This window comes from Pseudomonas sp. Y5-11, assembly GCF_022368695.1.
GTDB lineage: Bacteria > Pseudomonadota > Gammaproteobacteria > Pseudomonadales > Pseudomonadaceae > Aquipseudomonas > Aquipseudomonas parakoreensis.
The window spans coordinates 480,272-534,903 of sequence record NZ_CP058974.1; the positions used below are offsets into that span (position 1 = coordinate 480,272).

Below are 54,632 nucleotides of genomic sequence, written 5' to 3' on the forward strand. Positions count from 1 at the left end.
CACCCAGACCCAGAGACTGTCTGCCGGCAACCTGAGCAGCGCCAGGTGTTCCAGGGCAAACGCATAGGTCACCAGCCCCAGGCCTTTGGTCAGCAAGCCGGTGGTGGTCGACAACACCCCGGCGCTGAGGCTGTTGACCGAGTCGGCGAGGCGATAGTGTCGGGTCCCGCGCCAGCGATCGGCAAGCAGTTCGGCGGCAATCAGCACGAAGAAAAACGGCACTGCATACAGAATGAAGTCCATGGCGCGCCCCGGTCGGATTTTATGGCCAGATCCTAGGTCTAGCCGCCCTTTTCCCCTATGGCAACGTACGACAATTTAGTGGACATTTAGCGCCATGAATCTGGAGAGAAACCCATGAGCAAAAAAGTTGCAGTGATCCTGTCCGGCAGCGGCGTGTACGACGGCGCCGAGATCCACGAGAGCGTCATCACCCTGTTGCGCCTGGATCAACGCGGCGCGCAGGTGCAGTGCTTCGCGCCGAACATCGCGCAATTGCATGTGATCAATCACCTGACCGGTGAAGAAATGCCCGAAACGCGCAACGTCCTGGTGGAATCGGCGCGCATTGCCCGCGGCAACATCAAGGACATCCGTGAGGCCGACGTCGAAGACTTCGACGCGCTGATCGTGCCCGGCGGCTTTGGCGCCGCGAAGAACCTCTCGAACTTCGCCATCGAAGGTGCCGGCTGCACGGTACAGCCTGAGGTGCTGGCCTTGACTGAAGCGTTTGCCGAAGCGGGCAAACCGGTGGGTCTGATGTGCATCTCGCCGGCACTGGCGGCGAAAATCTACGGCCCGGGCGTAACCTGCACCATCGGCAACGATGCCGATACCGCCACCGCGATGAACAAGATGGGCGCCACCCACGAAGACTGTGCGGTGAGCGAGATCATCGAAGACAAGGCGCGCAAACTGGTGACGACCCCGGCCTACATGCTGGCGCAGAACATCAGTGAGGCGGCTTCGGGGATCAACAAGCTGGTCGACCGGGTGCTCGAACTGACGCACGAGAACGATGTTTGATGCGACCTTTCTGAAGGGTTTTCGTGGTGAGGGGATTTATCCCCGATGGCTGCGCAGCAGCCCTTTGCATCTTGAAGCATTGGGCCTGCTGTGCAGGCCATCGGGGATAAATCCCCTCACCACAGGAATACGGTTGAATCAGGACTGACGTGCAAGGCGCGTGAGGATCCTGTCCAGTGCATTGGCAAACGCCTGTTTCTCACGCTCGCCGAACGGTGCCGGGCCGCCGCTGATCTGCCCCTGCTCACGCAGGTCGGTGAACAGGTTGCGCACGGCCAGGCGCTCGCCCATGTTCTGCGCGTCGAACTCCTTGCCGCGCGGGTCCAGCGCTGCCACACCTTTCTTCACCAGGCGATCGGCCAGCGGGATATCGCTGCAGATCACCAGCTCACCGGGCACCGCGTGTTCGACCAGGTAATCGTCCGCCGCATCCGGGCCGCTGGGCACCACGATCAGTTTGACGATGGCCAGCCCCGGCTTGATCTGCGGTTGCCCCGCCACCAGCACCACTTCGAACCGGCGCTTGAGGGCGAACTTCACCACCAGCTCCTTGGCGGCCCGCGGGCAGGCGTCGGCATCGATCCATACACGCATCTTGATAACCTCTTGAAAGCAAAAGATCGCAGCCTTCGGCAGCTCCTACAGGGATACACCGAACCCCTGTAGGAGCTGCCGCAGGCTGCGATCTTTCAAACGATAACCCGATCAGGCAGCAGAAACCCGCTTCTTCTCAACCATCCGGCTGCGCCCATACAACACGACAATCGCCAGAATCGCCACGGCCTGCGCCGATAGCGAATAAGCGTCGGCATGAATCCCCAGCCAGTCGAAATCGAAGAACGCCACCGGCCGTGTGCCGAAGATCCCGGCTTCCTGCAACGCCTTCACGCCATGCCCGGCGAACACCACCGACAACGCGCAGAGCAGACCGGCGTTGATGCTGAAGAACAGCGCCAGCGGCAGTTTCGCCGAGCCACGCAGGATCACCCAGGCCAGACCGATCAGCAGCACCAGCGCCGTCGCACCACCGGCCAGCACCGCATCATGCCCGGCGGGACCGGCCTGCAGCCACAGCGTTTCGTAGAACAGGATCACTTCGAACAACTCGCGATACACCGAGAAAAACGCGAGGATCGCGAAGCCGAAACGCCCGCCGCCGCCCACCAGACTCTGTTTGATGTAGTCCTGCCAGGCTGCAGCGTGGCGCCGGTCGTGCATCCACACACCGAGCCACAGCACCATGACGCTGGCGAACAGCGCCGTCGCGCCTTCGAGCAGTTCACGCTGCGAGCCGCTGACGTCGATCACATACGCCGCCAGCGCCCAGGTACCCAGACCGGCGAGCAGCGCCAGGCCCCAGCCGACGTTGACGCTGCGCACCGCCGATTGCTGGCCGGTATTGCGCAGGAACGCGAGGATCGCCGCCAGCACCAGAATCGCTTCGAGGCCTTCGCGCAGCAGAATCAGCAAACCGGAGATGTAGCTCAGCGACCAGCTCAGGCCATCGCTGCCGAGCAGCTCGGCAGACGCTTTGAGCTTGCCCTTGGCCGCGGCCAGGCGTTCTTCGGCCTGCGCCACCGGCAGACCGTCCTGCAACGACTGACGGTAGGCCATCAGCGATTTTTCGGTGTCCTTGCGTACGTTGGCGTCGACGTTATCCAGCGAACTTTCGACCAGTTCGAAACCTTCCAGATACGCCGCCACCGACAGGTCATAGGCCTGATCACGATCACCGGCGCGGTACGCCGCCAGGCTTTTGTCCAGCGTCGCGGCAGTGTAGTCGAGCAATTGCGCCGGGCCGCGTTTGACCTGCGGTGGTTGGGCGCGCTGGGCACGGAAGGTCGCGGCGACTGGCGCACCTTCGGCAGCCTGTACTTCGGCCGGCGTCTGGGGTGCCAGATCAGCGATATTGAAGGTCTTGTCGGACTTGGCGGCGGCCGGGTCGGCGCTGAAACCGGCGATGTAGGTCGCCAGGTCCCAGCGCTGACGGTCGTCCAGTTGATCGGCGAACGCCGGCATGTCGGTGCCTTCGACACCTTGGCCGAGGATGCTGTAGATCGCGTACAGGCTCAGGTGATCCATCCGCGCGGCATCGCGCAGGTTGGCCGGTGGCGGCGCCATGCCGAGACCTGCCGGACCGTCACCGGCCCCGTTGGCACCGTGACAAACCGAGCAGTTTTGCGCATACAGCGGCGCGCCACGGGTCGGATCCGGCGTGATGATCGGCGCCTGGCTGACCTCATACGCCACCGCCAGTTTCGCCCCCAATTGCCGGGCCTGACGGGCGACATCGGCACCGTCCTGCTTTGCCGTGATAGCCGCATGCAGAGCTTCGACGCCCTGCTCCAGCGCAGCCTTCTCCGGTTTGGCCGGCAGACCGCCGATCAGTCCTTGCAGCACTTGGGTGAATTCCAGCTGCTCGCGGTATTCGCCGTCGTCGACGACCTTGCCCGCTTCGACCGTCGGCGGGTAGTCGGCGCTGATGTAATCGAGCAGGTGCAGCGCTTGCGGGGCGCCATCCACCGTGTCGGCCAGCAGGTTGAAGCTGCTCAGGGCGCACAACGGGAACACCAGCCAGGCCAGAAATCGGGACGCGGCAGTCATGAATGAGTCTCAAATGGAAATGCGAAGTTACATATTGTTCACTTCGAACGCTTTTCACTCAAGCGTTGTCGACGTACGCCACCTGGGACGGGTGCCATGAACCTGCGAAAACGGAAGAATCACTTGGCCACTACCGCTCTATACTGCGCCACCTCATTGCATTTGCCGCTCAAGGACGAACCCTCTTCATGCGCCATAGCTTGCTGCTACCCCTGTTGATCGCCACCGTTGTGCAACTGAACGGTTGCGGTGCGTATCGGAATTACGATCTGGAGCTGCAACAGACCACCGCGCCGCTCAAAAACGGCAACATCGAAGGTGCCCTGTCGGTGATCGAAGCGAACAATCCGGATCCGGAAAAAGACCTGCTCTACTACTTCGAAAAAGGCGCCGTACTCAGTGCCGGCGGCGATTTTGCGCAAAGCCAGACCACTTGGCGCAGCGCCGAACAGATGATTATCGAACGCCAGGACACAATCCAGACCACTGGCGACAAGTTGCTTGCTGCAATGGGCGATCACTGGGGCAGCATCATCAACGACAAGCTGCGCCGCTACGATGGCTACGACTATGAAAAGGTCATGCTGACCACGCAAATGGCCCTCAATCAGTTGGCGCTAAATGACTTCGATGGCGCTCGCGCCGACATCAAGAAAACCCACGAACGCGAAGCGCTGATCGCTCGGCAACGGGAGCTGGAATACGAAAAAATCGAGGAAGCAGCCAAGGCCCAGGGCGCACGTGTGCATTACAGGGATCTGCAGGGCTACCCGGTGGTAATGCTCGAATCGCCTGCGGTGATTGCCCTGAAAAACGGTTACCAAAGTGCATTCAGCCACTATCTCGCGGGCTTCACTTATGAAGCGCTGGGTGAAAAGGATCTTGCCGCGCCCGGGTATCGTCAGGCCATTGAACTGCGCCCGGACGTAGCCTTTTTTCAACAGGCACTGCGCGACCTCGACAGCCCCGGACTCAAGGCCGATGAAAGCGACGTGCTGATCATTGTGCAAAGCGGGCTGGCACCTGCACGCAGTTCAGTACGCGTGCCGTACCCGGTGAAGCTGGCAGACGGGCAAGTCATCGTCGCCAACATTTCGTTTCCAGTGATGGTGCCGGACACCTCAACCCCGCCGCTTACCCAAGTGAGTATCGATGGTCGCCAGAAAAAACTGATCACGGTCAACAGCATCACCGAAATGTCCTTGCGCACGCTGCGTGACGACATGCCCGGGATTATCCAGCGCACGACCTATCGGGCATTCCTCGCCGCAGATGTTCAAGGCACGGACAATCGACGCAACCCGAGCAAGGCGTCCTACGTGACCCACTGGGACAATTTCGAACACGCCGACACCCGCACCTGGCGCACCCTGCCTGACCTGACGCAGGTTGTGCGCCTGCGCCTGAAAAAAGGCGAGCATCTGGTCAGCCTGTCGAATACCGCGGCACCGCTGAAGATCCGTATCGACCAGCACCGGCAGATGATCGGCCTGCGCGTGCTCGGTGGACAGATTTACGCCAACGGCAGCGCTTTTCAGTCCCGCATCTCACTGGAAAATCGAGTATCCAGCCTGAAATAAGTAATGGCACCAAACTAACAAGTGCGATTAAAAAGCTATTACATGGCCAGCATCGCCCGCTTATAATGCCGCGCCCTCGCTATAGCGACGCGGCATAAAAGCTCCTCTGGTTATGAGGAATTGGCAGGAGGCCAGCGCCACTGTCGATGGGTCACACCAGCCCGACCAGCACCGGCGGCTGATGCAGTTACTAGCTCAGGGAAGAAGTACCCCCATGGCATTGCGCACTCCCACCTTGATCGCGCTCAGCGCTGTCACTCTGCTGTCCGGCTGTTCGGCGTTTCGCAACTACGATTCGGAACTGGCCCAGACCAACCAGCAACTGGCCACCGGCAACGTCGATGCCGCACTGAGCCTGCTGGAAAAGAACAACACCGGCCCCGACAAAGATCTGCTCTATTACTTCGAGAAAGGTGAGTTGCTGCGCGCCAAGGGTGACCTGTCCGGCAGCCAGAGCGCCTGGACCAGCGCCGACCAGGTGGTCGGTCAGTGGGAGGATTCGGTCAAGCTCGACTCCGGCAAATACCTGGCCCAGTTCGGCAGCTTCATCGTCAACGACAAGGTCCGTCGCTACGAAGGTTACGACTACGAGAAAGTCATGCTGACCACGCAGATGGCCCTCAACCTGCTGGCCGTCAACGACTTCGATGGCGCCCGCACCGCGATCAAGAAAACCCACGAACGTGAAGCGGTGATCGCCGACCTGCGCGACAAGGAATACCTCAAGAGTGAGGAAGAGGCCGAAAAAGAAGGGATCAAGACTCAGTACAAGGATCTGCAAGGCTACCCGGTCGCCAGCCTCGACGCGCCGGAAGTGGTCAGCCTGAAAAACAGCTACCAGAGTGCGTTCAGCCATTACCTGGCCGGTTTCGTCTACGAAGCCCTGGGCGAGAAAGACCTGGCTGCACCGGGCTACCGCAAGGCGGCCGAACTGCGCCCGAACACCCCGCTGCTGGAGCAGGCGCTGGTCAACCTCGACAAGCCGAGCAAATCCGACGACAGCGACATCCTGATCGTGGTGCAAAGCGGTCTGGCACCTTCGCGCGATTCGATCCGCGTGCCGCTGCCATTGCCGATCTCCAACAATGTGGTGATCACTCCACTGTCGTTCCCGATCATCAAGCCGGACACCTCCACCGCACCGCTTGCGCAGATCGGTGTCGATGGCCAGCAAGTCAACCTGACGGCCCTCAACAGCACCACCGCCATGTCCCGCCGCGCCCTGCGCGATGACATGCCGGGGATCATTGTGCGCACCACCGTGCGCGCAATCACCAAAGGCGTGGCACAGAAGAAGATCAACGAAACCAATCCGCTGGCCGGTCTGGCCGTGGGTATCTCTTCAGCCGTGCTGGAAGGTGCCGATACCCGTACGTGGCGCACCCTGCCGGACAACACCCAGGTGGTACGTCTGCGCTTGAAGAAAGGCGAGCATCAAGTCAGCCTGCCGAGCGCCGTCGGCGGTTCGCTGGTCAAGGTCACCGTCGATCAGCGTTATCAAGTGATCAGCCTGCGAGCGGTGGGCAACCAGGTATTTGCCGGTGGCGTCGCCGCCCACGTCATCCCGAGCGCCGGCGCGACCAACGTCGCCAGCCTCAAACAACCTTAAGAACGGAGTCTTTGCATGCGCTTGAAACTCATCGCCGTTGCCGCCCTCGCCGTCCTGGCCAGCGGCTGCGCCACCCCGCCACCGCCGGAGCCGGGCAGCGCCGCGAGCAAGGTCGTGGCCATGGGCCCGCAGAAACACATCGCGGTCGGCGCCATGCGCGTCGCCCGCGAGAACGGCTTCATGACCGTCAATGTGCAGTTGACCAACACCCTCAACAGCAACAAGACGTTCTACTACCGCTTCGCCTGGCTCGGTGCGGAAGGCTTTCCGGTCGCCGAGGAAGAAGTCTGGAAAAGCCAGATGATGTACGGCGCTCAGACCAGCTTCATCCAGGGCATCGCCCCGACCCCGAAAGCCGTGGACTTCCGTCTCGAACTCAAGACGCCTTAAGCCCGCCAACCTATTCCTGTATTAGAGAGCATCCCCATGTTTGTACGCTTTTCCCTGATCGCTGTCCTCGCCCTGCTGGCCTCCGGTTGCGCCAACACCTCGCCGACCCTGGGTAGCAAGAACATCAGCTACGGCGACACCAAAGCGGTTGAAACCGTGACCAACGAATTCGGTTCGACCGACCTGCAGATGATCGCCGAATCGATGACCCGCTCCCTGGCCCAGTCCGGCATTCTGCAGGGCCGCCCGGTGGTGCAGGTCTACGACGTGAAGAACAAGACCAGCGAGTACATCGATACCCGCGAAATCACCACCAGCATCAAGACTCAGTTGATGAAATCCGGCACCGCCCGCTTCGCCAGCGACAACACCGCGATGCAGAGCCAGGTCGATCAGCTCAAGCTGCAAAACCAGAGCGGTCTGTACAAGAAGAGCACCGTGGCCAAGACTGGCAACATGATCGCCGCCAAGTACCGTCTGGAAGGCTCGATCAGCTCGATCGTCAAGCGCAGCAGCGACTACAAGGACGTCTTCTACAAATTCAGCCTGCAACTGATCGACGTCGAAAGCGGTCTGGCCGAGTGGATGGACGAAAAAGAGATCCGCAAAACCACGGAGCGTTAATTGATGCGCGCATGGATTGGCATGATGGCCCTGGCTTGCGCGTTCAGCGTGCAAGCGGCCCCGAAAGTCGCGGTAACGGATCTGGCGTATCAGGAGCGTGTGGAGCAGTACATCCACATCGTTTCGGCGCAGAACAATTACCGCGAGGGTTACTACAGCGCCAGTGGTTCGTCGAACTACAACGAGCTGGAAGCGACCACCAGCTACATCGAACAGGGTGAACTGCGTAAATTCACTGGCGACATCAAGGGCGAGATCCTGCGCACCGGGATGTTCCAGCTGGTGCAGGGCACGCCGTATACCGCGTCGTCCAAGGGTGACGTCTATGACGTGATCAAGCGGATCAAGGCCGGCAGCTTCAAAGGCGCCGACTACGTGCTGTTCGGCACCGTATCCGACATCGACTTCACCCAGGACATGAACGAGCTGGCGCACACCGACAGCTATTCGGCGGTGCTGGGTCTGACGCTGGTGGCGGATTTCAGCCTGATCAACACCAAGACCTACGAGATCACCTCGGCCTTCACGGCGATGGGCGAAGCGCAGGACACCAAACTGGTGAACGGCCGCGACATCAAGATCTCGCTGAACCGCCCGCGGGTGGTGCGTGAAGTGTCGAAAGCCCTGGGCGAAGACGTCGCCGGGCAACTGAGCATGCAGCTCGGTGGCGGCGGTTACGAGCAGCCGCGCGAGGCACAGCAGCGCAACAACCTGCCCCGTGATACGGCGCCGGTGATTTTGCACTGACCGGCTGAGTGAACAACTCTGTAGTGAGGGGATTCATCCCCGATGGCTCGCGAAGCGAGCCCCTCTTGGTCTTGAAAGAAGGGGTTGCTACGCAGCCCATCGGGGATAAATCCCCTCACCACAAAAGCTCCCTCACCACAGTTGGATGTAACCCAGATGTATCGTCAGAGACGAAAAAGGCGACCTCAAGAGGTCGCCTTTTTTCTGGCCGAAGCTTTTAGACCGCCGCTTTACGCAACGTCGCCATAAACGCCGCCGCACCAATGAACAGCCCGGCAAACGTGCGATTCATGCGTTTCTGCTGCTTCGGCGTGCGCAACAGACGCAGCACCTTGGACGCCAGGCCCGTGTAGCCAGCCATGACAACCAGATCCACGCAGATCATGGTCACGCCGATCACCAGGTACTGCATCAGCAGCGGTGCATGGGGATTGATGAACTGCGGCAGCACCGCCAGCATGAACACCAGCGCCTTGGGGTTACTGATGTTGACCAGGAAGCCGCGAAACACCAGCGCCAGCGGTTTGCCGATCGGCCGGACTGCTGCGTCATCGCTCATGTCCATGGGCAGCGCACGCCATTGCTTGACCGCCAGATAGACCAGATAGGCCACACCGAACCATTTGATCGCATAGAACGCGGTGGCCGAAGCAGTGAGAATCGCGCCGACCCCAGCGCCGACAATCGCAATCTGTACCGCCAGACCCACTTGCAGGCCCAGCGCGTTCCAGTAACCGCGCCAGAAACCGTATTGCAGGCCGCTGGACATCGACGCAATGGCGCCAGCACCCGGGGACAGACTGATCACCCAGCAGGCGGCAAAGAATGCCAGCCATGTTTGAAGCTCCATCGCACACCTCGACTCTGAATCGTGACAGACGTCAAAGCTAATGCGGTTTGGGCCTAAAAGCAAAAGATCGCAGCCTGCGGCAGCTCCTGCATTGAAGTGCGATCTCTGTAGGAGCTGCCGCAGGCTGCGATCTTTTGATCGTGTCTGGAAAAACTACTTCTCGAACCCGCTGGACGGAAACACATCGCTGCCGCGCCAACGTCGCACCGAGCGCTGGAAGAACAGGCTGTTCGGCACTTGTACCATGGCGCTGCCCGTCCCGAGCTCCTCTGCCTCGATCAACGTGGTGTAAAGCAGATTGATCGCCACCACCCGGCCTTTGACCCCGGGTTTGTCAGTGGTGTCGACCAGCTCCACCACATCGCCGAGGCGGAACGGGCCGACGGTGAAGATCAGGATCGCGCAGAGCAGGTTCGACAGCACACTCCACATCGCGAAGAACGCCACCGCCGCCACCGCGACGAAACCCGACAGCGCCGTCCACAACACCGTGGCCGACACCCCGAGGCGTTCCAGCACAAAGATCAGCGCACTGCCCATGATCAGCCAGCGCAGACCGCCGCGCAGCGGCATCAGCAACTGCGGCGGAAACGGGTAGCGCTCACCCAGACGGGTCAGGCCTTTGGCAACGAAACGCTGGGTCAGATAGCCGGCCAGCAGGATCAGCAGAATCTGCACGCCGAGCCAGATCGGCTCGACCCACACCGCCGGCAATGGCCACTTGAACGCGTCCATCAGGACAGCGCCTCCAGCTCCGCCTGCATGCTTTCCAGCGTCTCGAGCGCCTCCATCCAGGCTTCTTCCAGCTCGGCTTCGCGCACTTTCAGCCTGGCCTGCTCGGCCAGCAGATCACGCAACTCGTTCTTGCGCGCCGGCTCGTAGATGTCGCTGTCACCGAGGCTGGCGTCGACCTTGGCGAGTTTCTCGTGCAGTTTGCCGAGCTCGGCTTCGAGCTTGTCGGCTTCGCGCTTGTGCGGCGCCAGTTGCTGACGCAATGCAGCGGCGGCCTGGCGCTGAGCCTTCTTGTCGGTTTTGTCCGGGTTAACCGGGGTGTTGCTGACCGGCGCGTTGCGCTGGCGGTATTCCACCAGCCAGCGCGCGTAATCTTCAAGGTCGCCATCGAACTCTTCGACCTTGCCGTCTGCGACCAGGTAGAAGTTGTCGGTGGTGCTCTTGAGCAAGTGCCGATCATGAGACACCACCAGTACCGCGCCGCTGAATTCCTGCAGCGCCATGGTCAGCGCCAGGCGCATTTCCAGGTCGAGGTGGTTGGTCGGTTCGTCGAGCAGCAACAGGTTCGGCCGTTCCCAGGCAATCAGCGCCAGGGCCAGACGCGCTTTTTCGCCACCGGAGAAATTCAGTACCGGCTCGTCGATACGCGCGCCACGGAAGTCGAAACCGCCAAGGAAGTCGCGCAGGGTCTGCTCGCGTTCGGTCGGCGCCAGACGCTGCAGGTGCAGCAACGGGCTGGCCTTGGCATCCAGCGAGTCGAGCTGATGCTGGGCGAAGTAGCCGACCACGGTGTTCTCGCCGCGTGTCAGGCGCCCGGCCAGCGGTTCGAGCTCGCCGGCGAGGTTCTTGATCAGGGTCGACTTACCGGCACCGTTCGGCCCGAGCAGACCGATCCGCGCACCCGGGGTCAGTTGCAGCTTGACCTTCTCCAGGATGGTTTTTTCGCCGTAACCCAGACGCGCATCGGACAGGTCGATCAGCGGGCTGGAGATTTTGGTCGATTCACGAAAGACGAAGTCGAACGGCGAATCGACGTGGGCTGCCGACAGCTCTTCCATGCGTTCCAGCGCCTTGATCCGGCTCTGCGCCTGACGGGCCTTGGTGGCCTGGGCCTTGAAGCGGGCGATGTAGCTTTCCATGTGCGCACGTTGCGCCTGCTGCTTCTCGTACGCCTGTTGCTGCTGGGCCAGACGCTCGGCACGGGCACGTTCGAACGCGGTATAGCCGCCCCGGTACAGGGTCAGTTTGCGCTGATCGACGTGGGCCACGTGATCGACCACTTCATCGAGGAAGTCGCGGTCGTGGGAAATCAGCAGCAAGGTCCCCGGGTAACTTTTCAGCCACTCTTCGAGCCAGATGATCGCATCGAGATCCAGGTGGTTGGTCGGTTCGTCGAGCAGCAGCAAATCCGACGGACACATCAGGGCCTGCGCCAGGTTCAGACGCATCCGCCAGCCACCGGAGAAATCGCCTACCTGACGGTCCATCTGCTCGTTGGTGAACCCGAGGCCGGCCAACAGTTTGCGGGCGCGAGCGTCGGCGGTATAGCCGTCGGCGCTGTCGAGTTCGGCGTGCAGGCGGGCCAGCGCCGTGCCATCGTGGGCCGCTTCGGCGACGGCGAGGTCACGCTGCACCTCACGTAGACGCAGGTCGCCATCGAGCACATAGTCGACCGCCAGACGCTCGAGGGTGTCGACCTCCTGGCGCATGTGCGCGATGCGCCAGTCGGCCGGCAGCAGGCAATCGCCCGAGTCCGGGTGCAACTCGCCGCGCAGCAAGGCAAACAGGCTGGATTTGCCGGCGCCGTTGGCACCGATGAGGCCGGCTTTGTGGCCGGCGTGCAGGGTCAGCTCGGCGTCTTCTAGCAGACGTTGCGGGCCACGCTGTAAAGTCAGGTTCTGAAGTCGGATCATAATGGCGGCGGAGTCTACCAGCTTCGCTCACAACTGGCGCGAGTAGCACGATGTCCTCTGACCTGTGGAGCTTTTCCCTTGCCACCTACGCCCGACCGGGCGTGGAACCTGCCTGCCTGCAACTGCAAACGGCGGGGGCCAACGTCTGCCTGCTGCTCTGTGGTTTGTGGCTTGAGCAACGTGGCGCGGCCTGTGACGAACAGCGCGTAGAGCAGCTGAAAAAACTGGTGGGGCCTTGGGATCGGGAGGTGGTGCAGCCACTGCGTGCGCTGCGCACTCAGTGGAAAACCCTGGCCGAAGATGATCCGGTACTCAAGGGTCTGCGAGAACAAATGAAAGCGCTGGAGCTGGAAGCCGAACGGCATCTGCTGTGGCAGCTGGAACAGGTCGCTCAGCACTGGCCTCGCGATGACGCCTCAGCGTCGGGACAATGGCTGGAGAGTCTTGCGGGGGCGACCGCCAGCCCGAACCGCGACGCGCTGCAAGTGCTGCGCGTCGCGGCAACCGGCACTTAGGAAGCGCTGGTCGGGTTGTTGCTGACGCTCGACGCAGCGGCTGGCGTTGGCGCAGTCGAGGTGGTCGAGGTGGAAGCGGCTGGAGCAGGTGCCGCGGCTGGCGCTGGAGCAGCTGGCTTGGCAGCCGGTGCAGTCGCCGGTTTGGCGGCAGCGGGTTTGGCAGCGGCCGGTTTTTTCGCGGCGGGTTTTGCAACCGGCTTGGCGGCTGGTTTAGCAGCTACTGGTTTGGCAGCAGGCTTGGCCGCAGCGGTCGCAGGTTTTGCTGCTGCAGGTTTGGTCGCTGGTTTGGCCGCGGTTTTAGCAGCAGGCTTGGCCGCTGGTTTGGCAGCAACCTTGGCAGCAGGTTTTGCCGCGACCGGTTTTGCAGCGGCGGTTTTCGCGACAGGTTTGGCAGCCGGTTTTACCGCGACTTTGGCAGCTGGTTTAGCAGCAGCGGTTTTTACCGGAGCGGCTTTGCGCGCAGCAGGTTTTTCCGCTGGCTTGGCAGCCGGTTTTGTCGCTGCAGGTTTGGCAGCGGCAGTACGAGCAGCCGGTTTCGCAGCGCTCGCTGCAGCCGGTTTTTTCACTGCGGTTTTGGCAGCAGGTTTGGCGGCGGTTTTAGCCGGTGCCTTGGCCGCGGGTTTTGCCGCTGGTTTGGCTGCAGCAGTTTTCGCCGGCGCTTTTGCCGCCGCAGGTTTCGCGGCCGCTTTCTTCGCAGGCACTGCTGCAGGTTTTGCTGCGCGAGAGGTCAAGGCTTTGCCGGCGGCTTCTTGCACACGACCGACACCCTGGGCCAGTTTCAGGCTTTCCTGGGCGTCTCGCTTGAGTTGCAGAATGTAGCTGCGAGTGTCGGACTGGCGATTCTTCAGCGCATCGAGCAGATCTTCGAGTTCTTTGACCGCAGCCTTGGCCTTGTTCTGCGCCTTGGCTTTACCGGCAGCGGCTGCGTCCTGCAATTTGGTGCGGGATTTGTGCAGCTTTTCTTGCGCCTTGCCGCGTTGCTTTTCCAGTTTGGCGAGCAGTTTTTCAGCATCAGCCAAGGCTTGGGAGCAAGCGTTTTCCAAATGCTCGAGCAGGCTGCCCGAGAGTTGTTGGAGTAAGTGCAACGGAGTGTTTACAGGCTTCTTGGTGGCCGACATGGTTTACCTCCTGGCTGACGTGAGTGCGGCTCATACTAGACCTCTGCAGTTACCGCCGCTAGGTCATCTTGACAGTAACGAAACCGTTGCGTTGCAACGAAGCGAAAATGTTCTGCACAAAGACAAAAGCAGTTCACCGTTGCAGACGTTCGCGCTGGCATAATCGCCCGCATCTCAGGACGGAGTGTGCCCATGTCGCGCTACCTTGTTTTATCCCTCTGGATGATTTTTTCCGCCGCCCACGCCGACGAAAAAGCCACCGCGAACGATGCTCACGATCTGGCCTACAGCCTCGGCGCCAGCCTCGGTGAGCGCTTGCGCCAAGAGGTCCCGCAATTGCAGATCCAGGCGTTGGTCGACGGATTGCAGCAGGCCTATCAAGGCAAGCCATTGGCACTGAGCGAAGCACGGATCGAGCAGATCCTCGCCGATCACGAATCGCAAAACGCCGAACACTCCACGCTGCCTTCAAGCGATGCCGCGATGGAAAACGAACAACGTTTTCTCACCGCCGAAAAAGCCAAACCGGGGGTGAAGGAACTGGCCGACGGCATCCTGTTGACCGAGCTGACCCCGGGCACCGGTGCCAAGGCCGGGCCCGATGGAAAAGTGCAGGTGCTGTACGTCGGTCGATTGCCGGATGGCACGGTGTTCGACCAGAACACTCAACCGCAATGGTTCAGCCTCGACAGTGTGATTGCCGGCTGGCGTACCGCACTGCAGAACATGCCGGTAGGTGCCAAGTGGCGACTGGTGATTCCATCGGATCAGGCCTACGGGGCCGATGGTGCGGGTGATCTGATCGCGCCGTTCACACCGCTGGTGTTTGAGATCGAATTGCGCGGTGCAACGAGCTGATTCACGCCGATTCACGGGCATAAAAAAACGCGATGCGCTTTCGGCGCACCGCGTTTTTTTTATGCCTGCGAGAAACCTGTCAGGCCTGAACCGGATCTTCCTGCTTGTGTGCCGTGTGCAGCACTTCAATCAGACAGTCTTCCAGCTCGAAGCGCTCGTGCAGCAGGCCACCCAGTTCCTTGAACTTCTCGGCGACGCATTTGCCTGCATCGCAAAGGTCGTTGAACGCGAGGAGTTTTTCGGTGATGACGTCAATACGCGGGTAAAGGGTTTCGGCGAGTTCGAGGCCGCGCTTGTCGTTGAACGCCTTGGCTTCACCGGTCAGTTGTTCGTAGATCTCGAAGTGCCCGGCCGAGACATAATCGACAAGCACACCGCAGAATTCCAGCAAGGGTTTACGGTTCTCGGACAGAGCCTGCGGCTTGTCGCCCAGCTTGTCGTAGGCACCGATCAGTTCTTCACGCTCTTGCAACCAGCGGTCGATCAGCAGATGAACTCCACCCCAGCGTTCCTGAGCATTCTGACAACTTTCGAGCATGGCGATCTCTCTTCCCTTGTGGGTCATGCTGCTCTACACCCGCGCCCCTTTTCTGGCTGTTATCGCTTGGAGGCGAACCGGGCAGAGCGTCATCGAGCAACATAAATCCAATGACACGTGCGGGCCAGATTATGCCCGCACGCCTGTGGCTTCAAGGTACGCAGGAGATAAAGTTCATACAAGTGTTTAATCCCTGACCAGCGCGCGGTGCGACGCTTCGCCGCTGGGGGAGCGCTGCAGAGCGCTCCAGACCAGCCTCAGCAATTGGTACACAGACAGGATGAACATTGCCACAAAGAACAGCAGGCTCCACTCGGGGATACTCAAATCGAACAGTGTCCAGGAAATTTCTGCGCAATCACCATCCCCTTTGAGCATCCGCACCGTGGCACACAACCATGGCAGATTGCTGAACAACGCTTCGGAATCTGGCGCGCATCTCGTCATCTGCACCAGCGGGTCACTCTGCAACAACACCTGTCGCCAGGCTGCCGTCGTCCCGCCCAGACTCAGGCCAAGCGCAGCGCCCCAGTACAGCGACAGGCCGAAACGCCGTGGTCCATGGACTGCCGCCACCCCGCAACACAACGTCAGCAGCGCCATGAAGAATCGTTGCGCCAGGCACAGGCTGCAGGGCGTCAGCCCGACCGCATACTCGAGATAATAGGAAGCTCCCAGGGCCATAGCCCCTGCAGTGAAAGCCGTGAATAACAAGGAGCGTGAACAGGCCAACGACATGGCTTTTCCGTAGCAATGGAGACAGGCAGTTACGGTAGAGGAAAGCTTGTCAGCCTTTCAAGGCGGAGCTCTGGCGACAGTTCACCAGAAGTGTAGGGAAAACCCGACAGACGCGAGAGGAATAGGCGTAGTCCGCTGTAGGACATCGCCCAAGACACCCGCCGGAGGTAATTATTCGCTCACTGAACGTTCACGAGGGAGCATGCTCCCTCGCGATATCAGGCGTGAACCGGCACTGGCAACGGCGCGGCCAGCAGGCGCTCATCCAGCAATCCGAGACCTTCCTGGAACAACTGGTTACTGCGCTCGGTGTCACCCAGTTGCGCGAGCAGACGCGCCAGCTCTGCACAGGCCTCCGGATTGCGCTGCAGCCGCAGACTGCTTTCCAGGTAATCCCGTGCCTTGCCCCATAAACTGGTTTGCAGACAGAGACGACCGAGGGTCAGCAACAGGCTCGGATCGGCCGGATGCTCTTTGAGCCAGCCTTCGGCGGTCTGCAACTGACGCGCCGGATCACTGCCGCGCACCAGGCCATACAGCCGAGCAAGATGGCTGTCGTACTTGCGCTTGAGGGCGCTGCGCAGGACTTCTTCCGCTTCAACCTGTGCGCCCAGCTGACGCAGTTGCTCGGCGTATGCCAGCACCAGTGCCGGCTCTTGGCGCTGCGCGGACGTCAATTGCTCCCAGGCACGGGTGAGTGACTGCAGACCAACCTTGCCGTCCTCGTCACGATGCGCCGCCAGCGACAGGTTGTTACCCCAGGCTCGCCTTTCCAGTTCAGCCAGTTCGGCTGGCGGCAGAGCCTTGTCCTTGCGCAGTTCCGGCAACAGGCGAATCACCGCCGACCAGTCGCCGCGCTGCTGATGCAGACGCTGCAACTGCCGCAAAGTCTGCACGTTATGCGGATGCCGCTCGTGCATCGCTTGCAGGGTCACCAGGGCGCCGTCGGTATCACCACGATCGGTCTGCAATTGCGCATGACTCAAGGCAATCGCCAGTTCGGCCTGCGGCTGGCGCTCCAGCGCACGCTCAAGCAACTGATCGCACTCCTCGTACTTGCCTTGCTCGTTGGCCGCGCGTGCCGCGCCGAGGTAATACAACAACGGCTGGCGCTCGGCCTCGGCGGCGCGAGACAGATGACGTTGCGCGCTGGCCCAGCGACCTTCGGCCAGATCCAGTTGCCCGTGTTCGATGGCCACCTGCACCCGCCGGCTGCGATTACGTCGCGACCACGGGTTGACCACACCACTGGAGGCCATGACCAGCTCGACCAGGGCTTTGATGCCCCAAATCAGCAGCCACAACACGGCGATCAGTGCCAGCGTCGCCCACAGGCTCGATTCATAACGGAAGCTCTTGTAGGCGATCAGCACGTAACCGGAGTGCTCGGCAATCGCCAGGCCCAGTGCCGCTGTCGCCGCAATCACCAGAAACACGATCACATACAGGCGTTTCATGGCGTGGTCTCCTGCGCGGTGCTGGCGGCAGGTTTGGCGAACGGTTTGACCGACTCTTCAGCGTTGACGTTACGCCGCTCCAGATAAGCCTGCACCGCGCTCAATGTGCCGGTCAGGTCCGGCGTCTTGACGGTGACCGGTTGCTGGCTCAGCTCGGCAACCTGTTCGAGCATGGTTTTGCTCTGCGGATTGTCCGGGTTGAAATTGCCCTTGAGCACGTCCCGCGCTTCGGTCAGCGCCTGGGTGTAGACGGGCGCCTGGCCATTGAGCGCCGCCCATTGCGCCTGCTCCAGCGCCAGGCTCAGGGCCAGACGCACCTGACTCAGGCTTTGCCCGGCCAGCAGTGGCTTCACGTTCTTGTCGGCATTGAAATCGATGCGGATGTAACGCGACACCTGATCCCACCACTGCGCCCAGCGACTGGCACCATCGCCGTCAGCGGTCAGGCCCAGCAGTGACTCGCCACGATCCTTGTACTCCGGGGCCAGTTCGGTCAGTTCGATGACCTGGTCACGCAAGGCACCAATGCGCAGAAACAGGCCGGTGCGATCCGGCTGTTCGGTGCTGCGCAGCGCGACGAGGGTTTTCGCCACTTGCTCGCGGGCGGCGAACGATCCCGGATCATTCTGCTCACGGAGAATTTCGTCAGCGCCCTGCACCAGCGCCTGCGCGCTGCTGATGTCCTGCAAGGCCGAAAGACGCAGGCTGGCCAGTCGCAGCAGATGCTCGGCCTCGGCCAGACGCCAGTCCTTGCGGCTGGCACCGAGGACGGTTTCCAGACGCTGATTGAGGCGTTGCTGATCACCCTGCAGTTGCGTCACCAGACGCTGGCGCTCGGCGAGCTCATCGGCACCGGGCAGTTGCGCGAGACGCTCGGTCAGGCGCTGTTCGTTGAGCTTGAGGCTCTGCGCCTGATCGTTCAACGCCTGCACCTGGCCGGACTGCTGCGCAGTGTTGGTCTGCAGGTGACGCACCTGCCAGACACCCCAGCCACCGATCGCCACGCCGGCAGCGCCGAGCAACAGGGCGACAATGGCCAGGCCGTTGCCTCGGCGCGGCGCTTGGGCCGGCGGTGGCGTTTCAACCTGGGCATCGATCACAGGCTGGACATCATCTTTAGGCAAGGCTGTTTCGCTCACGTATCCATCCTTTGCATTAGAGAACGGGCACGGGATGCTCCCGTAACGCCGTCAGCAAAGCCGCAGCACTCGCGCCACGGCAATCCACAACTGTTTGGGCCCCGGCGGCACGTGCCAGCTCGGCGACCCTTGGGCTTGGCACAAACAACGGCAACTGCGCAATCGCCGGCCAGGCAGCGCCGGCCAGTTGGCACAGGTGCTCGAAACCCTGTCCACTGCTGACCACCAGCCCGTTCAAGCGTTCCGCTTCGATCCGTCGTGGCAGTTCATCCGGGGCATAGGCTGGCAGGTCACGCCTGTACAACTCCAGATACTCGACACTAGCACCTAGCGCACGCAGGCGCTCGGCGAGCAACTCGCGACCGCCCTCCCCGCGCAGGATCAGCACCTGCGCGTCGACCCCGCTGACCGCTTCGCGCAGACGCGGCAATTGCAGCAGAGCTTCGCTGTCATCGCCGTCGGCAGGAAAGTGTACGTCGAGACCGTGATCGCGAAGAATCTGCGCGGTCGCCGCGCCGACGCTGAACCACGGCATCGACAACGACCCAGGCCCATGAGCGTCCAGCAGATCAAGCGCAATCCGCGCCGCCGGTTTGCTGACCACGATAATTGCGCTGCAGCCCGACAGTTGCGCCAGTGCCCGACGTATCTTGTCAGAGACTGGCAGCGGCACGATGTCCAGAAGCGGCAGGCAACTGCTGAAAAAACCTTCTGCGGCCAACACCCCGGCCAGCGCCGCGCAGTCATCTGCAGGACGCGTCAGCAGCAGGCGCCACGCAGTCACTCGTGACCTGCCTCGCCATACACCGCTTTGAGAATCTCGTCGGCACCCTGACTGAGCAGGTCTTCAGCGACCTTCACACCCAGTGTTTCGGCATCGGCGCGCGACGCACGGGCCTCGGCGCTGAGCAGCTTGCCGCCGCTCGGCTCGCCCACCAGACCACGCAGCCACAATTGCTCACCTTCAAGCACGGCGTAGCAGGCGATCGGCACTTGGCAGCCGCCATTCAGATGTTTGTTCAGAGCACGTTCAGCGGTCACGCGCGAAGCGGTATCGGCATGATGCAGCGGTGCGAGCAGGGCGTGGATTTGCGTATCGGCGCTACGACATTCGATGCCGACCGCGCCCTGCCCACCGGCCGGCAGACTGTCGTCGACACTGATCGCCGAGGTGATGCGGTCTTCGAAACCGAGACGAATCAGGCCGGCTGCCGCGAGAATGATCGCGTCGTACTCGCCGGCATCGAGCTTGGCCAGACGGGTGTTGACGTTACCGCGCAAGAAGCGGATTTCCAGATCCGGGCGACGGGTCAACAGTTGCGCCTGACGACGCAGGCTGGAAGTGCCGACGACAGCGCCGGCAGGCAGCGCATCCAGGCTTTGATAGGTATTGGAAACGAAGGCATCACGCGGGTCTTCACGTTCGCAGATGCAGAACAGCCCCAGGCCTTCGGGGAAGTCCATCGGCACGTCTTTCATCGAGTGCACAGCGATGTCGGCTTCGTTTTCCAGCAGCGCGGTTTCCAGTTCCTTGACGAACAGCCCCTTGCCACCGATTTTCGACAGCGGTGAGTCGAGCAGCTTGTCGCCGCGACTGACCATGGGCACCAGCGTCACCAGCAGACCCGGATGGGCCTCCTCAAGACGGGCTTTGACGTATTCGGCCTGCCAGAGGGCCAGCGCACTTTTACGGGTGGCGATGCGGATTTCGCGAGAGGACATGGATCAATCCGTACTGAATAGATACGACGGATAATAACAGCTCAGCCAAATCCACTTTGACTTGAATCAGAAACGGCGTGGCCTCCCTGGCCTGCAATGCCCGGCAGAAGAAAGTGCAACCGCGCGCGAAGACCGGGTCAGAGGCCCTGCATCATCTTGCGCACACCGGCCACATGCCGCCGGCTGACGATCAGCGCATCACCATTGAGGCCTTTGAGAAATAGCTGGAAATGCCCCAGCGGCGTGCGTTGCAGACGCTCGATACGGTCGCGGGCGACCAGCGCGTTACGGTGGATGCGCACGAAACGCTCGCCGAATTCGTCTTCGAGGGCCTTGAGCGGCTCGTCCAGCAGCACCTCGCCACTTTCATGGCGCAGGGTCACGTACTTGTGATCAGCAATGAAATAGACCACCTGATCCAGCGGGATCAGCTCGATGCCTTTTCGGGTTCGGGCGCTGATATGACTGCGCGGGCCGTTGCCGCTTTCGGCGGCAGGCCGGGTCAGGGCCGAAAGTTGCGCCCGGTTGGGACGTTCAGCCCGCTTCAGGGCGTCATGCAGATGTTCGGTTCGCACGGGTTTCACCACATAGCCCACGGCGCTGGCCTGCAGGGCTTCCACGGCAAATTCATCGGGGCTGGTGCAAAACACCACGGCCGGCGGCGTTTCACGCTCGCACAGACGGGCAGCCACCTGCAGGCCATCGAGGCCCGGCATGCGGATATCGAGCAGCACGATATCCGGCTTGTGGCTGTCGATCAGCGCCAACGCCTCTTCGCCATTCGTGGCGCTGGGCTCCAGAACTGTATAACCCTCGAGCTCGCTCACCATTCGGCTGAGGCGCTCGCGAGCCAGTGGTTCGTCATCAACGATCAGGACATTCATATTGCGCTGGATTCCTGCGTGAGTCTCGCACAAGGATAGCGTAGACAGGTGAAGTGACGTCCGTCACCGCGATCCACGCTAAGACTAGCCCGAGCGCCAAAAAGTGCCGTACGTCGGCCAGCAATATTTGCCAGTGTCCGGGTCGTACTGCTCAAAGCCCGCTGTTTTCTGCGTTTTTCACGGGGTATGCCAAAGGACAAATCCACCCACCCCCTCTTCTTATAGTCGGCGTCCAGACCTTAGCGCGATCTGCAGTCGCGCCGACCCTTATGTCCAACTGTAGACGCTTGCCGGGCCGATATTGCTCAATCGAAAAATATCCTTGCGCAAATCCCTTGCAGACGGCGCCGACTATGAACGAGCAGATGAGAAAAAAACGTATCGACCGGTGTCAGCGACAGGATTGGCAACCCTGTTATTATCCGCGCCAGCGTTTCACGCCTTCTTTCTCCAAGCCGATACGAGCGAATTCATGAGCACTGACAAGACCAATCAGTCCTGGGGCGGCCGCTTCAGTGAACCCGTCGACGCCTTCGTCGCCCGCTTCACCGCCTCCGTCACTTTCGACCAGCGCCTGTATCGCCACGACATCATGGGCTCGATCGCCCACGCCACCATGCTGGCCAAGGTCGGCGTGCTGACGGATGCCGAGCGCGACAGCATCATCGATGGCCTGCAGACCATCCAGGGCGAAATCGAGGCCGGCCAGTTCGACTGGCGCGTCGACCTCGAAGACGTGCACATGAACATCGAAGCGCGCCTGACTGACCGCATCGGCATCACCGGCAAGAAACTGCACACCGGGCGCAGCCGTAACGATCAGGTCGCCACCGACATCCGCCTGTGGCTGCGTGACGAAATCGACCTGATCCTGGCCGAAATCACTCGCCTGCAAAAAGGCCTGCTGGAGCAGGCCGACCGTGAAGCGGCGAGCATCATGCCCGGCTTCACTCACCTGCAGACCGCACAACCGGTGACCTTCGGCCACCACATGCTGGCCTGGTTCGAAATGCTCAGCCGCGACTACGAGCGTCTGGTCGACTGCCGCAAGCGCACCAACCGCATGCCGCTGGGCAGCGCTGCGCTGGCCGGCACCACCTACCCGATCGACCGCGAATACACCGCGCAACTGCTGGGTTTCGATGCCGTCGGCGGTAACTCGCTGGACAACGTTTCCGATCGCGACTTCGCCATCGAATTCTGCTCGGCCGCGAGCATCGCGATGATGCACCTGTCGCGCTTCTCCGAAGAGCTGGTGCTGTGGACCAGCGCGCAATTTCAGTTCATCGATCTGCCGGATCGTTTCTGCACCGGCAGCTCGATCATGCCGCAAAAGAAAAACCCGGACGTGCCGGAGCTGGTACGCGGCAAGACCGGCCGGGTATTCGGCGCGCTGATGGGCCTGCTGACCCTGATGAAAGGCCAGCCATTGGCCTACAACAAGGACAATCAGGAAGACAAGGAACCGCTGTTCGACGCCGCCGACACCCTGCGCGATTCGCTGCGCGCCTTTGCCGACATGATCCCGGCGATCAAGCCGAAACACGCGATCATGCGTGAAGCGGCCCTGCGCGGTTTCTCCACCGCCACCGACCTGGCGGACTACCTGGTACGCCGTGGCCTGCCGTTCCGTGATTGCCACGAAATCGTCGGTCACGCGGTGAAATACGGTGTGGATACCGGCAAGGATCTGGCCGAGATGAGCCTGGAGGAACTGCGCCAGTTCAGCGACCAGATCGAGCAGGACGTGTTTGCCGTACTGACGCTGGAAGGCTCGGTGAATGCCCGTGACCACATCGGCGGGACTGCGCCGGCGCAGGTCAAGGCAGCGGTGGTTCGCGGTCAGACGTTGATCGCAAGCCGCTAAAAGCATCGCGGGCAAGCCCGCTCCCACAGGGTTCTTTGTTGGAACACGATTTTGTGTTCGGCCCAAAGACCTGTGGGAGCGGGCTTGCCAGCGATTACCTATTTACAAACGCCGCAATATCACTTCTTGGCAGCGATCATCGCCAAAAACGCCGGCATCGCCGCCTCTTTGTCCGCAGCAATCTTCTGCACATGCGGATTCTGCTCAAGCTGCTCCAGCAGCGCCTTGGCTTTCGGCATCTCCGCCAGCCAATCGATCCCGAACAGTTTTTGCCCGACCGCACAGGCCAGCGGCACGCTGTACAGAAAGTACAGATCCGCAATGCTCAGGCTGTCGCCCGCCACGTACGGCGCGAACTTGCCGTGTCGGCCCAGCGCCGCAAAACCCAGCAACAGCTCCGCTTTGGTTTTCTCCTTGATCGCGTCCGGCACCGTCGCGCCGAAGAACGCCTCGCCATAACAGGCGCGCCCCGGCAGCTCGATGTACAGCTCGATTTCCTTGGCAATCGCCAACACCTGCGCTCGCTCGAATGGATCGCTCGGCAGCAGCGGCGTGCCTTTCTGGGTCTGCTCAAGGTATTCGAGGATGATCGCGGTTTCGTTAATAAATCCGGCATCGACGCCGAGTACCGGCACTTTGCCGCGCGGGCTGATCGCCAGCGACTCCGGGGTCTGCGTCGGGTAGAAGGTGACTTCTTCGAACGCCAGGCCTTTTTCCAGCAGTGCCAGTTTGACCATGTTGTAGTAGTTGCTGACAGCGAATCCATAGAGCTTGAACATCACATAGCCTCCAGGCCGTGCGGGGTGGGCAGGCACTGTTTATAGATCGCCCGTCACGATCCTGCCAGCAGCATCACGCCGCTGAATGCGGGTAAACTGGCGCCTTTCCTTGAGGAGCCTGCCATGAGCGAGCCGACAGACATCGACAACGACGAAGAAGAGTTCACCGAGGCGACGTTGATCGAAGCCATCGAGAACCAGATCGAAAGCGACAACCCGCCAGCCGCCAAGGCGACCTTCAACAAGTTGACCCTGGTGGGTGTCGAGCGCGAAGAGATCCTCAATCTGATGGCGCACGTGCTGGCCTATGAGATTGACGCGATGCTCGACGAAGACCGCGCGTTCGATACCGAGTGGTATGAAACCGCACTGCGTGCGCTGCCCGAGCTGCCAGCGGAAAAGCAGTAAGCAAAACATATCCCCTTGTGGGAGCGAGCCTGCTCGCGAATGCCGTGTATCAGCAAAAACAACGCTATATGACACACCGCTTTCGCGAGCAGGCTCACTCCCACACAATTTGTCACCCATCCATCCAGCCATCTCTCCGGCCCCGACTACACTGGAATCCGTCTCAAGACAAAATCCCTGATCTGAGCACTGGACATGCCGCAAAAGCGGGTTCACCTTAGGGACGCTGTCGTCCAATTCCTAGAAAGTCTGGAGTCCTTATGTCGCTTACCCCTGAGTTGGTTGCCGAACTGGAAGTCCTCGCACTCTTCAACCTGGACAGTTCCCAGGAAGGTTTGAAAATTCATCAGACCGCTGCCCCGAAACACATTGCCGCCGCCAAACGCCTCTTCGAAAAAGAACTCACCGACCAGCCCGATGGCGGGTATCTGACCAGCCTGGGTCGCGATGCCGCGCAAAATGTGCAAACCGTGCTGACCATTCTGAGAGAGCAGGAAACCGCCTGATTCCCCCTTCTTTTGCCCACGGGAACTCCTGCCACGGGATTTCCGCGGGCCTGCCTGGCCCTCGCGCTAAAAATCTGGCGTCAAAAAACAAATTCAGCTTAAAAGTCCCGCCGTGCAAAGGCTAAACTGCCTCCCATTCCGAGACCCTCTTCGTCCGAGCCCACGAGCCGGTTTGAGCTGACATGACGCGCACCCATGAAATCCGCCCCGATCTGGACGAAGGCATCGACCGCAAGGTACTCAGCCAGCTGCGCGCGCGTTTTCTCAAGCTCAATGAAGGTCGCCTTGGCCGGGCACTCGAAGGGCTGTCGACCCGCCAGCAAGGCGTGCTGACCCTGCTGCCGCTGTTCTTCCACGTCAATCATCCGCTGCTGCCAGGCTATGTTTCCGGCAGCACGCCAGCCGGGCTGTCCAACTATGAACCGGACGCTACCGCCCTCGCCGAAGCACAACGCCTGACTCGCTCGTTCTCCTACAAACCACGCCACGGCAGCAACCCGCCACGGCCGATTCACGGGCTGTTCCTGATGGGCAGCCTCGGCACCCTGGCCCAGGCCGATCAGAGCGACATGGACGTGTGGGTCTGCCATGCGCCGGATCTGGGCGAAAGCGAGATCGCCGAGCTGCGCAAAAAATGCCAGCTGCTCGAAGCCTGGGCCGCGACCCAAGGCGCCGAGGCGCACTTCTTTCTGATCGACCCGGTGCGTTTCGTCACAGGCGAACGCGACAGCCAGCTCAGCTCCGAAAATTGCGGCAGCACTCAGCACTATCTGCTGCTGGACGAGTTTTATCGCACCGCGATCTGGCTGGGCGGACGCACGCCGATCTGGTGGCTGGTGCCGGTCTACGAAGAAAGTGCGTACGACCTGTACACCCACACTTTGCTGTCCAAGCGCTTCATCCGCGCCGACGAGACGCTGGATCTCGGGCATTTGGCGACGATTCCGCCGGGCGAGTTCATCGGCGCCGGCCTGTGGCAACTGTTCAAGGGCATTGAGTCGCCCTACAAATCGGTACTCAAATTGTTGCTGACCGAGGTCTACGCCAGCGAACACCCGACAGTGCAGTGCTTGAGCCTGCGTTACAAGCAGGCCGTGTTTGCCAATCAACTGGATCTGGATGAGCTGGATCCGTACATGGTCGTGTACCGACGCATCGAAGAGTACCTGACCGCCCGCAACGAGCCGGAGCGGCTGGAGCTGGTACGACGCGCGTTGTACCTCAAGGTCAACCGCAAGCTCACTGGCAGCAGCCGAACCCAGAGCTGGCAGCGCTCGCTGCTGGAGCGCCTGGCGCACGAATGGCATTGGGATCAGCGCCAACTGGCCTTGCTCGACAGCCGCAGCCAGTGGAAAGTCCGCCAGGTCAGCGCTGAACGCCGCGCCCTGGTCAATGAGCTGAATTACAGCTACCGCTTCCTGACCCAGTTTGCCCGCAGCGAACAGACTGTCAGCCTGATCAACAAGCGCGACCTGAACGTGCTTGGCCGTCGCCTGTACGCCGCGTTCGAGCGCAAGGCCGACAAGGTCGAATTCATCAATCCCGGCATCGCCCCGGACCTCGCCGAAGACACCTTGACCCTGGTGCAGTCGCCGAACAAGAAAGAGCCCGGGCAAACCCAGTGGGGCTTGTACAACGGCAGCCTGAACGCCCTGGAATGGGAGCACTTTGCGCCGATCAAGCGCAGCCGCGAGTTGCTCGAGCTGCTGACCTGGTGCCATCGCAACGGCGTGATCGACAGCAGCACGCGCCTGGCCCTTCATCCCGGCACCAGCGACATGAGCGAGTTCGAGTTGTTCAACTTGCTCGGCAGCCTGCAGCAGTGCATCGCCCTGCCCCTGCCAACCGTTGCAGAAGAGCCGCTGCTGCGCGCCGCGATGCCGAGCGAGGTGCTGATACTGGTCAACGTCGGTGTCGACCCGCTCAAGCATCATCGCGACCTGAACATCCTGATGACCACCGAGCGCACCGATTCGTTGAGTTACGCCGGGGTGCGCGAAAACCTTGTATTGACTCTCGATCAGGTCACGCTCAACAGCTGGAACGAAGTGCTGGTCAACCGCTTCGACGGTCCCCACGCATTGCTCGATTGCCTGCGCGACTACCTCAACAACCTGCCGCGCGGCCCGCAGCAGCCGTCATTGAAAGTGCGCTGCTTCTGCCACAACCGCGCACAGTTCATTGCCCGGCGCGTCGAAGAAGTCATCGATACTGCGCAGACTCTGCTGCTCAGCGAGCTCAATCACCGCTACCTGATTCAGGTGCAACAGCACTATCACGTGCTGGAACTGGTGCCGGGCCAGGTCAATCATGTCGCGCTCGCCACCCTGCCGGCGCTGCTCGATTATCTGGGTGAAGAACAGCCGCGCTATAGCCCGCTGCACCTGGATCCGATGGCGCTGGAGGATCATGACCTCGCGCTGATTCTGCCCATGGGCCAGCCGGAGGCGATTCAGGTGTTCTACCGGATTACCGAACAACAGGCCGAGTTGTACGTGCTGGATGAGTTCAACGCGCTGTGGCAACAGCATCTGCCGTACCACGACGAACAGAGCCTGCTGGTGCCGCTGCAGCGATTCCTGCAATCGATCCAGTACCGGCGAGAAGCACTGTTGCCGATGGACGGCAGCCCGGCGATCAGCCTCGAAACCTTGTATTACCAGTTATTGCCTTCAGGCCCGGGGCGCGCGCGCCGGGTCGAAGCACGGCCGGCGCCGCAAACCCCGGTGAACAAACCGTTCTACGATGTGCAGGCAATCATTGGCAAAGCCGCACCGGGCGAAGTGCAGGTCACCCTGTATTGCAATCAACGAGAATTCAGCGAGCTCGAACATGGCGACCAGCTGTTTAGCGTGGTCGCCCGGGAGATCGTCGAACAGCGCCGCGAAACCGAGCGCTATCGCTGCTACATCACCGACCTGGACCTCTCGGGCCTGCTTGGTGACGGGCAGAGTTCAAGCAATCTGTATTTGCGCTACAAGGCCGACCTGGAGCGCGCCCTGAACGAGGCGCTCGAACAGATCTGAGGCGGGGTCACTCGCGGAAATCACCGCCGTTGGCCGGTTGCGACTCGACTTCCAGCAAAGTCAGTTTCAGGGTCTTGCCACCCGGCGCGGGCCAGTCGATGTGCTGACCGACCTTCAGGCCCAGCAGCGCGCTGCCGACCGGTGCGAGGATCGAGATCTTGCCTTCGTCAGCATTGGCATCCTTGGGATAGACCAGCGTCAGGTGATAATCCTTGCCGCTGCCTTCTTCGCGGCAGTGCACGCGGGAATTCATCGTCACGACATCAGCGGGCACTTCATCGTGGCCGACCAGTGTATCGGCGCGGTCCAGTTCGGTTTGCAGCGCGATCACGCCCGGCGCAGCCTGGTCTTTCTCGTTCAGGTTGTCGATCAGGCGCTCCAGACGTTGTACGTCCAGACGGGTAAGGGTGATGGAAGGTGCGGTCATGATCCGGGCAGACTCCTTTCTTCTGCACACAAAAAAAGCAAAACCCCGCCAAAAAAGACGGGGTTTTCACCAGGCCTCGATGGGTTGAGGCGTGTTCGGACACTATCACAGCTCAAAAAATATACAAGCCACCCACCCGGCACCCCGCTAACCCTGTAGGAGCTGCCGCAGGCTGCGATCTTTGCTTTTCAAGGAGCAAGATCAAAAGATCGCAGCCTTCGGCAGCTCCTACAGGGAGGTGGTTCTGCGCCTGGCGGCCTGGGCAACAATCACCCGGCGGCGTTGATCGTCCGCCGAACGCCATTCACGAATGTCTTCGACATGGCGGAAGCAGCCAAGGCAAACCTTCTGCTCATCCAGCCGGCACACGCCGCTGCACGGTGACGGCACCGCTGGGCTGACGTTGCTGTAGAGCGGTTTGGGTGGGCGCGGGGCAACCTCGGTCACGATCAGATCTCTTCGAAGTCCAGCTCGAGGCCGGTCTGGTCCTGAACGCAACGAGCCAGAACTTCACCGAGCAGTTCTTCAGACTTCTCGCAGCTCCATTTGCCCGACTCTTCATCGTAGTCGAAATGGAATCCACCGGAACGCGCCGCCAGCCACAGCTGACGCAGCGGCTCCTGGCGACTGATGATCAACTGGCTGCCGTTATCGAACTTGATGGTCATCATGCCGGCCGTGATCTCGATATCGTCGGCATGATCCTCCAGCAACTCTTCCAACGCCTGCTGGGTGGCATCGACCAGATCGTGGAAACGCGCTTCGGACAAACTCATTGTGGCAACCTCAAAAAATGTCGGGTCAGGCTCAAGCGCCGCAAGATACGGACGCTGCCGGCCGATTGCAAAGATTAACGACCAAGCACCATTTCCCATCCAGCGCTCCCGCAGGAATTGCCAGTATCCAGAGAGCCCCGCCGGACGGGAACCCCCTCGCATAGGCAAGCTGCCGGGTGGCCGGTATACTCCGGCGCAATTAACGCATTTTCAAGGATTTCGCCATGAAGCGCCTGATCTCTTCCCTTGCTGCGCTCGTCGCGGTTGCCTGCCTCGTTTCGGCCTGTGGTCAAAAAGGCCCGCTGTACCTGCCGGATGACGATCAGGACCCGGCCGAGCAAGCCCAGTCTTCGCAAAAGCAGCCGTCCAAAGCACACAAGCACGACGTTTACCAATAAGGGATCGCCATGGACGCTTTTAACTACCGTGGCGGGGAGCTGTTCGCGGAAGGTGTGGCGCTGTCCGCCATCGCCGACCGCTTCGGCACGCCCACCTATGTCTACTCGCGTGCGCACATCGAAGCCCAGTATCTGGCCTACGCCGATGCGCTGGCCGGCATGCCGCACCTGGTCTGCTACGCGGTCAAGGCCAACTCCAACCTCGGCGTGCTGAATGTCCTGGCCCGTCTCGGCGCCGGTTTCGACATCGTTTCCCGTGGCGAACTGGAGCGTGTGCTGGCCGCTGGCGGCAGTGCCGACAAGATCGTCTTCTCCGGCGTCGGCAAGACCCGTGACGACATGCGTCGCGCCCTGGAAGTCGGCGTGCACTGCTTCAACGTCGAATCCACCGACGAGCTGGAGCGCCTGCAAGTGGTGGCTGCCGAACTGGGCGTTCGCGCGCCGATCTCGTTGCGCGTCAACCCGGACGTCGATGCCGGCACCCACCCGTACATTTCCACCGGTCTCAAAGAGAACAAGTTCGGCATCGCCATTGCCGACGCCGAAGACGTGTACGTGCGTGCGGCGCACCTGCCGAACCTGGAAGTGATCGGTGTCGACTGCCACATCGGCTCGCAACTGACCAGCCTGCCACCGTTCCTCGATGCCCTCGACCGTCTGCTCGATCTGGTCGATCGCCTCGGCGATTGCGGCATCCACCTGCGCCACATCGATCTCGGTGGCGGCCTGGGCGTGCGTTATCGCGATGAAGAGCCGCCACTGGCCGGCGACTACATCAAGGCTGTGCGCGAGCGTTTGAATGGTCGTGATCTGGCATTGGTGTTCGAGCCGGGCCGCTTCATCGTCGCCAACGCCGGCGTGCTGCTGACCCAGGTCGAATACCTCAAGCACACCGAACACAAGGATTTCGCCATCGTCGACGCGGCGATGAACGATCTGATCCGCCCGGCGCTGTATCAGGCCTGGATGGACGTCACCGCCGTCAAACCGCGTGACTCCGCTGCGCGCAAATACGACATCGTCGGCCCGATCTGCGAAACCGGCGATTTCCTCGCCAAGGATCGTGAGCTGGCGCTGGAAGAAGGCGACCTGCTGGCCGTGCATTCGGCCGGTGCCTATGGCTTTGTGATGAGTTCCAACTACAACACCCGCGGCCGTGCCGCTGAAGTGCTGGTAGACGGTGATCAGGTTTTGGAAGTGCGCCGCCGCGAAACCGTGGCCGAGCTGTTTGCCGGCGAAAGCCTGCTGCCGGAGTAACCCATGCTGCTGCGTTTTACCAAAATGCACGGCCTGGGCAATGACTTCATGGTTCTCGACCTGGTCAGCCAGCACGCGCATATTCAGCCCAAGCACGCCAAGCAATGGGGCGACCGGCACACCGGTATCGGTTTCGACCAGTTGCTGATTGTCGAAGCGCCGAGCAACCCGGACGTGGATTTCCGTTACCGGATCTTCAACTCCGATGGCTCGGAAGTGGAACAGTGCGGCAACGGTGCGCGCTGCTTCGCGCGCTTCGTGCTCGACAAACGCCTGACCGCCAAACGGCAAATTCGCGTCGAGACCAAGGGCGGCATCATCGAGCTGGATGTGCGTAACGACGGCCAGATCGGCGTGAACATGGGCGCACCACGCCTGGTGCCGGCGGACATTCCGTTCGACGCACCGGCGCAGGCGTCCAGCTATCAGCTGGAAGTCGACGGCACCACGGTCGAACTGGCCGCCGTGTCGATGGGTAACCCCCATGCGGTGCTGCGCGTGCAGGACATCAATACCGCACCGGTGCATGAACTGGGACCGAAAATCGAACACCATCCGCGCTTTCCGGCACGGGTCAACGTCGGTTTCATCCAGGTCATCGACCGCCACCGCGCGCAATTGCGCGTCTGGGAACGCGGCGCCGGGGAGACCCAGGCCTGCGGTACCGGCGCTTGTGCCGCGGCTGTCGCGGCTATCAGCCAGGGGTGGATGGATTCGCCGCTGTTGATCGACCTGCCCGGCGGGCGTCTGTCCATTGAATGGGCAGGCCCCGGCCATCCGGTGCTGATGACCGGCCCGGCAGTGCGTGTATACGAAGGACAAGTGCGTCTTTGAGTGAGCAGAAGCCATGACCGATAAGCCTCAGGTACCCGCCCGACAGTCCGACGAATCAGCGTCCGAGAGCCTGGAGGCGGCAGCGGTTGCCGCATACCTGGAGGCTCATCCGGACTTCTTCGTCGAGCACGAAGAACTGCTGCCCGCCCTGCGCATTCCCCACCAGCGCGGTGACACCGTATCGCTGGTCGAACGGCAGATGAGCATTTTGCGCGACCGCAACATCGAGATGCGTCATCGCCTCTCGCATTTGATGGACGTCGCCCGCGACAACGACCGGCTGTTCGACAAGACCCGTCGCCTGATTCTGTCGCTGATGGACGCCGCCAGCCTCGAAGACGTGGTGATCAGTGTCGAAGACAGTCTGCGTCAGGATTTCCAGGTGCCTTTTGTCAGCCTGATCCTGCTCGGCGACAATCCGGCCTCGGTTGGCCGCTGGGTGACCCACGCCGACGCGCAAACCGCCATCGGCGGCCTGCTCACCGAAGGCAAAAGCGTCAGCGGCAGCCTGCGTGAGCATGAGCTGGACTTCCTGTTCGGCGAAGAACAGCGCAAGCAGATCGGCTCCACCGCCGTGGTCGCCGTCAGCCACCAAGGCATCCACGGTATTCTGGCCATCGCCAGCCGCGATCCGCAGCACTACAAGAGTTCGGTCGGCACGCTGTTTCTCAGCTACATCGCCGAAGTCATGGGCCGCGTGCTGCCACGGGTCAACAGCTCACTGCGCTCGGTACGCTGAGCATGGAACGACAACTGGACGCTTACTGCGAACACCTGCGCAGTGAGCGACAGGTGTCGCCGCACACCCTGTCGGCCTACCGCCGCGACCTCGATAAAGTCCTCGCCTGGTGCATCAAGCAGAACATCGGCAGTTGGGCGGCGCTGGATATTCAGCGTCTGCGCAGCCTGATTGCCCGGCTGCATGCTCAGGGACAATCGTCACGCAGTCTTGCCCGATTGCTTTCGGCAGTGCGCGGGCTCTATCACTATCTGAATCGCGAAGGCCTGTGCGACCACGACCCGGCCACCGGCCTGGCGCCGCCGAAAGGCGAACGGCGCTTGCCGAAAACCCTCGACACCGACCGTGCGCTGCAACTGCTGGAAGGTGCGGTCGAGGACGATTTTCTCGCCCGTCGCGATCAAGCGATTCTCGAACTGTTCTACTCCTCGGGCCTGCGCCTGTCCGAACTGACCGGGCTCAACCTCGATCAGCTGGATCTGGCCGACGGCATGGTTCAGGTGCTCGGCAAGGGCAGCAAGACCCGCCTGCTGCCGGTCGGCAAAAAGGCTCGCGAAGCACTGGATCAATGGCTGCCGCTGCGGGCCATGACCAACCCGGCCGACGACGCTGTGTTCGTCAGCCAGCAAGGCCGGCGCCTCGGCCCTCGGGCGATTCAGGTGCGAGTGAAACTGGCCGGCGAACGTGAACTGGGGCAGAACCTGCACCCGCACATGCTGCGGCACTCCTTCGCCAGCCACTTGCTGGAATCCTCGCAGGACCTGCGCGCGGTGCAGGAACTGCTCGGCCACTCGGACATCAAGACCACGCAGATCTACACCCACCTGGACTTCCAGCACCTGGCGGCGGTCTACGACAGCGCCCACCCCCGGGCCAAACGCAGCAAAGGCGACGATTCATGAACATCCAGTTGATCACCTTCGACCTCGACGACACCCTGTGGGACACCGCCCCGGTGATCGTCAGCGCCGAAGCGGTATTGCGCGAATGGCTGAGCGAACACGCACCGAACCTGGGCGCGGTGCCGGTGGAGCATCTGTGGGCGATTCGCGAGCGGGTGCTGACCCGCGAACCGGGCCTCAAGCACCGCATCAGCGCGCTGCGCCGGCGGGTGCTGTTCCACGCACTGGAAGACGCCGGGTACGCCCACGGCGAGGCTTCGGATCTGGCCGACAAAAGTTTTGAAGTGTTCCTGCAGGCACGGCACCAGATCTCGGTATTTCCCGAGGTCGAACCCACCCTGGAAATCCTCGCCAACCACTACGCTCTCGGCGTGGTCACTAATGGCAATGCCGACGTACGCCGCCTCGGGCTCGCCGATTACTTCAAGTTTGCGTTGTGCGCCGAAGACATCGGTATCGCCAAGCCGGATGTGCGGCTGTTCCACGAGGCGTTGCAGCGCGGTGGCGTGAGTGCGGAAGCAGCCGTGCACATTGGCGATCATCCGGGCGACGACATTGCCGGGGCGCAGCAGGCGGGCATGCGCGCGATCTGGTTCAACCCGGCGGGCAAGGTCTGGGAAGCGGAGCGGCTGCCGGATGCCGAGATTCGTAGCCTGACTGATTTGCCGGCCGTTCTCGCACGTTGGAATGCCACCGTCTGCTGACACACAACCGCTTTTTTGTGGCGAGGGGATTTATCCCCGATCGGTTGCGCAGCAGCCGTGAAGTCATCTTGCGCGGTGTGTCAGGACTGTGGGGCGTGCTGCATCAGGGGCCGCTTCGCGACCCATCGGGGATAAATCCCCNGAAGTCATCTTGCGCGGTGTGTCAGGACTGTGGGGCGTGCTGCATCAGGGGCCGCTTCGCGACCCATCGGGGATAAATCCCCTCCCCACAAGGCTCACCCCTGCAAGGGATCGCGGCGAGTCTGGAGTATTTGTTCCAGGCATGAAAAAGCCCGCAGCGACGGCGGGCTTTTTCAGCAAGCAAGCGGCACGCCTCAGATAGGGCGGCTGCCGTACTTGTTGTCCGGCTTCTTGGGCGGATCGGCGACCACGTTGGCCTCCACTTCCTGCACCTTGCCGCCGCGCGCAAGGAATTCTTCCATGGCCTTGGCCAGGGCGTCGCGCTCCTTGTTCTTGGCTTCGATGCTCGGCAACTCGTCTACCGACACCGCAGCCTTGGCTTTGCCTTTGGCAGCCGGGGCCGGCGTATCGTCACCGACATCGTCTTCAGCAACGTCTTCCGCTGCTGCTTCCAGACCGTCCTCGGCCTCGTCTTCGTCGCCTACTTCGAGGTCGTCGTTTTCCAGATCATCGTCGCTCATGTTCTACCTCATGACTTGCGAAAAGCAGATTAGTTATAGACCAGCTTTGGCGACTGTCGAAAGTCGCCGGAAAAAAATCGGTAACCGCTGGTGACCAGCGGTTTACGCCCCTTCACCGTGCAAGGTGGCGAGGACTTTACGGGCACCGCCATGATCACGGTGCTCGCCCAGATAAACGCCTTGCCAGGTTCCCAGAGCCAGACGTCCCGCCGATACCGGCAGACTGATCTGGCAGCCAAGCACGCTGGCCTTGAAGTGCGCCGGGAGGTCGTCCAGGCCTTCGTCGTTATGCTCATAGCCGTCTGTTCCTTGTGGGATCAGACGATTGAAAAATCGTTCGAAGTCGCGACGGACCGCCGGATCGGCGTTCTCGTTGATGGTCAACGACGCCGAGGTATGCTGCAGCCACAAATGCAACAGACCGACCCGGCACGCCTTGAGTTCAGGCAGGCCGGCGAGTAACTCGTCCGTTACCAGATGAAAGCCCCGGGGCCGTGCCCGCAGGGTTATCAGAGTCTGTTGCCACATACAGTTCTCCGCACGTTCGGGGCGCATTCTAGCGCGCTCTGGGAAAAAACAAAGGCCCTAATATTCCTGCAATGATGTAAGCCATTGGCCGCAGAAAAATGCCCATCGTAAACACGACGAAAGCCGTACGAAAAATCCTTTCAGTTGCTCTCTCAATGACAAATCCCGGACAAAAAAATGCCCGGCAAGCCGGGCAAGTTTTTTCGATGCGCGTACTTACAGGTTGTAGCCGCGTTCGTTGTGTTGTGCCAGGTCCAGGCCAACCGATTCTTCTTCCTCGGTCACACGCAGACCCATCACGGCGTCCAGCACCTTGAGGATGATGAAGGTGACAATCGCGGTGTAGATCACTGTGAAGCCGACGCCTTTGCACTGAATCCACACTTGCGCCGCGATGTCGGTCACGGTGCCGAAGCCGCCCAGCGACGGTGCAGCGAATACACCGGTCAGGATCGCACCGAGGATACCGCCGATACCGTGCACGCCGAATGCGTCCAGGGAGTCGTCATAACCAAGCTTGCGTTTCAGGGTGGTGGCGCAGAAGAAGCACACCACACCCGCCGCCAGACCGATCACCAGTGCGCCCATCGGGCCCACGGTGCCAGCAGCCGGGGTGATTGCCACCAGACCGGCAACCACACCCGAGGCGATGCCCAGCGCACTTGGCTTGCCGTGGGTGATCCACTCGGCAAACATCCAGCCCAGCGCAGCCGCAGCGGTTGCAATCTGAGTAACCAGCATCGCCATGCCGGCAGTGCCGTTGGCCGCTGCAGCGGAACCGGCGTTGAAACCGAACCAGCCGACCCACAGCATCGCCGCGCCCATCAGGGTGTAACCGAGGTTGTGCGGCGCCATCGGGGTAGTCGGGAAGCCTTTACGCTTGCCCAAGACCAGGCAGGCGATCAGACCGGCCACACCGGCGTTGATGTGCACCACCGTGCCACCCGCGAAGTCGAGTACACCCCAGTCCCACATCAGGCCGCCGTTACCGGACCAGACCATGTGCGCGATCGGTGCATAGACCAGGGTGAACCAGATGCCCATGAAGATCAGCATCGCGGAAAACTTCATCCGCTCGGCGAACGCACCGACGATCAGCGCCGGGGTAATGATCGCGAAGGTCATCTGGAAGGTGATGAACACCGCCTCAGGGAACAGCGCCGCCGGGCCGGTCAGGCTCGAAGGCGTGACACCGGCGAGGAACGCCTTGCCCATGCCGCCGAAGAACGAGTTGAAGTTGACGACGCCCTGCTCCATGCCGGTGGTGTCGAACGCAATGCTGTAGCCATAAATGACCCACAGGATGCTGATCAGACCGGTAATGGCGAAGCATTGCATCATCACGGAAAGAATGTTTTTCGAGCGGACCATGCCGCCGTAGAACAGCGCCAGGCCCGGGATGGTCATGAACAGCACGAGGGCTGTCGAGGTGAGCATCCAGGCGGTGTCGCCGGAATTGAGGACCGGGGCCGCCACTTCGTCTGCCGCCATTGCAAGGCCGGGCATTACGATGGACAACAGGGCTCCTAGCCCTGCGAATTTACGCAGAGTCATATTGTTTTCTCCTGGGGCGTTGGGGTTTGTGGCGGCTTAAATCGCGTCGGTATCGGTTTCGCCGGTACGGATGCGGATCGCCTGTTCCAGATTGACCACGAAGATCTTGCCGTCACCGATCTTGCCGGTGTTGGCCGCTTTGGTTATCGCCTCGATAACCCGATCCAGATCCTTGTCGTCGATGGCCACGTCGATTTTCACCTTGGGCAGAAAATCGACCACATATTCCGCGCCGCGATACAGCTCGGTGTGACCCTTCTGCCGGCCGAAGCCTTTGACTTCAGTAACGGTAATGCCCTGCACGCCGATTTCGGACAGCGACTCGCGCACGTCGTCCAACTTGAACGGCTTGATGATGGCAGTGACTAGCTTCATGAAACTCTCTCCCGAATTGGTGGACTTGCCCCAGGAAAACAAACCCGACTCAAGTCTAAGCGCAGTGCCTGGCTTTGTAACGCATCGTCGGCCTTGCCTGCCCGACTGACGCCAGCTAACCGCTGCCGGCGAAACTCCCCGCTCCGCCTGCCGCACTGCATTCGTCACAGCGACTGCATCAGTGCATGGGTCACTACCGACTAAGCAGAAAGCTTGCCATCTCGCCAAATTCCTCTGATTTCAATCCTTTGGCCGCTGCCACAGGCGTTTGCACGAAAAACGCCCGACGGTTACGCACAACAACGGTGCGTTGCCGTCCGTCCGCTTGCGCGAAAAGCGTGCATCCGTGCCTGCGTCAATGACTATAGACACTGCGTGATACACTGCGCACCACTGTTTACAGGACACATCCCATGCTCGCGCCCAAAGACTTCCTCGACGCCCTGAGCGGCACTGCCTCCCGCCTGTTCAGCGGCGACACCCCGCTGCCAAAAGCCGAAATCGAAAGCCAGTTCAAGATGCTGCTGCAAAGTGCTTTCAGCAAACTGGATCTGGTGAGCCGTGAAGAATTCGATAGCCAGATGGTCGTCCTGGCTCGAACTCGCGCTCGCCTCGAGAGCCTCGAAGCGAAAGTTGCCGAGATGGAAGCCAAGCTGACACCGCCCGCGGAATAATCTGCTCCCCCTGTAGGAGCTGCCGAAGGCTGCGATCTTTTGATCTCCAGCCCTTCAACCATCCCGGCAACGTCCTACAAACTGCATTACCGCCGTCCGATTGCGCCGAAAAGCCCAGGTTTCTAAGCTCACCCGATGCTGAATGTTCAGCACCGGGTTTGGCGACCCGAACAGCTTAAGGCGCACGACAACCATGATGGCGGCTACATTTACCGCCACATCTTTTCATGGCGGTTGTGCGTGGGAGACCTTCGGGTCTGCCGGGTTCCTTTTGCTCCGGTTCGCCAACCCGCGTACGACTGCCACCCAATTGTTTGGCGACAATTGAGGGCAGCCCTAAAGCAAAAGGAGCTGTTCAATGAAAAACGAAGATACGTATCTCACTCCTCAGGTGTTCACCCGCCACAAACTCCCCCTCCACGCCCTGCTCATCCAGAACCAACCCTGGTTCTCTGCCCGCGACCTGGGCCGCCTGCTGCACATTTACCTCAACGAACGCATGCTGCGAAAACTCGACCCCGACCAATACCAAACCCGCAAAACCCTGATCCACAACCAGATCGAAAACACCCTCCTGATCAGCGAATCCGGCATCTACGCCCTCCTCGTCTATCACTATTGCCCCGAATACCGAGCGCTACGCGAATGGCTCACCCATCAGGTTATCCCCACCCTGCGCGACGCCCAGCACCCCACAACAAGCGAACGCCCACAGCTAAGCCTGCTGAATTGGCCCGAGATGTCGTTGAGTTTGCTGCACTGGAATAACCAGCCGTGGATTCGGTTGCAGGATGTGCCATTGATGGTGTTAGAACAGGAAAAGCTAAAGCGCCCAGAACCGGGCACTTGGTGGAAGAGGGCTTCGCGGATGCTGCAATCGCTATAGGCCCGCATGCCGGAGCTGAGCCCTGCGTAAATCGTAAGTCGACTGAAGATTCATCCAGAACTCAGGCGTGGTGTTGAGGTGGATTGCCAGTCTGATTGCCAGATCGGCGCAGATCCTGAGCTGGCATTTCACAAGCTTCTCGATCTCGGTTTCAGGCCAGTTCGTGGGCATGGCCAAGTCCATGACAGTCATGCCCAACGGCTCCATGAATTCCTTATTCAGAACTTCGCCGGGATGAATCGGGCGCATACCATTGCGGTTCATTTGTCGCCTCCAGAGGCTGCATTGAGCGGCCAAACTGGAGCATCCGACTTTGCATTACAAGACCGTTGAGTCCCTTTCGCTGACGTCCTACAACTATTAGGGCATGCCCCTACAAAAATCAGCGTCCCCGCCTGGTTATGCCGTCCTTACCCCCCTCATTACATTGGCAAACGAAAATGTACCCGTCAGGATGGAGGTCTCTGTGAAAGATAAAAAGAGGAAGACAAAGCTACTTCTGATTGTTGAACTACGCCTCGAAGCACTCCGACTGGCTGGAAATATGTCAGCCAATCAACGGAGGTTTATTGAAGTCGCCGTTACGTGCGGGCCTGAGCTTGAGCCAAGCGGCCTGCTGTCGGGCAGAAAATCCTGAATCAAAAAAGAAAAAGGCGTCCGACAGGACGCCGTTTTCTTTTTTTAGGAGTAGTCGCAGCGAACTTTTAGCTCCCAAGCCGTATCACCCTGAATCCGCCCAAACCAACGTCCTTCACTTACGTAAGTACCGTCCTACAAGAACTGTCCCCCACGCCTGATTACGTGAGTATCCCCACCTTCGCTACCTTCTGCGGCCTGATCCAAACAGAACTCAGACAATGCGAAGAAAAGGAAAAGGGACCGAGCTCCGTAATCAGACACTCAAATCCGAAGCCCGCAAGCTTGCACACCAAACCGTATCCATGGACCCGGAAGCATTAGCTGCCGGGGTGGATGCAACATTACTCGGAATTGAGCCAATTACTCCTGTAGCAATCAATGCATACCACCAGTGGAGCGGGCCCGTGAGCTATCCATGGGATGACGTGCTGAAGTGGAAAACCAAAGACGCAAAGGGTCTGGACCTGGCTTTTTGGTACGAAGGAGAGCTGTGCGGCTTGTGTTACGCAACTCCGCGCAAAAGCACGATCTGCATAAAAATCATCCTTTTGCAGGGACGAACTGGCAAGACCCACACCTTGCGGGGCTGGATCGCACCCATGGCGCTACTAACAACTGAATTCTATGCACGGAGACTGGGATGCACTGAAATCGAGGTCCAGGAACCTGACTCTGGCGCCATCCCTTACTACCAAAAACTTGGGTTTCATTTCGACACAGCCGACCGCCTTGTCTTTCCACTGGACGACCAATAAGATCGACTCATTCATCCAGACACGAGAGGTGTCTATGAAACAGAAGAAACAGAAAAAACAGCCGTTACTCGCATCTAGGCTTCGTGCAGAAACGCCCAGTTTGGCCGATACGGTTTCTGCCAGTCAGCGGCACTTTTTGAAGGTCGCCGCGGCCTATGGCAAAGAATTGGAGCCTGATGGCTGGCTCGCCGGTGGCGGAACCTGAATCCCGCATTAAAAGACCGTCTAGTAGGCGGTTTTTTTTCGCTTGAAGATTAGTCCTTTCGACTCCAGCAACATCCAGTGAAGCTTTGCCCAGGCAACTGTCCCTTCAACTCCCTCCTCCCCGACTACCCTTAAAAAACCGCAGGAAGCGGCCCCCGATTCAACTCAAGGAACGACCATGTCCCTCGCCATCGTCCACAGTCGCGCCCAGATTGGCGTGGATGCTCCCGCCGTCACCGTCGAAGTTCACCTCGCCAACGGCTTGCCCTCGCTGACCATGGTCGGCCTGCCCGAAGCGGCGGTGAAAGAGAGCAAGGACCGGGTGCGCAGCGCGATCATCAATTCTGGGCTGCAGTTTCCGGCGCGGCGGATCACCTTGAATCTGGCGCCGGCGGACTTGCCCAAGGACGGCGGGCGCTTTGATCTGGCGATTGCCCTGGGGATTCTGTCGGCGAGTGTGCAGGTGCCGTGTCTGACGCTGGATGAGGTGGAATGCCTTGGTGAACTGGCGTTGTCCGGCGCTGTGCGGCCGGTACGCGGGGTGTTGCCGGCGGCGCTGGCGGCGCGCAAGGCCGGGCGGGCACTGGTGGTGCCGCGGGCGAATGCCGAGGAAGCATGTCTGGCTTCGGGTTTGAAGGTGTTTGCGGTGGATCATCTGCTGGAAGCCGTGGCGCATTTCAACGGGCATACGCCGGTCGAGCCTTATGTCTCGGACGGGCTGATCCATGCGGCGAAACCTTATCCCGACCTCAATGAGGTGCAAGGACAGATGGCCGCGAAACGGGCGCTGCTGATCGCGGCGGCGGGCGCACACAACCTGTTGTTCAGCGGGCCGCCGGGGACCGGCAAGACCTTGTTGGCGAGTCGCTTGCCGGGCCTGCTGCCGCCACTCTCCGAATGCGAGGCGCTGGAAGTGGCGGCGATTCAATCGGTCGCCAGCGGCGTGCCACTGACCCATTGGCCACAACGGCCCTTTCGCCAGCCGCACCACTCGGCCTCCGGGCCGGCACTGGTCGGTGGCAGCTGTGACATTTGACAATAAATGCAACTGATTGGAAATTGATGCAACTCACATGTGATGCGGATCTTTAAGTGTTTATGCTTCAAAGCCAAGTATTGCGGGTGTTTCTCAACATACTCTCGTGCGGCTCGGCGTTTTAAACTCTAGCCACCCACTCGTCACCGGTATTGAACGGTAAACGTGCAGACCTTTCTACCGTCCATACTTGGAGGGTTATGTCATGTATGTAGACAGAAAAGCACAGGCACTGGAAACCTGGCAGCGACTATTCACTCATCCTGAAATTCGAATGAGCGCTCCTGAGCAATACGATGAATTACTGCGCCTTGCCGAGGAGTATTGCGAAGAGGGGTTCATCACCAAAGAGGAGCGCAGAGCGATGATTGAGAAAGCGACGGCGAATTATCGACGGGCAGTTGAAGGCATGGGCCAAGGAACCTAGGGGTGTTCTGGTTTATGGCGACGGTAGCCTGCTGCAAGTATGAAGCCTGTCATCCAATGGTGAGGACAGGCTTCACTCCAACAGTCACGGCTTAAGTTTTGGCGCTATCAGCGGCCAGCAGGATAAGGGTCACCGTTAAGCGACTGGGGCCATTGGCGGAGTCTCATTCACGTCGGCCAGTGGTACGTCGCTGCTGCCAGGTGTCAGGATAACCTTGCGACAGTTTTCCTGTTTCTTGTCGAAGATCCGGTAACCTTCCGCTGCCTGTTCCAGCGACATCCTGTGGGTGATGATGGCCTCGGGTTGCAACCGACCCGTCTCAATGTGTTCCAACAGCTCAGGCAAGAACCGCTGCACATGAGTCTGACCCATTTTGAACGTCAGGCCCTTGTCGAACGCATCGCCGAATAGAAAACCGTGAATGAACCCTGAGTACACGCCGGGCACACTCACCACGCCGCCGCGCCGTACCGCGGCGATGCACTGGCGCAGTGCTTTGCCGCTACTGCCTTCCAGCTTGAGAGTGGCGAGTACTGTTTCGGTGGTGCTGCCCTTGGCTTCGAACCCCACGGCGTCGATCACCCCGTCCACCCCCCTGCTACCCGGAGTCTGCCGGATGATGGTGTCGGCCGGATCATCATCGTCATCAAAGTTGATCGGGATAACACCGTAAGTACGCTGCGCATACTCAAGGCGATACGCATGATGATCGACCATGAAGATGCGCTCGGCACCGAGCATGCGGGCGCAGGCGGCGCTCAGCAGTCCCACCGGGCCAGCGCCGTAGATGGCCACACTTGAACCTTGACCGATATTTGCATTGAGAACCGCCTGCCAGGCGGTTGGCAGGATATCGGAGAGAAACAGCACCTTCTCATCCGCCAGCGTGCCTGGAACCTTAAATGGCCCAGTGTTGGCTTTAGGCACCCTAACCAGTTCAGCCTGACCTCCCGGAATGCCGCCATACATTCGGCTATAACCGAACAGTGCCGCCGGCGGCGGAATCCGTTTTTTGTTCATCGCCGCGCCCGGGCCGGTATTCGTCGTCTCACACGCGGCGTAAAGCTCCTGTTGGCAAAAGAAACAATCACCACAGGCGATGACAAACGGAATCACCACCCGATCACCGCGCTGGACCGCAGTCACGCCAGAACCGGTCTCCTCGACGATGCCCATGAACTCGTGACCGAAGATATCGCCATGCTCGACGGTGGGAATCTTGCCGCGATACAGGTGCAAATCAGAACCACAGATGGCTGTGGCGGTGACGCGCAGAATAATGTCGTCCGGCGCTTCTAGTACCGGATCCGGCACGCTCTCGACTCTGACGTCATGGGCGCCGTGATAGGTCATTGCTCGCATGGTGATGTCCTCGTACGTTCAATAAAAGACGTTGGTCTTCATACCGAAGGACTCGGGCACACTGGAGTTCAGTAAGCTTTCTGAAAGTCAGATCAGCGGACGATAACGAAGGAATTCAGGACGCAAGTCCGATTTAAACGGTAATCCGATCATTCGACATAGACATCTACCGGGTGGTGACTTTCATCGCATGGATTCCAACCGGCATGATTTGAACCAAAAGCCACAGAAGCTGCCAAAATCATTCGCTTAACGTACCGAATAAAAATCACCTCCCCCGCCATCCGACCCCATAGTACTGATAGATCGCAGCACGTGTTTTCTGAATACTCTCTTAACGGGTAGCTATTGTAATGGTCTGCATGACCGCAACCCGCGCTATCTACAATGCCGAAAATGCCAAAAGACCTTAGATACTCTCGGGATGACGCGCATGAACCTGCGATACCGCAACAACATAAAAGTGATGGGTGAAGGTCCTTCGACACTGATCTTTTCCCACGGTTTTGGCTGTGACCAGAGCATGTGGCGCTATTTGGTCGACCACTTCACGTCTCGTTTTAAGATTGTCCTTTATGACCTTGTCGGGTCGGGGCAGTCAGATATCGGCGCGTATGATCGGGAAAAATACAGTTCCTTGATGGGATACGCCCATGATCTGGGTGAAATCGTCGATCATTTTGCCACTGGTGAAGTAATTCTGGTCGGCCACTCTGTTAGCGCCATGATAGGTGTCCTACTGGACCGCCTATGCCCTGGAAAAATTGCGGCGCATGTGATGATTGGCCCTTCACCCTGCTACATTGACTCCGATGACTATGTGGGGGGATTCAAACTCGAAGACATCCAGTCCTTGCTCGACACGCTGGACAGCAACTACCTTGGCTGGTCCAGCAATATGGCACCGGTAATCATGGGCGCGCCCGGGCAACCTGCACTGGGAGAAGAACTGACCAATAGCTTCTGCCGTACCGACCCTGAGATCGCCAAGCAATTCGCACGCGTGACGTTCATGTCAGACAATCGCAAGGACGTTGCGGGATTGGTCACACCAACCTTGATTCTGCAATCCACCGACGATTTCATCGCTCCCATCGCCGTAGGTGAATATCTGCATGCTGTACTTCCCAACAGCACACTCAGCTTGGTGGCTAACGTTGGTCATTGCCCACACATGAGCGCACCGAGTGCCTGTTCGGAAGCCATGGACAGCTTCCTGACGCTGAGGGCAGGTGCGGATGTCGACTGACGCACCGCCAGGTCCCGACTCGCAGACACTATTTGAAGGCGCGCCTTGCGGCCTCGTGGTTACGCAAGAGGACGGGACGATTTTGCTCGCCAACCTGACATTTTGCTGTTGGGTCGGCTTCGACGCCTGCTCTTTGATCGGGCGGCGTTTCCAAGACCTGTTGACAATAGGCGGCCGTATATTTCACCAAACCCATTGGGCGCCGCTGATGCGTATGCAAGGCTCAGTAGCCGAGGTGAAGCTCGATCTGGTCCACAAGGACAAACATTGCGTCACAATGCTGCTTAACGGTGTAAGGCGCGAAAATGCCGATGGTGCTTTTTTTGAACTGGCACTATTCACGATAAGCGATCGCGACAAATATGAGCGCGAACTACTCAGCTCCCGAAAAGTCGCCGAAGGTCTACTGCACGAGAAAACCGTTGCGGAAACTGCGCTTCAGCTTGCTCAAAGCGAGTTGAAAATAGCCTACGAAAAGGCCGAACGTCGTGCATCATTCGCCGAGCAGATGGTTGCTATCGTCAGCCATGACCTGAAAACACCGCTGACTGCGATAAAAATGGCGTCTGACATGTTAACCAGAGACGAACTGTCTGCTAAGCAATTCAAAATGCTCGGCCATATCAGCCAGTCAGCTGGCCGCGCTGAACGAATGATTGCCGATCTGTTGGACTTTACCTTGGCCCGGGTCGGCCGAGGAATAGCAGTAACGCCGGCCCCGGTTGATCTGCATACTTTAGTCAGCCTGAGTGTCGATGAATTGCGCGTCGCTTTTCCCGCTGCAAATTTGCAGCATCAATGCAATGGATCGGGTATCGCATACATTGATGCAGATCGGGTACAGCAAGTTATTGGCAACCTGGTTGCTAACAGCGTTGCTTATGGAGATTTGAAGCAGCCAATCATCATCACTTCATCTTGTGAAGAGCATCAAACCATTGTGTCCGTTCGCAACCAGGGCGCGATTATCCCTGAGTCATTGATGGCGACTCTATTCGAACCCATGATCCGCGGCACCAACGACCGTAACGCACGCAGCGTAGGGCTTGGATTGTTCATCGTGAGGGAAATCGCCCGGTCACATGGAGGGAACGTCACGGTGTGTTCCAACACCGAAGAAGGCACAACGTTTGAAGTCTTTTTTCCACAAATTCAGTCTTAGAAACCCGGAATTTTTCAGCTTTTTGTTCCCACACGTACCTTGCCGCTGAAGACTCTGAATCCATAAGTGTTGTAGATCAACGTCACCGGTATCAACACGGCAAAGCCGACGAGCATGAAGACCTGGCTATTGGGCTTTGAGGTGGCGGCTTGCAGCGTCAGACCCGGGGGAATGATCAGCGGATAAAGCGCGACGAGCATCAAGGCGAACGCCAGTACGAATACACCCAGGGCGCAGAACAGCGGTACCCAGTCAGAACGACTGCGAAACCCTGATCGGAATACCACCAGCAAAGCCATCAGAATCAAAACCGCGGGTACCCACACCACCGGCGCCGTCAGCCGCTGCGAGTACTGATCGTGCAAGGTGGTGGTCCAAGCGACTAAAACCAGCAGAAGCCCTGCCGTGCCCCAAGCCAGCTGCTTCGCCTGACGCGCAGAACGGTGCTGCAGTTCATCAACGGTTCGCCAATACAGCCAGCAAGCGCCCAGCCAGGTATAGCCCAGCACGAGTACGAGGCCGCAAAATAGCGGAAAGGGTTCGAGCCACTCGCGGCCATCGCCACTGTACTGACTGCCCAGATGGGGGACGCCTTTGACCAGGGTGCCGAGCACAATACCTTGAATCAGTCCCGTGCACAGGGAGCCACACAGCAACACGCCGTCGATCAGCCGTTTAACGCGCTCGCTGGGCGCGTGATCACGAAATTCAAGCGCCATTGCACGCAGTATCAATGCCAGAAACATGGCGATAAATGGCACGTAAAGCGCGGGGAGCAGAATGGCGTAGGCCAGCGGAAACAAAGCCAGAAGCCCGCCGCCACCGAGAACGAGCCAGGTTTCGTTGGCATCCCAAATCGGCAGGATGGTCACAGCCATGGCGCGTCGATTGCGGCTGCTATGCGTCAGGCCCAGCAGTATGCCGACACCCAGATCGGTTCCGTCGAGCAACACATAGTTCATCACCGAGAATGCCAGAGCTGCTGCACACAACAGGGTCAGCCAGTCAGTGTCCATCGACTCGTTTCCTCAAGACCGTCCGGTTTCGTCAGGCAATGTTGGTTGCGGACCTGGCTCGCCACGGCGCGGTGGCTCACGTAGCAAACGCATCAGCACCCACAAGCCGATGCCGAATACCAGCAGATAGAACAGCAGAATTCCCCACGTAGAAGTCACCACCTGCTCGCGTGAGACCCGTGACACGCTGTCGGCCGTGCGCAGTAGCCCGTAGACGGTAAAGGGCTGACGCCCGACCTCAGTGACGATCCAACCACTGAGCATCGCTACAAATCCCGTTGGGGCCATCAGCACACAGCTCCATAACCACCCGCGTGCAATGTACAGACGCTTACGAAAGCGAAGAACGAGGCTGGCGATGCCTTGCGCCAACATCATCAACCCCAGCCCGACCATCAGGCGAAATGCGAAAAATACTGGCGGCACCGGCGGAATGTCCTCAGGCGCGAACTCGTCCAGTGCGGCGATGGTGCCGCTCAGGTCGTGACGAAGGTAAAGCGAGCCGATCCGCGGAATAGCCACTTCCCAGTGATTGCGTCTTTCGGACATATCCGGCCAGCCGAATAGGCGCAGCGGTTCACCCGCACCTGCGGGTGGACGCGTCCACGAACCTTCAATGGCGGCTACCTTCTGCGGTTGAACCTTCAAAGTGTGTTCGCCATGTAGGTCGCCGACCACAATTTGCGCGGGAGTTAGAGCCACGACCGTCCATAAGGCCATGGACAATTGCAGGCGTGCGCGGGGATTGTGCGAGGTTTTGAGCAACTGCCAGGCACTGGCGCCGGCCACCAGCGTTGCCGAACCCAGCAGCGCGGCCAATGTCATATGCGCCAGGCGATAGGGGAACGAGGGATTGAAAATGATCGCCCACCAGTTTTCGGCCAGAAAGCGCCCCTCCCCTGACATCGAATAGCCTGCGGGTGTGTGCATCCAGGAGTTGGCCGACAGTATCCAAAATGCGCTGATCAACGAACCCATGGCTACGGCACCAGTGGCGAAGAAATGCAGTCGTGGGCCGACCTTCTTCAATCCGAAAAGCATGATGCCCAAGAACCCGGCCTCGAGGAAAAACGCCGCCAACACTTCGTAGAACATCAACGGTCCAAGAATATCGCCCGCCTGTACCACCAGACGCGACCAGTTCAGCCCAAACTGATATTCCAAAATCAGCCCTGACGCCGTACCCACCGCCACATTAAGGGCGAATATCTTGAGCCAGTAGTGATAGACATCCAGATAGACTTCGCGACCGGTCTTGAGCCACAACGCCTCGAGTACCAGTAGAAAATTCGACAGACCGATGGTGAACGCCGCCAGCACGATGTGAAAACTGATGGTGATCGCGAACTGGGCACGCGCCGCCGTGAGGACTGAGTCGAGGGCTTCCACGTATGACTCCCGGCTTGTGATCAGACGATTAGGTTGCTCAACACTTCTGTGAGCGCTTGCCGCTATGGCGTTTCGCTTTCTCACTCGAGAATTGGAACGTTTCCACTCAATGGTTGAGCCGACCTATTCATCATAGTTGCGCCTACCAACAGTGATAGCGCACTCATTTGTCGTTTTGTAGGCGGGCGAGGAGCACTGCTGTGGTACCTGTGGCGAGCAGATACCGAGGATGCTTTTCAGGGTGCACGCTTGAAGTGTTTTTTGCGCACGCTTGTTCGCCTTTCAGTCAGCGATCACGCTCATGTTTCGGCCGCTGGTCTTGGCAATGTAGAGCGCTTTATCAGCAGCACCAATCAGATCGTCCGGGGTGTCCTCAGCTCTTGGGCTACAGGCGCTTACACCGATGCTGACCGTCACTATCCCCTGCTCGCTGTCTTTGTGTGCAATCTGCGCTTGTTCTACTGCGTTGCGGATCTTTTGCGCGACGATAAAAGCCCCAACGTAATCGGTTGCCGGCAGAACAACTGCGAACTCCTCGCCGCCAAATCGTGCAGCGAGATCGCCTGGTCTCTTAATGTTTTCAAGGATGATCCCACTTAGCCTGCGTAGACACTCGTCACCGACCAAGTGGCCATACCGATCATTGAAACGCTTGAAGTGATCGACGTCGATCATCAGCAAGGCCAGGGTGGTGTGACCACGTTTGGCCCTTCCCATCTCAGCCTGCGTGAACAAGTCGAACTGGCGACGGTTTGCGAGCCCGGTCAGTGCGTCTTCCAAGGCGAGCAGTTCCAGGGTTCGATTCACATCAAGCAGCTTGTCTTGAGCGCCCAGTAATTCGTTTTGAATTCGGTTCTGTTGTTTCATCAACCGGATGAAGCGATAACCGATCCCACCCAAAACGCTCATCAGCAAAATTACGATGGCGGAGCTCATCAATGTTTCCTGCCACCAGCTTGCCAATACCTCCTCTTTATTCATGGCTGAAAACACCACGAGAGGATACCCACTGACCCGTCGAAACCCGACGACGCGTTCTATACCATCTACGTATGATCTGACCGTGGCCGTTCCAGAAGGCCCTTTTGGTAGCAACTGGGTGAATAGCGGGCCGTCCGCAACGCTGCTGCCAATGATCGCATCGTTAAAGGGGCGTCGAATGACGATTCTGGCGTCGGAGGAAATCAGGTTGATAACGCCATTACTGCCAATATCGATGCTGTTGTAGAGCTTGAGAAAGTGATCAAGATAGATAGTTGCCAATGCCACGCCTGCAAAACTGCCATCAGGGTTGTTGATCCTGCGCGACACCGGCAGGACCCAATCGCCCGTTGAGCGACTTTTGATGGACAGCCCTACATGCGGGCCTCGGTCAGGATGATCGCGATGGTAGATAAAATACTCACGATCGGCGTTATTTGCGTTCGGCGGCAGGATGCCGCTCGAGTCCGCTATCCAGGCGCCGTTCTGGTCATAGATAAATAACCCATGCAACTGTGGCAGCTCGTTTCGCTGTGCATTGAGAAGACGTAGTAGGAGAGGTAACTGCTCCGGGCTCATTCCTTCCGTTTCAATTCGATCGACCAAGCTGAACAGCACGGTGTCGGCTTGTTTGATGGATGCCTGAGCTTGTGACGCCAGGGTTTGCGCGAGGTTGGCCATTGACACTTCCTTGTCGTGCAACCGGTAGTCACGCGAATTCCAGCCCTCCCAGATGGCAACCACCACTAGCGAAAGGCAAACTGCCAGGAGAAAGCCGATCGCTGCGCGAACCTTGTCTTTCGTCACCCCGTGCTCAGACGTGGTGAGCTCTGCTTCCTTAACTTTTGCAAGACCAGCTGCGAAAGACTCGTGAGGCATAATTTGCCCTTTATGATATTGAGCGGCGAGACATTCCCTTAGCTCGTTTTGACTCAATGTGCACCCGCAGGCGCCCGACACCATTCGACCATACTCCAAGAAAATTGGGTGAACTGGCAAGGGAGGGCATCAAGATCCCATGGATTAGGGGGTCTAGGTCTCAGACGAATTGTGGCACGCTGATTTTTTCTCATCCGGGAACATGTCGTAGATCTAAGTCTCCAATGCCGCGGCGGTCGACTGGTGGGTATTAATTCCTGGACGATTCAGTTCCGGTACTACACTGACGGACGTGAATTTTCTTTTGAACTCTGCAGACGTTAAGGATCCGGAGATTGAAGCTCACTTGGGAAGGTCTACTGCCAATTTCTGGCAAAGTCATCGTGATTGAAGACGATCCGACGCTTCGTATGCTCATGGGCGATATCCTGAAGGAAATCGGCGCACAGTCCCTAGCCTTTGAGACAGCTGACGATGCTTTGACATATTTGCTTGAGGCGCATGTGCCGTGCCCTCTGGTGGTGGTGGATCATGCATTACCGGGACAGATTCAGGGTGCTGAATTTATCGAGATGGTGAAGGGCAAGTGGCCTTCCACGGGATCCATCCTAATCTCTGGCTATTTGCTGGAGCCATCAACTATCCCCCGTTCGACCCAGTACCTGCAAAAGCCGTGGTCATTGGATGACTTTGTCGTGGCGGTGGCAGCGGTTTTACAGCCAGGCTATCCGTTGCGTAAAAACTGACTCGCTGCGCTTCGGTGATCGCGCGGATTGCCGAGCTTCTTCAATGGCTTTACACAGATCACCCATCGCGGCTGGTAGTGCTAATCATGGTAGTCAGCGCCGGCGACGGCACGAAGATAAGCCTGATCGGCCTCAATACGCAGCTCACGCCATTCCTGCCAGGTCACGACGCCCAACCGATCCATTTCATCAGCTAGACGCAAAAGTTCGTCGTGGTAAGCATCCGGGCAGTCCATTCGCAGCGTGCAATCATCCATTGCGCTATGCCAGCGATCGTAGGCACGTAGCTTGGCCTCTTGCTCTGGAGAGAAAAGGATTTTGCAGCTGTTCATGGTGATGACTCTGCGACATGGTTTGCCAGTTGAGCCAACTGCTTTGAAGACAGTTCAGAGGAGCCGACCAGAGGACAAATACCTCTCGAAGGGAGCGCTTTGCACCAAGGTGTATTGACAGCCACATTCCTACATATTTTTTTGGAATTTTTCGGCAGCGCATCGCTCCTTTGCATATGAGCAAAAGGAGGGCCTCATGAATCGCACTGATCTGTACGTCATTGAATATCGGCTTCACGGGAAGCCAAAGTCGTTCGTCATTCGATCGCCCAAAATGCGAAACGCGGATGCTTGGCATTGGGCATGTTGCGACGCGGATTTGGCGCCTATCCCAAAACCGGGGAAGGCTCCGCTCAAGGTGTTCAGCAAGCCTATGGCTGAGAGGTTCGGCGTGACAGATGTGAGATGGCGGGAAACCACCAAAGTAGCGTGGACGGAGGCAGTTTCAATATGACCCAAGACACAACGCAATCAGCGGTATCATCGACCGACGATGAGCTAGCGCGAAATGCAGCTCTTTTCCTCGAGGCGGACCGGCTGGAGGCGCATGCCTACAGCATGCTTGAGGGCGACTCTACCAGTGCAGTGTCCTGGGAGCGCTTTACTGAAGCGAAAGCGCAGGCCGATGCTAAGCGTATCGAAGCGCAGCAGGATCTCCTGCGCATTCGCGGTCAACTCATAAATTCTCCGGGGACGTGAGCATGTACATGGGGCCTCAAGGTTAACCGAACGGCTTCGTGAGCTGGATGAGCACCGACCAGAAACCCAGCAGGATCCAGAACGTTGCAAAAATCCAAGGGGTGCGCACCGAGAACAACAGCGCCTTTCGGTACCCCTTATGGGTGGACTCTCGCTCGCAAAACAGCGGTGATTCATCGTAAGCCATGCCCATCACCGGCTCGCTCCTCAATAGCTCGCTCTGCTTGTAGTACCAATGATCGATGATGTCGTAGGCCGCCCGAATGCCGGGCCATGCGTTGAGCGTGCTGAGTAATCCCAACAGCGCGAGAAAGGGAGGCACGATCAGCGTGAAGAGCTTGCCCCACTCAGGGTTGAGATTCCCCATGCAGGACGCGAACGCGATGACCAGAAAGGATTGCGCCGCCAGATAGGCGTCAGTCCGGTTGGCCAGGATCGAGGTCTCGTAATGAATTTCGCGACGATAAAATTCCAACCGTTCTTTGGGCGATCCGAACATCTTGGCGTTGTGTTCGGTCAACTCGGCCTCGCTGGTCGGTGAAGTCAGGATTCTTGGCAACGCGTTTACCTCAGAAATGACCTGCAACGATGATCATCTATTTTTGTGTTCCAGTGGGATGGCCCATAAAGGTCCAGAAGCAGGGCAACCGCTGCACCGGCGATCCATAAAGTATCCGGCTTGGATAAGGCGAGGTCAGCTTGGCTAAAAGAACGCCACGGTAACGAAAGTCGCCGTGGCGTTCTTACCGCCTCAATTTGAATCTTTATTTTTTCTCGAGGGTCGCAGCCTGGTTACCGCCTTGCTCCGCGATCTTCGACAGCTTCTCGTCGGCGCCTTTCTCCTCAGCCAGGGTGGCCTCCAGCAATGCAGCGGCATCGTCGAGTTTCAGGTGCTTGGCCATCGCGATCAGCGTGCCGTAACTGGCGATTTCGTAGTGCTCGACCTTTTGCGCAGCGCCGATCAGTGCTGCATCCAGCACCGCACCTTTGTCGATTTCGTCCAGTAGCTCTTTGGACTCCTCGACCAGGCCCTCCATCGCAACGCACTTCATGCGTTTGAGCTTCAGTCCAGTCAGCTCGACCAGCTGATCGATACGTTCGATTTGGCCCTGTGTTTCTTCAAGGTGCGAGGTGAAGGCTTCAGCAAGCAGCGGATTGGTCGCCGCCCGCGCTAGGCGCGGCAACGCTTTGGTGATCTGTTTCTCGGCGCTGTAAACATCGGAGAGTTCATGGATGAACAAGTCTTCAACAGTTTTCCTAGCCATTTCTAACTTCCTTCTGGTCAATGGATGTTTACCCGAGGCGTGATGAGGATTGCTCGTCCGCCATCGTGGTGATCATGAAAACTGACCAAGCTCTTTTAAGAGGCGTTCCAAGATTTTTTCGCTTCCCGGATGAAGTGTTCATCCCATTAGCCCAGTGCGGTATCGAGGAACATCATCACCCCGAATCCCAACATCAGACCGAGGGTCGCAGGTGTCTCGTGGCCGTTACGGTGTGTTTCAGGAATGACTTCGTGGGACACCACAAAGATCATCGCGCCGGCTGCGAGACCTAAGGCAATTGGATAACCCAAGGCGAAACCACTCGATACGCCGAGTCCGACCACTGAGCCCAAGGGTTCCATCAAACCGGAACCGATGGCGATCAACGCCGCCCGCCAAGCAGAGATACCGGTGACGCGCAAAGCCAGTGCAACGGCGAGCCCCTCCGGGATGTCTTGAATGGCGATGGCCGTCGTCAGCGGCAGGCCCACTTTCATATCGCCATTGGCAAAGCTGACGCCGATGGCCATGCCCTCCGGCAGGTTGTGCAGGGTGATGGCCAGGACAAACAACCACACTCGATTGAACCGTTGAGAGTCCGGTCCGCGCCTGCCGCTTTCCTGATGCTCATGAGGCACGAAACGATCTAGACCGATCATCAATGCCACACCCAGAGCCAGTCCAAACACCACAACACAGGCGGCCAGTAGCTGGTTTCCACACAGTGCCTGAGCGGCCTCAATGCCCGGAAGAATCAACGAGAAAGAGCTCGCTGCCAGCATCATGCCGGCGGCGAACCCCAGCATGATGTCTTGGGTACGCGAGGCAATATCGCGAAGGATGATCGCCACCACAGCGCCCAGGGTGGTCGCGGCGAATCCAGACAACCCTCCTAATGCCGCCAGACGCAGATTTTCCTTTTCAGCCCCTACCAGCGCCGAGTAACCACTGAACAACAGCAAACCAGTGACCAGCAGGAGCGTCGACCAAAACAGCACCCCAGGCCAACCGCCACTGGATGCCATGCCCAACCAATTGCGCAGTGAGGGTCTCGCAGACGATGAGGAAAGTGACATGTCGCCTCCTATCGTCCGGCTGGATGTTTCCCTGTGGCGTTGGCGGTCGAGTGACGCAACGTCTGGGCGATCCGCATAGCGGTCCGATCAAAGGATGCAGCGGTTGCGTTGAAGCGATCGGACAAGGACTGCGCCAGGTCATTGTTGAAAACGCCGGTATTCGAATTCATGCCGTGTACCTCGGATTGCATGGATAAAGAAACCGCACGCCGTTGTGGCGTGCGGTATTGGTCATCAAGCGTTCGGTTCACCCTGAACACCCGCGCCAAGATCGGCGCCGGTGATAGGATTGCTGTCCGGGTCGGACATGGTTCGTGCCTTCATATCCAGCAGCAGTTCCTCTTCTTCAGCGCTTAGTTGAACACTGGCGGTACCGTCACCGCCGTCCACGGCAGGCGCGGGGTTTTCCACGTACTCCCAATCGTCGCCCTGGTTCCACGGACCACGGGTGCTGCCTTCCCCTTGCGACATGTTGAAGTACACGTTGGTGAACTCCGGCATGCCGGGGAGCTTGCCCTGCGGGAAGTTCGGCTGGATTGCGTGGAGTGCTTTTTCGAAGGACAGTTGGTGGGCGATTTCGCGGGTCATAAGAAAGCCCAGTGCTTCTTTAACGCCAGGATCGTCCGTCACGTTCATCAGCCGCTCATAGACGATTTTTGCGCGAGCCTCGGCAGCAATGTTGGAGCGGAAGTCGGCCGTCGGCTCACCGATCGTATCGACATAGGCTGCCGACCAAGGCACGCCGGCGGAGTTGGTCAGCGGTGCGCCGGCGCCATACAGCAGGCTGGTGATGTGCGAATCGTTGCCCGCACCATTGATGGCCCGGTACAACTCACCTTCTTCTTCAACGCCCTCGGCCATTCGGCCTTTGGCACCCTTGTTCAACATAACGATGATGGAGCCGACGATTTCGAGGTGGCTTAGCTCCTCTGTCGCAATGTCCATCAGCAGGTCTTTACGGCCCGGATCATCTTCGGCCAGCGCTTGGGTGAAGTATCGCGATGCCGCCGCGAGCTCTCCCTGTGCGCCGCCAAATTGTTCAAGTAACAGATTGGCCAAGCCTGGATTG

At 59.5% G+C, this 54,632-nt stretch carries 60 protein-coding genes and 1 pseudogene (2 of these 61 running past the window's edge); 29 read left to right on the forward strand and 32 right to left on the reverse strand.

Annotation, left to right across the window (positions count from 1 at the left end):
* On the reverse strand, positions 1-243 hold the 5' end (the start) of the coding sequence (locus tag HXW87_RS02160) for a sterol desaturase family protein (RefSeq protein WP_239778381.1). It extends 993 nt beyond the left edge of the window; only the first 243 of its 1,236 coding nucleotides appear in the window; the start codon lies at positions 241-243; its stop codon lies beyond the left edge, outside the window.
* A 114-nt stretch (positions 244-357) separates the two neighbouring features.
* On the opposite strand from HXW87_RS02160, the gene elbB reads away from it, so the two are divergent.
* The gene (gene elbB, locus HXW87_RS02165; RefSeq protein WP_131670674.1) at positions 358-1,026 is read left to right on the forward strand and encodes an isoprenoid biosynthesis glyoxalase ElbB; all 669 of its coding nucleotides are present in this window, start codon (positions 358-360) and stop codon (positions 1,024-1,026) included.
* A 138-nt stretch (positions 1,027-1,164) separates the two neighbouring features.
* On the opposite strand, the gene HXW87_RS02170 is transcribed toward elbB, so the two are convergent.
* Together HXW87_RS02170 and HXW87_RS02175 are read right to left on the reverse strand one after the other, a co-directional pair.
* Complete coding sequence (locus HXW87_RS02170; RefSeq protein ID WP_047297238.1) at positions 1,165-1,620, reverse strand: YaiI/YqxD family protein; 456 nt, start codon at positions 1,618-1,620, stop codon at positions 1,165-1,167.
* A 111-nt stretch (positions 1,621-1,731) separates the two neighbouring features.
* Positions 1,732-3,630: an FTR1 family protein gene (locus tag HXW87_RS02175; RefSeq protein WP_239778382.1), complete on the reverse strand. Its 1,899-nt coding sequence runs from the start codon at positions 3,628-3,630 to the stop codon at positions 1,732-1,734.
* Between the two features lie 188 nt (positions 3,631-3,818).
* Between HXW87_RS02175 and HXW87_RS02180 the strand changes: the two genes are divergently transcribed.
* The 5 genes from HXW87_RS02180 (at position 3,819) to HXW87_RS02200 (ending at position 8,580) form a co-directional block, all read left to right on the forward strand.
* A complete protein-coding gene (locus HXW87_RS02180) occupies positions 3,819-5,210 on the forward strand; it encodes a hypothetical protein (protein WP_239778383.1) in 1,392 nt (463 codons plus the stop codon).
* 214 nt (positions 5,211-5,424) lie between these two features.
* A complete protein-coding gene (locus tag HXW87_RS02185; protein WP_121182578.1) occupies positions 5,425-6,819 on the forward strand; it encodes a hypothetical protein in 1,395 nt (464 codons plus the stop codon).
* Positions 6,820-6,834: 15 nt separating this feature from the next.
* Positions 6,835-7,209 (forward strand): YcfL family protein, encoded by a 375-nt coding sequence (locus HXW87_RS02190; protein WP_095668042.1) that lies wholly within the window; start codon positions 6,835-6,837, stop codon positions 7,207-7,209.
* 36 nt (positions 7,210-7,245) lie between these two features.
* Positions 7,246-7,833, forward strand: a complete 588-nt coding sequence (gene lpoB, locus HXW87_RS02195; protein ID WP_095668041.1) for a penicillin-binding protein activator LpoB — start codon at positions 7,246-7,248, stop codon at positions 7,831-7,833.
* A 3-nt stretch (positions 7,834-7,836) separates the two neighbouring features.
* The gene (locus HXW87_RS02200; protein WP_239778384.1) at positions 7,837-8,580 is read left to right on the forward strand and encodes a penicillin-binding protein activator LpoB; all 744 of its coding nucleotides are present in this window, start codon (positions 7,837-7,839) and stop codon (positions 8,578-8,580) included.
* Positions 8,581-8,797: 217 nt separating this feature from the next.
* Here the strand turns inward: HXW87_RS02200 and rhtB are convergent, their stop codons facing one another.
* The 3 genes from rhtB to HXW87_RS02215 form a co-directional block, all read right to left on the reverse strand.
* Positions 8,798-9,430 carry a homoserine/homoserine lactone efflux protein gene (gene rhtB / locus HXW87_RS02205; protein ID WP_041072021.1) on the reverse strand — a complete coding sequence of 211 codons (633 nt, stop codon included), beginning with the start codon at positions 9,428-9,430 and terminating at the stop codon, positions 8,798-8,800.
* Positions 9,431-9,583: 153 nt separating this feature from the next.
* On the reverse strand, positions 9,584-10,165 hold the full coding sequence (locus tag HXW87_RS02210; RefSeq protein WP_047297244.1) for a mechanosensitive ion channel family protein: 582 nt from the start codon (positions 10,163-10,165) through the stop codon (positions 9,584-9,586).
* Positions 10,165-12,075: an ATP-binding cassette domain-containing protein gene (locus tag HXW87_RS02215; protein ID WP_041072019.1), complete on the reverse strand. Its 1,911-nt coding sequence runs from the start codon at positions 12,073-12,075 to the stop codon at positions 10,165-10,167. The genes HXW87_RS02210 and HXW87_RS02215 overlap by 1 nt, the downstream gene beginning before the upstream one ends.
* A gap of 50 nt (positions 12,076-12,125) precedes the next feature.
* On the opposite strand from HXW87_RS02215, the gene HXW87_RS02220 reads away from it, so the two are divergent.
* The gene (locus HXW87_RS02220) at positions 12,126-12,590 is read left to right on the forward strand and encodes a TIGR02444 family protein (protein ID WP_095668039.1); all 465 of its coding nucleotides are present in this window, start codon (positions 12,126-12,128) and stop codon (positions 12,588-12,590) included.
* Here HXW87_RS02220 and HXW87_RS02225 read toward each other — a convergent pair.
* Positions 12,587-13,708 carry an AlgP family protein gene (locus HXW87_RS02225; protein ID WP_239778385.1) on the reverse strand — a complete coding sequence of 374 codons (1,122 nt, stop codon included), beginning with the start codon at positions 13,706-13,708 and terminating at the stop codon, positions 12,587-12,589. The two genes, HXW87_RS02220 and HXW87_RS02225, sit on opposite strands and share 4 nt — an antisense overlap.
* Positions 13,709-13,900: 192 nt before the next feature.
* On the opposite strand from HXW87_RS02225, the gene HXW87_RS02230 reads away from it, so the two are divergent.
* The gene (locus HXW87_RS02230) at positions 13,901-14,566 is read left to right on the forward strand and encodes an FKBP-type peptidyl-prolyl cis-trans isomerase (RefSeq protein ID WP_239778386.1); all 666 of its coding nucleotides are present in this window, start codon (positions 13,901-13,903) and stop codon (positions 14,564-14,566) included.
* 79 nt (positions 14,567-14,645) lie between these two features.
* On the opposite strand, the gene rsd is transcribed toward HXW87_RS02230, so the two are convergent.
* The 7 genes from rsd to HXW87_RS02265 all read right to left on the reverse strand — a co-directional run bounded on the left by rsd (position 14,646) and on the right by HXW87_RS02265 (position 21,044).
* Positions 14,646-15,104, reverse strand: a complete 459-nt coding sequence (rsd, locus tag HXW87_RS02235; protein ID WP_131670681.1) for a sigma D regulator — start codon at positions 15,102-15,104, stop codon at positions 14,646-14,648.
* A gap of 186 nt (positions 15,105-15,290) precedes the next feature.
* The gene (locus HXW87_RS02240) at positions 15,291-15,842 is read right to left on the reverse strand and encodes a disulfide bond formation protein B (RefSeq protein WP_182402972.1); all 552 of its coding nucleotides are present in this window, start codon (positions 15,840-15,842) and stop codon (positions 15,291-15,293) included.
* A 218-nt stretch (positions 15,843-16,060) separates the two neighbouring features.
* Positions 16,061-17,299 (reverse strand): heme biosynthesis protein HemY, encoded by a 1,239-nt coding sequence (locus HXW87_RS02245; protein WP_041072010.1) that lies wholly within the window; start codon positions 17,297-17,299, stop codon positions 16,061-16,063.
* Positions 17,296-18,438 (reverse strand): uroporphyrinogen-III C-methyltransferase, encoded by a 1,143-nt coding sequence (locus HXW87_RS02250; RefSeq protein WP_047297252.1) that lies wholly within the window; start codon positions 18,436-18,438, stop codon positions 17,296-17,298. The genes HXW87_RS02245 and HXW87_RS02250 overlap by 4 nt, the downstream gene beginning before the upstream one ends.
* Positions 18,439-18,454: 16 nt before the next feature.
* Positions 18,455-19,222, reverse strand: coding sequence for a uroporphyrinogen-III synthase (locus HXW87_RS02255; protein WP_239778387.1), 768 nt, complete (start codon positions 19,220-19,222; stop codon positions 18,455-18,457).
* Positions 19,219-20,160 carry a hydroxymethylbilane synthase gene (gene hemC / locus HXW87_RS02260; protein WP_239778388.1) on the reverse strand — a complete coding sequence of 314 codons (942 nt, stop codon included), beginning with the start codon at positions 20,158-20,160 and terminating at the stop codon, positions 19,219-19,221. Before hemC ends, HXW87_RS02255 begins: the two co-directional genes overlap by 4 nt.
* 137 nt (positions 20,161-20,297) lie before the next feature.
* Positions 20,298-21,044 carry a LytTR family DNA-binding domain-containing protein gene (locus HXW87_RS02265; protein ID WP_041072003.1) on the reverse strand — a complete coding sequence of 249 codons (747 nt, stop codon included), beginning with the start codon at positions 21,042-21,044 and terminating at the stop codon, positions 20,298-20,300.
* 472 nt (positions 21,045-21,516) lie between these two features.
* Between HXW87_RS02265 and argH the strand changes: the two genes are divergently transcribed.
* Positions 21,517-22,911 (forward strand): argininosuccinate lyase, encoded by a 1,395-nt coding sequence (argH, locus tag HXW87_RS02275; protein ID WP_047297255.1) that lies wholly within the window; start codon positions 21,517-21,519, stop codon positions 22,909-22,911.
* Positions 22,912-23,030: 119 nt separating this feature from the next.
* On the opposite strand, the gene HXW87_RS02280 is transcribed toward argH, so the two are convergent.
* Complete coding sequence (locus HXW87_RS02280; RefSeq protein WP_047297256.1) at positions 23,031-23,690, reverse strand: glutathione S-transferase; 660 nt, start codon at positions 23,688-23,690, stop codon at positions 23,031-23,033.
* Positions 23,691-23,813: 123 nt separating this feature from the next.
* Here HXW87_RS02280 and HXW87_RS02285 point away from each other — a divergent pair, with 123 nt between their 5' ends.
* From HXW87_RS02285 to HXW87_RS02295, 3 genes are all read left to right on the forward strand, one after another.
* Complete coding sequence (locus tag HXW87_RS02285) at positions 23,814-24,098, forward strand: hypothetical protein (RefSeq protein ID WP_047297257.1); 285 nt, start codon at positions 23,814-23,816, stop codon at positions 24,096-24,098.
* 260 nt (positions 24,099-24,358) lie between these two features.
* Positions 24,359-24,604, forward strand: coding sequence for a TIGR02647 family protein (locus tag HXW87_RS02290; protein ID WP_003229392.1), 246 nt, complete (start codon positions 24,359-24,361; stop codon positions 24,602-24,604).
* A 182-nt stretch (positions 24,605-24,786) separates the two neighbouring features.
* Positions 24,787-27,630, forward strand: coding sequence for a class I adenylate cyclase (locus tag HXW87_RS02295; RefSeq protein WP_239778389.1), 2,844 nt, complete (start codon positions 24,787-24,789; stop codon positions 27,628-27,630).
* Between the two features lie 7 nt (positions 27,631-27,637).
* On the opposite strand, the gene rnk is transcribed toward HXW87_RS02295, so the two are convergent.
* The 3 genes from rnk to cyaY form a co-directional block, all read right to left on the reverse strand.
* Complete coding sequence (rnk, locus tag HXW87_RS02300) at positions 27,638-28,057, reverse strand: nucleoside diphosphate kinase regulator (RefSeq protein ID WP_041071993.1); 420 nt, start codon at positions 28,055-28,057, stop codon at positions 27,638-27,640.
* A 228-nt stretch (positions 28,058-28,285) separates the two neighbouring features.
* Positions 28,286-28,504, reverse strand: coding sequence for a DUF1289 domain-containing protein (locus HXW87_RS02305; RefSeq protein ID WP_047297259.1), 219 nt, complete (start codon positions 28,502-28,504; stop codon positions 28,286-28,288).
* 2 nt (positions 28,505-28,506) lie between these two features.
* The gene (gene cyaY, locus HXW87_RS02310) at positions 28,507-28,833 is read right to left on the reverse strand and encodes an iron donor protein CyaY (RefSeq protein ID WP_041071991.1); all 327 of its coding nucleotides are present in this window, start codon (positions 28,831-28,833) and stop codon (positions 28,507-28,509) included.
* Between the two features lie 224 nt (positions 28,834-29,057).
* Here cyaY and HXW87_RS02315 point away from each other — a divergent pair, with 224 nt between their 5' ends.
* Genes HXW87_RS02315 through HXW87_RS02340 form a run of 6 tightly spaced genes read left to right on the forward strand, consistent with a single transcriptional unit; the run spans position 29,058 to position 33,667 of the window.
* A complete protein-coding gene (locus HXW87_RS02315) occupies positions 29,058-29,231 on the forward strand; it encodes a lipoprotein (protein WP_007911098.1) in 174 nt (57 codons plus the stop codon).
* Positions 29,232-29,240: 9 nt separating this feature from the next.
* Positions 29,241-30,488 carry a diaminopimelate decarboxylase gene (gene lysA / locus HXW87_RS02320; protein ID WP_047297260.1) on the forward strand — a complete coding sequence of 416 codons (1,248 nt, stop codon included), beginning with the start codon at positions 29,241-29,243 and terminating at the stop codon, positions 30,486-30,488.
* Between the two features lie 3 nt (positions 30,489-30,491).
* A complete protein-coding gene (gene dapF, locus HXW87_RS02325) occupies positions 30,492-31,322 on the forward strand; it encodes a diaminopimelate epimerase (RefSeq protein WP_041071988.1) in 831 nt (276 codons plus the stop codon).
* A gap of 13 nt (positions 31,323-31,335) precedes the next feature.
* Entirely contained in the window at positions 31,336-32,061 is a 726-nt protein-coding gene (locus HXW87_RS02330; protein WP_041071987.1) for a DUF484 family protein, read from the forward strand.
* Between the two features lie 2 nt (positions 32,062-32,063).
* A complete protein-coding gene (gene xerC, locus HXW87_RS02335; RefSeq protein WP_239778390.1) occupies positions 32,064-32,963 on the forward strand; it encodes a tyrosine recombinase XerC in 900 nt (299 codons plus the stop codon).
* A complete protein-coding gene (locus HXW87_RS02340) occupies positions 32,960-33,667 on the forward strand; it encodes an HAD-IA family hydrolase (RefSeq protein ID WP_182403109.1) in 708 nt (235 codons plus the stop codon). Before xerC ends, HXW87_RS02340 begins: the two co-directional genes overlap by 4 nt.
* Positions 33,668-34,002: 335 nt before the next feature.
* Here the strand turns inward: HXW87_RS02340 and sutA are convergent, their stop codons facing one another.
* The 4 genes from sutA to glnK all read right to left on the reverse strand — a co-directional run bounded on the left by sutA (position 34,003) and on the right by glnK (position 36,786).
* The gene (gene sutA / locus HXW87_RS02345) at positions 34,003-34,329 is read right to left on the reverse strand and encodes a transcriptional regulator SutA (RefSeq protein ID WP_182403111.1); all 327 of its coding nucleotides are present in this window, start codon (positions 34,327-34,329) and stop codon (positions 34,003-34,005) included.
* A 102-nt stretch (positions 34,330-34,431) separates the two neighbouring features.
* Entirely contained in the window at positions 34,432-34,857 is a 426-nt protein-coding gene (locus HXW87_RS02350) for a secondary thiamine-phosphate synthase enzyme YjbQ (RefSeq protein ID WP_003229414.1), read from the reverse strand.
* Positions 34,858-35,073: 216 nt separating this feature from the next.
* Entirely contained in the window at positions 35,074-36,411 is a 1,338-nt protein-coding gene (locus HXW87_RS02355) for an ammonium transporter (protein ID WP_027610437.1), read from the reverse strand.
* Between the two features lie 36 nt (positions 36,412-36,447).
* The gene (gene glnK, locus HXW87_RS02360; RefSeq protein WP_002555808.1) at positions 36,448-36,786 is read right to left on the reverse strand and encodes a P-II family nitrogen regulator; all 339 of its coding nucleotides are present in this window, start codon (positions 36,784-36,786) and stop codon (positions 36,448-36,450) included.
* Between the two features lie 413 nt (positions 36,787-37,199).
* Between glnK and HXW87_RS02365 the strand changes: the two genes are divergently transcribed.
* Entirely contained in the window at positions 37,200-37,460 is a 261-nt protein-coding gene (locus HXW87_RS02365) for an accessory factor UbiK family protein (protein ID WP_007920416.1), read from the forward strand.
* A 358-nt stretch (positions 37,461-37,818) separates the two neighbouring features.
* Positions 37,819-38,346 carry a Bro-N domain-containing protein gene (locus HXW87_RS02370; protein ID WP_239778391.1) on the forward strand — a complete coding sequence of 176 codons (528 nt, stop codon included), beginning with the start codon at positions 37,819-37,821 and terminating at the stop codon, positions 38,344-38,346.
* Here HXW87_RS02370 and HXW87_RS02375 read toward each other — a convergent pair.
* Positions 38,341-38,610: a HigA family addiction module antitoxin gene (locus HXW87_RS02375; RefSeq protein WP_182402989.1), complete on the reverse strand. Its 270-nt coding sequence runs from the start codon at positions 38,608-38,610 to the stop codon at positions 38,341-38,343. The two genes, HXW87_RS02370 and HXW87_RS02375, sit on opposite strands and share 6 nt — an antisense overlap.
* A gap of 593 nt (positions 38,611-39,203) precedes the next feature.
* On the opposite strand from HXW87_RS02375, the gene HXW87_RS02380 reads away from it, so the two are divergent.
* From HXW87_RS02380 to HXW87_RS02395, 4 genes and pseudogenes are all read left to right on the forward strand, one after another.
* Positions 39,204-39,740, forward strand: a complete 537-nt coding sequence (locus HXW87_RS02380) for a GNAT family N-acetyltransferase (protein WP_182402991.1) — start codon at positions 39,204-39,206, stop codon at positions 39,738-39,740.
* A 34-nt stretch (positions 39,741-39,774) separates the two neighbouring features.
* Positions 39,775-39,945: a hypothetical protein gene (locus HXW87_RS02385; protein WP_167443788.1), complete on the forward strand. Its 171-nt coding sequence runs from the start codon at positions 39,775-39,777 to the stop codon at positions 39,943-39,945.
* A 177-nt stretch (positions 39,946-40,122) separates the two neighbouring features.
* Positions 40,123-40,965 (forward strand): annotated as a pseudogene (locus HXW87_RS02390) (magnesium chelatase domain-containing protein); the annotation flags it as partial.
* A gap of 220 nt (positions 40,966-41,185) precedes the next feature.
* Positions 41,186-41,407 carry a hypothetical protein gene (locus HXW87_RS02395; RefSeq protein WP_182402993.1) on the forward strand — a complete coding sequence of 74 codons (222 nt, stop codon included), beginning with the start codon at positions 41,186-41,188 and terminating at the stop codon, positions 41,405-41,407.
* A 135-nt stretch (positions 41,408-41,542) separates the two neighbouring features.
* Here HXW87_RS02395 and HXW87_RS02400 read toward each other — a convergent pair whose 3' ends face one another.
* A complete protein-coding gene (locus HXW87_RS02400) occupies positions 41,543-42,769 on the reverse strand; it encodes a zinc-dependent alcohol dehydrogenase (RefSeq protein ID WP_239778392.1) in 1,227 nt (408 codons plus the stop codon).
* Positions 42,770-43,202: 433 nt separating this feature from the next.
* On the opposite strand from HXW87_RS02400, the gene HXW87_RS02405 reads away from it, so the two are divergent.
* Together HXW87_RS02405 and HXW87_RS02410 are read left to right on the forward strand one after the other, a co-directional pair.
* Positions 43,203-44,018 carry an alpha/beta hydrolase gene (locus HXW87_RS02405; protein WP_034139786.1) on the forward strand — a complete coding sequence of 272 codons (816 nt, stop codon included), beginning with the start codon at positions 43,203-43,205 and terminating at the stop codon, positions 44,016-44,018.
* The gene (locus HXW87_RS02410) at positions 44,008-45,180 is read left to right on the forward strand and encodes a PAS domain-containing sensor histidine kinase (protein ID WP_239778393.1); all 1,173 of its coding nucleotides are present in this window, start codon (positions 44,008-44,010) and stop codon (positions 45,178-45,180) included. The genes HXW87_RS02405 and HXW87_RS02410 overlap by 11 nt, the downstream gene beginning before the upstream one ends.
* Positions 45,181-45,194: 14 nt before the next feature.
* Here the strand turns inward: HXW87_RS02410 and cydB are convergent, their stop codons facing one another.
* From cydB to HXW87_RS02425, 3 genes are all read right to left on the reverse strand, one after another.
* Complete coding sequence (gene cydB / locus HXW87_RS02415; protein ID WP_182404502.1) at positions 45,195-46,196, reverse strand: cytochrome d ubiquinol oxidase subunit II; 1,002 nt, start codon at positions 46,194-46,196, stop codon at positions 45,195-45,197.
* 12 nt (positions 46,197-46,208) lie between these two features.
* The gene (locus HXW87_RS02420; RefSeq protein WP_182404501.1) at positions 46,209-47,585 is read right to left on the reverse strand and encodes a cytochrome ubiquinol oxidase subunit I; all 1,377 of its coding nucleotides are present in this window, start codon (positions 47,583-47,585) and stop codon (positions 46,209-46,211) included.
* 282 nt (positions 47,586-47,867) lie between these two features.
* Positions 47,868-49,445: a sensor domain-containing diguanylate cyclase gene (locus HXW87_RS02425; protein ID WP_239779135.1), complete on the reverse strand. Its 1,578-nt coding sequence runs from the start codon at positions 49,443-49,445 to the stop codon at positions 47,868-47,870.
* Positions 49,446-49,780: 335 nt separating this feature from the next.
* Here HXW87_RS02425 and HXW87_RS02430 point away from each other — a divergent pair, with 335 nt between their 5' ends.
* On the forward strand, positions 49,781-50,191 hold the full coding sequence (locus tag HXW87_RS02430) for a response regulator (protein WP_034139790.1): 411 nt from the start codon (positions 49,781-49,783) through the stop codon (positions 50,189-50,191).
* Between the two features lie 80 nt (positions 50,192-50,271).
* Here the strand turns inward: HXW87_RS02430 and HXW87_RS02435 are convergent, their stop codons facing one another.
* Positions 50,272-50,523: a hypothetical protein gene (locus tag HXW87_RS02435; RefSeq protein WP_034139791.1), complete on the reverse strand. Its 252-nt coding sequence runs from the start codon at positions 50,521-50,523 to the stop codon at positions 50,272-50,274.
* A gap of 196 nt (positions 50,524-50,719) precedes the next feature.
* Between HXW87_RS02435 and HXW87_RS02440 the strand changes: the two genes are divergently transcribed.
* Together HXW87_RS02440 and HXW87_RS02445 are read left to right on the forward strand one after the other, a co-directional pair.
* Complete coding sequence (locus HXW87_RS02440) at positions 50,720-50,977, forward strand: DUF6555 family protein (protein WP_034139792.1); 258 nt, start codon at positions 50,720-50,722, stop codon at positions 50,975-50,977.
* Positions 50,974-51,222, forward strand: a complete 249-nt coding sequence (locus HXW87_RS02445) for a hypothetical protein (RefSeq protein ID WP_052199021.1) — start codon at positions 50,974-50,976, stop codon at positions 51,220-51,222. The genes HXW87_RS02440 and HXW87_RS02445 overlap by 4 nt, the downstream gene beginning before the upstream one ends.
* A gap of 22 nt (positions 51,223-51,244) precedes the next feature.
* Here HXW87_RS02445 and HXW87_RS02450 read toward each other — a convergent pair whose 3' ends face one another.
* From HXW87_RS02450 to HXW87_RS02465, 4 genes are all read right to left on the reverse strand, one after another.
* Positions 51,245-51,781: a hypothetical protein gene (locus tag HXW87_RS02450; protein WP_034139914.1), complete on the reverse strand. Its 537-nt coding sequence runs from the start codon at positions 51,779-51,781 to the stop codon at positions 51,245-51,247.
* Between the two features lie 205 nt (positions 51,782-51,986).
* The gene (locus HXW87_RS02455) at positions 51,987-52,487 is read right to left on the reverse strand and encodes a ferritin-like domain-containing protein (protein WP_034139794.1); all 501 of its coding nucleotides are present in this window, start codon (positions 52,485-52,487) and stop codon (positions 51,987-51,989) included.
* 146 nt (positions 52,488-52,633) lie between these two features.
* Positions 52,634-53,563, reverse strand: coding sequence for a ZIP family metal transporter (locus tag HXW87_RS02460; RefSeq protein ID WP_034139795.1), 930 nt, complete (start codon positions 53,561-53,563; stop codon positions 52,634-52,636).
* A 234-nt stretch (positions 53,564-53,797) separates the two neighbouring features.
* On the reverse strand, positions 53,798-54,632 hold the 3' portion of the coding sequence (locus HXW87_RS02465; protein ID WP_034139796.1) for a manganese catalase family protein. The gene runs 50 nt beyond the window's last position; the window shows 835 of its 885 coding nt (coding positions 51-885); its start codon lies beyond the right edge, outside the window — the gene reads right to left on this strand; the stop codon is at positions 53,798-53,800.

Excerpts from the sequence above, each read along its gene's own strand:
- lpoB (WP_095668041.1), top strand. The coding sequence starts at position 7,246 with ATGTTTGTACGCTTTTCCCTGATCGCTGTCCTCGCCCTGCTGGCCTCC.
- rhtB (WP_041072021.1), bottom strand. The coding sequence starts at position 9,430 with ATGGAGCTTCAAACATGGCTGGCATTCTTTGCCGCCTGCTGGGTGATC.
- HXW87_RS02370 (WP_239778391.1), top strand. The coding sequence starts at position 37,819 with ATGAAAAACGAAGATACGTATCTCACTCCTCAGGTGTTCACCCGCCAC.
- HXW87_RS02240 (WP_182402972.1), bottom strand. The coding sequence starts at position 15,842 with ATGTCGTTGGCCTGTTCACGCTCCTTGTTATTCACGGCTTTCACTGCA.
- HXW87_RS02405 (WP_034139786.1), top strand. The coding sequence starts at position 43,203 with ATGAACCTGCGATACCGCAACAACATAAAAGTGATGGGTGAAGGTCCT.
- argH (WP_047297255.1), top strand. The coding sequence starts at position 21,517 with ATGAGCACTGACAAGACCAATCAGTCCTGGGGCGGCCGCTTCAGTGAA.
- HXW87_RS02180 (WP_239778383.1), top strand. The coding sequence starts at position 3,819 with ATGCGCCATAGCTTGCTGCTACCCCTGTTGATCGCCACCGTTGTGCAA.
- elbB (WP_131670674.1), top strand. The coding sequence starts at position 358 with ATGAGCAAAAAAGTTGCAGTGATCCTGTCCGGCAGCGGCGTGTACGAC.
- rsd (WP_131670681.1), bottom strand. The coding sequence starts at position 15,104 with ATGCTCGAAAGTTGTCAGAATGCTCAGGAACGCTGGGGTGGAGTTCAT.
- rnk (WP_041071993.1), bottom strand. The coding sequence starts at position 28,057 with ATGACCGCACCTTCCATCACCCTTACCCGTCTGGACGTACAACGTCTG.
- HXW87_RS02455 (WP_034139794.1), bottom strand. The coding sequence starts at position 52,487 with ATGGCTAGGAAAACTGTTGAAGACTTGTTCATCCATGAACTCTCCGAT.
- HXW87_RS02280 (WP_047297256.1), bottom strand. The coding sequence starts at position 23,690 with ATGTTCAAGCTCTATGGATTCGCTGTCAGCAACTACTACAACATGGTC.
- HXW87_RS02400 (WP_239778392.1), bottom strand. The coding sequence starts at position 42,769 with ATGCGAGCAATGACCTATCACGGCGCCCATGACGTCAGAGTCGAGAGC.
- HXW87_RS02295 (WP_239778389.1), top strand. The coding sequence starts at position 24,787 with ATGACGCGCACCCATGAAATCCGCCCCGATCTGGACGAAGGCATCGAC.
- sutA (WP_182403111.1), bottom strand. The coding sequence starts at position 34,329 with ATGAGCGACGATGATCTGGAAAACGACGACCTCGAAGTAGGCGACGAA.
- HXW87_RS02410 (WP_239778393.1), top strand. The coding sequence starts at position 44,008 with ATGTCGACTGACGCACCGCCAGGTCCCGACTCGCAGACACTATTTGAA.
- HXW87_RS02315 (WP_007911098.1), top strand. The coding sequence starts at position 29,058 with ATGAAGCGCCTGATCTCTTCCCTTGCTGCGCTCGTCGCGGTTGCCTGC.
- HXW87_RS02445 (WP_052199021.1), top strand. The coding sequence starts at position 50,974 with ATGACCCAAGACACAACGCAATCAGCGGTATCATCGACCGACGATGAG.
- HXW87_RS02330 (WP_041071987.1), top strand. The coding sequence starts at position 31,336 with ATGACCGATAAGCCTCAGGTACCCGCCCGACAGTCCGACGAATCAGCG.
- HXW87_RS02460 (WP_034139795.1), bottom strand. The coding sequence starts at position 53,563 with ATGTCACTTTCCTCATCGTCTGCGAGACCCTCACTGCGCAATTGGTTG.
- HXW87_RS02425 (WP_239779135.1), bottom strand. The coding sequence starts at position 49,445 with ATGCCTCACGAGTCTTTCGCAGCTGGTCTTGCAAAAGTTAAGGAAGCA.
- xerC (WP_239778390.1), top strand. The coding sequence starts at position 32,064 with ATGGAACGACAACTGGACGCTTACTGCGAACACCTGCGCAGTGAGCGA.
- lysA (WP_047297260.1), top strand. The coding sequence starts at position 29,241 with ATGGACGCTTTTAACTACCGTGGCGGGGAGCTGTTCGCGGAAGGTGTG.
- HXW87_RS02355 (WP_027610437.1), bottom strand. The coding sequence starts at position 36,411 with ATGACTCTGCGTAAATTCGCAGGGCTAGGAGCCCTGTTGTCCATCGTA.
- HXW87_RS02225 (WP_239778385.1), bottom strand. The coding sequence starts at position 13,708 with ATGTCGGCCACCAAGAAGCCTGTAAACACTCCGTTGCACTTACTCCAA.
- HXW87_RS02380 (WP_182402991.1), top strand. The coding sequence starts at position 39,204 with ATGCGAAGAAAAGGAAAAGGGACCGAGCTCCGTAATCAGACACTCAAA.
- HXW87_RS02220 (WP_095668039.1), top strand. The coding sequence starts at position 12,126 with ATGTCCTCTGACCTGTGGAGCTTTTCCCTTGCCACCTACGCCCGACCG.
- HXW87_RS02170 (WP_047297238.1), bottom strand. The coding sequence starts at position 1,620 with ATGCGTGTATGGATCGATGCCGACGCCTGCCCGCGGGCCGCCAAGGAG.
- HXW87_RS02190 (WP_095668042.1), top strand. The coding sequence starts at position 6,835 with ATGCGCTTGAAACTCATCGCCGTTGCCGCCCTCGCCGTCCTGGCCAGC.
- HXW87_RS02435 (WP_034139791.1), bottom strand. The coding sequence starts at position 50,523 with ATGAACAGCTGCAAAATCCTTTTCTCTCCAGAGCAAGAGGCCAAGCTA.
- hemC (WP_239778388.1), bottom strand. The coding sequence starts at position 20,160 with ATGTCCTCTCGCGAAATCCGCATCGCCACCCGTAAAAGTGCGCTGGCC.
- glnK (WP_002555808.1), bottom strand. The coding sequence starts at position 36,786 with ATGAAGCTAGTCACTGCCATCATCAAGCCGTTCAAGTTGGACGACGTG.
- HXW87_RS02230 (WP_239778386.1), top strand. The coding sequence starts at position 13,901 with ATGTCGCGCTACCTTGTTTTATCCCTCTGGATGATTTTTTCCGCCGCC.
- HXW87_RS02365 (WP_007920416.1), top strand. The coding sequence starts at position 37,200 with ATGCTCGCGCCCAAAGACTTCCTCGACGCCCTGAGCGGCACTGCCTCC.
- HXW87_RS02210 (WP_047297244.1), bottom strand. The coding sequence starts at position 10,165 with ATGGACGCGTTCAAGTGGCCATTGCCGGCGGTGTGGGTCGAGCCGATC.
- HXW87_RS02200 (WP_239778384.1), top strand. The coding sequence starts at position 7,837 with ATGCGCGCATGGATTGGCATGATGGCCCTGGCTTGCGCGTTCAGCGTG.
- cyaY (WP_041071991.1), bottom strand. The coding sequence starts at position 28,833 with ATGAGTTTGTCCGAAGCGCGTTTCCACGATCTGGTCGATGCCACCCAG.
- HXW87_RS02340 (WP_182403109.1), top strand. The coding sequence starts at position 32,960 with ATGAACATCCAGTTGATCACCTTCGACCTCGACGACACCCTGTGGGAC.
- HXW87_RS02395 (WP_182402993.1), top strand. The coding sequence starts at position 41,186 with ATGTATGTAGACAGAAAAGCACAGGCACTGGAAACCTGGCAGCGACTA.
- HXW87_RS02285 (WP_047297257.1), top strand. The coding sequence starts at position 23,814 with ATGAGCGAGCCGACAGACATCGACAACGACGAAGAAGAGTTCACCGAG.
- HXW87_RS02440 (WP_034139792.1), top strand. The coding sequence starts at position 50,720 with ATGAATCGCACTGATCTGTACGTCATTGAATATCGGCTTCACGGGAAG.
- HXW87_RS02185 (WP_121182578.1), top strand. The coding sequence starts at position 5,425 with ATGGCATTGCGCACTCCCACCTTGATCGCGCTCAGCGCTGTCACTCTG.
- HXW87_RS02265 (WP_041072003.1), bottom strand. The coding sequence starts at position 21,044 with ATGAATGTCCTGATCGTTGATGACGAACCACTGGCTCGCGAGCGCCTC.
- cydB (WP_182404502.1), bottom strand. The coding sequence starts at position 46,196 with ATGGACACTGACTGGCTGACCCTGTTGTGTGCAGCAGCTCTGGCATTC.
- HXW87_RS02290 (WP_003229392.1), top strand. The coding sequence starts at position 24,359 with ATGTCGCTTACCCCTGAGTTGGTTGCCGAACTGGAAGTCCTCGCACTC.
- HXW87_RS02350 (WP_003229414.1), bottom strand. The coding sequence starts at position 34,857 with ATGTGGCAACAGACTCTGATAACCCTGCGGGCACGGCCCCGGGGCTTT.
- HXW87_RS02175 (WP_239778382.1), bottom strand. The coding sequence starts at position 3,630 with ATGACTGCCGCGTCCCGATTTCTGGCCTGGCTGGTGTTCCCGTTGTGC.
- HXW87_RS02385 (WP_167443788.1), top strand. The coding sequence starts at position 39,775 with ATGAAACAGAAGAAACAGAAAAAACAGCCGTTACTCGCATCTAGGCTT.
- HXW87_RS02375 (WP_182402989.1), bottom strand. The coding sequence starts at position 38,610 with ATGAACCGCAATGGTATGCGCCCGATTCATCCCGGCGAAGTTCTGAAT.
- dapF (WP_041071988.1), top strand. The coding sequence starts at position 30,492 with ATGCTGCTGCGTTTTACCAAAATGCACGGCCTGGGCAATGACTTCATG.
- HXW87_RS02245 (WP_041072010.1), bottom strand. The coding sequence starts at position 17,299 with ATGAAACGCCTGTATGTGATCGTGTTTCTGGTGATTGCGGCGACAGCG.
- HXW87_RS02215 (WP_041072019.1), bottom strand. The coding sequence starts at position 12,075 with ATGATCCGACTTCAGAACCTGACTTTACAGCGTGGCCCGCAACGTCTG.